General features: G+C 22.4%; 46 protein-coding genes and 2 tRNA genes (2 of these 48 running past the window's edge). 38 read left to right on the top strand and 10 right to left on the bottom strand.

From position 1 onward, the window contains the following. The 16 genes from ftsH to ACJA27_RS03570 form a co-directional block, all read left to right on the top strand. A protein-coding gene (gene ftsH / locus ACJA27_RS03645; protein WP_406617948.1) for an ATP-dependent zinc metalloprotease FtsH crosses the window boundary here: on the top strand, positions 1-2,044 show its 3' portion. It extends 113 nt beyond the left edge of the window; only the last 2,044 of its 2,157 coding nucleotides appear in the window; the start codon falls outside the window, past its left edge; its stop codon occupies positions 2,042-2,044. A gap of 99 nt (positions 2,045-2,143) precedes the next feature. Further along, entirely contained in the window at positions 2,144-10,651 is an 8,508-nt protein-coding gene (locus tag ACJA27_RS03640; protein WP_406617947.1) for an FtsX-like permease family protein, read from the top strand. Further along, positions 10,651-11,592: an ABC transporter ATP-binding protein gene (locus ACJA27_RS03635; protein ID WP_406617946.1), complete on the top strand. Its 942-nt coding sequence runs from the start codon at positions 10,651-10,653 to the stop codon at positions 11,590-11,592. Before ACJA27_RS03640 ends, ACJA27_RS03635 begins: the two co-directional genes overlap by 1 nt. Positions 11,593-11,604: 12 nt before the next feature. Next, complete coding sequence (locus tag ACJA27_RS03630; protein ID WP_406617945.1) at positions 11,605-11,793, top strand: hypothetical protein; 189 nt, start codon at positions 11,605-11,607, stop codon at positions 11,791-11,793. Between the two features lie 731 nt (positions 11,794-12,524). Further along, complete coding sequence (locus tag ACJA27_RS03625; RefSeq protein ID WP_406617944.1) at positions 12,525-13,403, top strand: DNA-methyltransferase; 879 nt, start codon at positions 12,525-12,527, stop codon at positions 13,401-13,403. Further along, positions 13,396-14,592, top strand: a complete 1,197-nt coding sequence (locus ACJA27_RS03620) for a hypothetical protein (RefSeq protein ID WP_406617943.1) — start codon at positions 13,396-13,398, stop codon at positions 14,590-14,592. Before ACJA27_RS03625 ends, ACJA27_RS03620 begins: the two co-directional genes overlap by 8 nt. A gap of 406 nt (positions 14,593-14,998) precedes the next feature. After that, positions 14,999-15,271 carry a hypothetical protein gene (locus tag ACJA27_RS03615; RefSeq protein ID WP_406617942.1) on the top strand — a complete coding sequence of 91 codons (273 nt, stop codon included), beginning with the start codon at positions 14,999-15,001 and terminating at the stop codon, positions 15,269-15,271. A gap of 154 nt (positions 15,272-15,425) precedes the next feature. Further along, complete coding sequence (locus tag ACJA27_RS03610; protein ID WP_406617940.1) at positions 15,426-16,739, top strand: hypothetical protein; 1,314 nt, start codon at positions 15,426-15,428, stop codon at positions 16,737-16,739. Between the two features lie 376 nt (positions 16,740-17,115). After that, complete coding sequence (locus ACJA27_RS03605; protein ID WP_406617939.1) at positions 17,116-17,454, top strand: MAG0920 family protein; 339 nt, start codon at positions 17,116-17,118, stop codon at positions 17,452-17,454. A 144-nt stretch (positions 17,455-17,598) separates the two neighbouring features. Then, positions 17,599-18,183 carry an MAG0920 family protein gene (locus tag ACJA27_RS03600; protein WP_406617938.1) on the top strand — a complete coding sequence of 195 codons (585 nt, stop codon included), beginning with the start codon at positions 17,599-17,601 and terminating at the stop codon, positions 18,181-18,183. An 11-nt stretch (positions 18,184-18,194) separates the two neighbouring features. Continuing rightward, on the top strand, positions 18,195-18,893 hold the full coding sequence (locus tag ACJA27_RS03595; protein WP_406617936.1) for an MAG0920 family protein: 699 nt from the start codon (positions 18,195-18,197) through the stop codon (positions 18,891-18,893). Position 18,894: 1 nt separating this feature from the next. After that, positions 18,895-19,566: an MAG0920 family protein gene (locus ACJA27_RS03590; RefSeq protein ID WP_406617935.1), complete on the top strand. Its 672-nt coding sequence runs from the start codon at positions 18,895-18,897 to the stop codon at positions 19,564-19,566. Between the two features lie 90 nt (positions 19,567-19,656). Further along, on the top strand, positions 19,657-21,006 hold the full coding sequence (locus ACJA27_RS03585) for a hypothetical protein (RefSeq protein ID WP_406617934.1): 1,350 nt from the start codon (positions 19,657-19,659) through the stop codon (positions 21,004-21,006). Positions 21,007-21,015: 9 nt separating this feature from the next. Continuing rightward, positions 21,016-21,774 carry an MAG0920 family protein gene (locus ACJA27_RS03580; RefSeq protein WP_406617933.1) on the top strand — a complete coding sequence of 253 codons (759 nt, stop codon included), beginning with the start codon at positions 21,016-21,018 and terminating at the stop codon, positions 21,772-21,774. Positions 21,775-21,978: 204 nt separating this feature from the next. Beyond that, a tRNA-Arg gene (locus ACJA27_RS03575) sits at positions 21,979-22,055 on the top strand. Positions 22,056-22,098: 43 nt separating this feature from the next. Then, on the top strand, positions 22,099-23,295 hold the full coding sequence (locus ACJA27_RS03570; protein ID WP_406617932.1) for an acetate/propionate family kinase: 1,197 nt from the start codon (positions 22,099-22,101) through the stop codon (positions 23,293-23,295). Between the two features lie 27 nt (positions 23,296-23,322). Here ACJA27_RS03570 and recO read toward each other — a convergent pair whose 3' ends face one another. Beyond that, positions 23,323-24,027 carry a DNA repair protein RecO gene (gene recO, locus ACJA27_RS03565; protein WP_406617931.1) on the bottom strand — a complete coding sequence of 235 codons (705 nt, stop codon included), beginning with the start codon at positions 24,025-24,027 and terminating at the stop codon, positions 23,323-23,325. A 98-nt stretch (positions 24,028-24,125) separates the two neighbouring features. On the opposite strand from recO, the gene ACJA27_RS03560 reads away from it, so the two are divergent. The 6 genes from ACJA27_RS03560 to ACJA27_RS03535 all read left to right on the top strand — a co-directional run bounded on the left by ACJA27_RS03560 (position 24,126) and on the right by ACJA27_RS03535 (position 31,445). Then, complete coding sequence (locus tag ACJA27_RS03560) at positions 24,126-24,419, top strand: hypothetical protein (RefSeq protein ID WP_406617930.1); 294 nt, start codon at positions 24,126-24,128, stop codon at positions 24,417-24,419. After that, entirely contained in the window at positions 24,412-26,082 is a 1,671-nt protein-coding gene (locus tag ACJA27_RS03555; protein ID WP_406617929.1) for a DAK2 domain-containing protein, read from the top strand. The genes ACJA27_RS03560 and ACJA27_RS03555 overlap by 8 nt, the downstream gene beginning before the upstream one ends. Before the next feature lie 14 nt (positions 26,083-26,096). After that, positions 26,097-27,122, top strand: a complete 1,026-nt coding sequence (gene plsX / locus ACJA27_RS03550) for a phosphate acyltransferase PlsX (RefSeq protein ID WP_406617928.1) — start codon at positions 26,097-26,099, stop codon at positions 27,120-27,122. Further along, positions 27,109-27,801: a ribonuclease III gene (gene rnc, locus ACJA27_RS03545; protein ID WP_406617927.1), complete on the top strand. Its 693-nt coding sequence runs from the start codon at positions 27,109-27,111 to the stop codon at positions 27,799-27,801. The genes plsX and rnc overlap by 14 nt, the downstream gene beginning before the upstream one ends. 1 nt (position 27,802) lies before the next feature. After that, positions 27,803-28,123 carry a hypothetical protein gene (locus ACJA27_RS03540; protein WP_406617926.1) on the top strand — a complete coding sequence of 107 codons (321 nt, stop codon included), beginning with the start codon at positions 27,803-27,805 and terminating at the stop codon, positions 28,121-28,123. Positions 28,124-28,475: 352 nt separating this feature from the next. Next, positions 28,476-31,445 (top strand): AAA family ATPase, encoded by a 2,970-nt coding sequence (locus tag ACJA27_RS03535; RefSeq protein ID WP_406617925.1) that lies wholly within the window; start codon positions 28,476-28,478, stop codon positions 31,443-31,445. Between the two features lie 226 nt (positions 31,446-31,671). Here the strand turns inward: ACJA27_RS03535 and ACJA27_RS03530 are convergent, their stop codons facing one another. Together ACJA27_RS03530 and ACJA27_RS03525 are read right to left on the bottom strand one after the other, a co-directional pair. Beyond that, positions 31,672-32,058: an MAG1140 family protein gene (locus ACJA27_RS03530; protein ID WP_406617924.1), complete on the bottom strand. Its 387-nt coding sequence runs from the start codon at positions 32,056-32,058 to the stop codon at positions 31,672-31,674. After that, the gene (locus ACJA27_RS03525; RefSeq protein ID WP_406617923.1) at positions 32,033-34,096 is read right to left on the bottom strand and encodes an Mbov_0121 family peptidase domain-containing ABC transporter; all 2,064 of its coding nucleotides are present in this window, start codon (positions 34,094-34,096) and stop codon (positions 32,033-32,035) included. Before ACJA27_RS03525 ends, ACJA27_RS03530 begins: the two co-directional genes overlap by 26 nt. 221 nt (positions 34,097-34,317) lie before the next feature. Here ACJA27_RS03525 and ACJA27_RS03520 point away from each other — a divergent pair, with 221 nt between their 5' ends. Genes ACJA27_RS03520 through ACJA27_RS03510 form a run of 3 tightly spaced genes read left to right on the top strand, consistent with a single transcriptional unit; the run spans position 34,318 to position 36,654 of the window. After that, positions 34,318-35,226, top strand: coding sequence for a Cof-type HAD-IIB family hydrolase (locus ACJA27_RS03520; protein ID WP_406617922.1), 909 nt, complete (start codon positions 34,318-34,320; stop codon positions 35,224-35,226). 2 nt (positions 35,227-35,228) lie between these two features. Then, a complete protein-coding gene (locus tag ACJA27_RS03515) occupies positions 35,229-35,930 on the top strand; it encodes a ribonuclease HIII (RefSeq protein WP_406617921.1) in 702 nt (233 codons plus the stop codon). Positions 35,931-35,964: 34 nt separating this feature from the next. Continuing rightward, entirely contained in the window at positions 35,965-36,654 is a 690-nt protein-coding gene (locus tag ACJA27_RS03510; protein WP_406617920.1) for a DNA alkylation repair protein, read from the top strand. 3 nt (positions 36,655-36,657) lie between these two features. Here ACJA27_RS03510 and ACJA27_RS03505 read toward each other — a convergent pair whose 3' ends face one another. The 3 genes from ACJA27_RS03505 to cypl are packed head-to-tail and all read right to left on the bottom strand — an operon-like array spanning position 36,658 to position 40,326. Then, positions 36,658-38,406 carry an ABC transporter permease subunit gene (locus ACJA27_RS03505; RefSeq protein WP_406617919.1) on the bottom strand — a complete coding sequence of 583 codons (1,749 nt, stop codon included), beginning with the start codon at positions 38,404-38,406 and terminating at the stop codon, positions 36,658-36,660. Then, positions 38,379-39,116, bottom strand: a complete 738-nt coding sequence (locus ACJA27_RS03500) for an ATP-binding cassette domain-containing protein (protein ID WP_406617918.1) — start codon at positions 39,114-39,116, stop codon at positions 38,379-38,381. The genes ACJA27_RS03505 and ACJA27_RS03500 overlap by 28 nt, the downstream gene beginning before the upstream one ends. A gap of 13 nt (positions 39,117-39,129) precedes the next feature. Then, positions 39,130-40,326 (bottom strand): ABC transporter thiamine pyrophosphate-binding lipoprotein p37/Cypl, encoded by a 1,197-nt coding sequence (gene cypl, locus ACJA27_RS03495; protein ID WP_406617917.1) that lies wholly within the window; start codon positions 40,324-40,326, stop codon positions 39,130-39,132. A gap of 165 nt (positions 40,327-40,491) precedes the next feature. Between cypl and tapR the strand changes: the two genes are divergently transcribed. Genes tapR through ACJA27_RS03475 form a run of 4 tightly spaced genes read left to right on the top strand, consistent with a single transcriptional unit; the run spans position 40,492 to position 44,556 of the window. Further along, the gene (tapR, locus tag ACJA27_RS03490) at positions 40,492-41,106 is read left to right on the top strand and encodes a TyrS-associated PheT N-terminal domain-related protein TapR (protein ID WP_406617916.1); all 615 of its coding nucleotides are present in this window, start codon (positions 40,492-40,494) and stop codon (positions 41,104-41,106) included. 8 nt (positions 41,107-41,114) lie between these two features. Further along, positions 41,115-42,350, top strand: coding sequence for a tyrosine--tRNA ligase (gene tyrS, locus ACJA27_RS03485; protein ID WP_406617915.1), 1,236 nt, complete (start codon positions 41,115-41,117; stop codon positions 42,348-42,350). Positions 42,351-42,360: 10 nt separating this feature from the next. Next, positions 42,361-42,840, top strand: coding sequence for a hypothetical protein (locus tag ACJA27_RS03480; protein ID WP_406617914.1), 480 nt, complete (start codon positions 42,361-42,363; stop codon positions 42,838-42,840). Between the two features lie 42 nt (positions 42,841-42,882). Beyond that, the gene (locus tag ACJA27_RS03475) at positions 42,883-44,556 is read left to right on the top strand and encodes a S41 family peptidase (RefSeq protein WP_406617913.1); all 1,674 of its coding nucleotides are present in this window, start codon (positions 42,883-42,885) and stop codon (positions 44,554-44,556) included. Between the two features lie 70 nt (positions 44,557-44,626). Here the strand turns inward: ACJA27_RS03475 and ACJA27_RS03470 are convergent, their stop codons facing one another. Further along, positions 44,627-45,118: a deoxycytidylate deaminase gene (locus ACJA27_RS03470; protein WP_406617912.1), complete on the bottom strand. Its 492-nt coding sequence runs from the start codon at positions 45,116-45,118 to the stop codon at positions 44,627-44,629. A 77-nt stretch (positions 45,119-45,195) separates the two neighbouring features. Next, positions 45,196-45,269, bottom strand: a tRNA-Gly gene (locus ACJA27_RS03465). Between the two features lie 134 nt (positions 45,270-45,403). On the opposite strand from ACJA27_RS03465, the gene ACJA27_RS03460 reads away from it, so the two are divergent. Then, a complete protein-coding gene (locus ACJA27_RS03460; RefSeq protein WP_406617911.1) occupies positions 45,404-46,255 on the top strand; it encodes an MAGa7180 family putative nuclease in 852 nt (283 codons plus the stop codon). Then, positions 46,245-48,551, top strand: a complete 2,307-nt coding sequence (locus tag ACJA27_RS03455) for a UU173 family protein (protein ID WP_406617910.1) — start codon at positions 46,245-46,247, stop codon at positions 48,549-48,551. The genes ACJA27_RS03460 and ACJA27_RS03455 overlap by 11 nt, the downstream gene beginning before the upstream one ends. A gap of 45 nt (positions 48,552-48,596) precedes the next feature. Here the strand turns inward: ACJA27_RS03455 and ACJA27_RS03450 are convergent, their stop codons facing one another. Next, the gene (locus tag ACJA27_RS03450) at positions 48,597-49,376 is read right to left on the bottom strand and encodes a YgjP-like metallopeptidase domain-containing protein (protein ID WP_406617908.1); all 780 of its coding nucleotides are present in this window, start codon (positions 49,374-49,376) and stop codon (positions 48,597-48,599) included. 9 nt (positions 49,377-49,385) lie between these two features. Then, on the bottom strand, positions 49,386-50,138 hold the full coding sequence (locus ACJA27_RS03445; RefSeq protein ID WP_406617907.1) for a nuclease-related domain-containing protein: 753 nt from the start codon (positions 50,136-50,138) through the stop codon (positions 49,386-49,388). A gap of 133 nt (positions 50,139-50,271) precedes the next feature. On the opposite strand from ACJA27_RS03445, the gene asnA reads away from it, so the two are divergent. From asnA to dnaX, 7 genes are all read left to right on the top strand, one after another. Beyond that, on the top strand, positions 50,272-51,258 hold the full coding sequence (asnA, locus tag ACJA27_RS03440; RefSeq protein ID WP_406617906.1) for an aspartate--ammonia ligase: 987 nt from the start codon (positions 50,272-50,274) through the stop codon (positions 51,256-51,258). A gap of 40 nt (positions 51,259-51,298) precedes the next feature. Further along, on the top strand, positions 51,299-51,904 hold the full coding sequence (locus tag ACJA27_RS03435; RefSeq protein WP_406617905.1) for a ribonuclease HII: 606 nt from the start codon (positions 51,299-51,301) through the stop codon (positions 51,902-51,904). Positions 51,905-51,937: 33 nt separating this feature from the next. Next, positions 51,938-53,167 carry a trigger factor-related chaperone gene (locus tag ACJA27_RS03430; protein ID WP_406617904.1) on the top strand — a complete coding sequence of 410 codons (1,230 nt, stop codon included), beginning with the start codon at positions 51,938-51,940 and terminating at the stop codon, positions 53,165-53,167. Beyond that, positions 53,160-53,954 (top strand): NAD(+) synthase, encoded by a 795-nt coding sequence (gene nadE, locus ACJA27_RS03425; RefSeq protein ID WP_406617903.1) that lies wholly within the window; start codon positions 53,160-53,162, stop codon positions 53,952-53,954. The genes ACJA27_RS03430 and nadE overlap by 8 nt, the downstream gene beginning before the upstream one ends. 20 nt (positions 53,955-53,974) lie before the next feature. Then, the gene (locus tag ACJA27_RS03420) at positions 53,975-54,709 is read left to right on the top strand and encodes a YebC/PmpR family DNA-binding transcriptional regulator (RefSeq protein WP_406617902.1); all 735 of its coding nucleotides are present in this window, start codon (positions 53,975-53,977) and stop codon (positions 54,707-54,709) included. A gap of 25 nt (positions 54,710-54,734) precedes the next feature. Beyond that, a complete protein-coding gene (locus tag ACJA27_RS03415) occupies positions 54,735-55,745 on the top strand; it encodes a ZIP family metal transporter (RefSeq protein WP_406617901.1) in 1,011 nt (336 codons plus the stop codon). Positions 55,746-56,389: 644 nt separating this feature from the next. Next, positions 56,390-57,671: the 5' portion of a DNA polymerase III subunit gamma/tau gene (gene dnaX / locus ACJA27_RS03410; protein WP_406617900.1), read on the top strand. It continues 518 nt past the right edge of the window; 1,282 of the gene's 1,800 nt are visible here — the first part of the coding sequence; it begins with the start codon at positions 56,390-56,392; the stop codon falls past the right edge of the window.

Here is a 57,671-nt window from a genome sequence, read left to right as displayed (position 1 = left end):
AACACAAATTAGTTTTTCTGATTTTGAAAATATTGTTTCTGCAGCAAGTAATGATGCTACTGATAAAATTTATATTGAAAAATTAGAATTTGACCCTAATTCTGGAGTGGCTACAATGAATTATTTTAATGGTAGAACTTTAGAATATTACAAATTTGGTATTCCATATTCAACTATTTCAAAATATTTTGAAGCTGGAACTAATCAAAACCAATCTTTAAAAGAAGCATTAAAGTATTTAAATAATAAAGGAGCAGAAGCATCTGGGACTTATAGTTCAGTTATTCCTAAAGAACAATCTGCTTTTATGAAATGATTTACTTTATTATTACCTACTTTAATTTTTGGAGTAATTATTTATTTGGTTTATAGAGCTCAAATGAATATGTACAGTGGTACAGGAGCTATTGGTGAAAAATCTAATCCTGCTATTAAAATTAAAAGCGATAAAACTTTTAAAAATGTTGCTGGAAATTCAGAGGCTATTGAAGAAATTAAAGAAATTGTTGATTATTTAAAAAATCCTAAGAAATACCAACTTGCTGGTGCAAGAATGCCTAAAGGTATTCTTTTGGGAGGCCCTCCAGGCACAGGTAAAACTTTATTAGCAAAAGCAACTGCTGGTGAAGCTAATGTTCCTTTCTACTTTATTTCAGCTTCTAACTTTGTAGAAATGTATGTGGGATTAGGTGCTAAACGTGTTCGTTCTGTAGTAAATGAAGCTAGAAAAAATGCCCCCGCAATTATTTTCATTGATGAATTAGATGCCATTGGACGTACAAGAGGTTCAGGTATTGGTGGTGGGAATGATGAAAGAGAACAAACTCTTAACCAATTGCTTGTAGAAATGGATGGTATGACAGAAAATAATGGTTTATTATTTTTTGCCGCAACCAATAGAACTGATATTTTAGATCCTGCTTTAACTCGTCCTGGTCGTTTTGATAGAACTATAACAGTTGCTTTACCTGATGTAAAAGAAAGAGAAGAAATCTTAAAATTACATGCTACTGGTAAAAGAATTTCTAAAGATGTTGATTTAGCACAATTAGCTAAAAGAACTCCTGGATATTCAGGTTCTCAATTAGAAAATGTTATTAATGAAGCTAGTTTATTAGCAGTTAGAGAAAATAGTGATCTCATTTTAAGAAGTCATATTGATGAAGCAGTTGATAGAGTTGTTTCAGGTCCTGCCAAGAAAAATAGAGTTATTACAAAAGCTGAACTTACAATGGTTGCCTATCATGAAGCAGGTCATGCTGTTGTAGGTCTTAAATTAAAAGGTGCCAATAAAGTTCAAAAAATTACTATTATTCCTAGAGGTAACGCTGGTGGATATAATTTAATGACTCCAGAAGAAGAAAAATATAATGCTTCTAAATCAGAACTTATTGCTGTTATTACTTCATTTTTAGGTGGTAGAGCAAGTGAACAAATTATTTATGGAAAAGGTGAAGTTTCAACAGGCGCTGCTGATGATATAGCAAAAGCAACTAAAATTGCAAGAAGAATGGTAGCTGAATGAGGTATGTCTGATTTAGGTCCTATTCAATATGAAGAAGACACATCAAATCCATTTTTAGGAAGAGATTATGCAAAATCTTCACATTCAAATCAAATTGGTCATGAAATTGATTTAGAAGTTCGTAAAATAATGTTGGAAGCTGAAAAGAAAGCTACTGAAATTATTTTAGCTAATAGAGAGTTATTAGAACTTATTAAAACTGCCTTATTAAATAAAGAAACTATTGTTGCTGAAGAAATTGAATATATTGAAAAAAATATGAAATTGCCTCCAGAAGAAAAAGTTGAACAAAAGAAGGAAGATAAAGAAGAAATTGATTTAGATAAAATGCTTGATGAAATCAGTGATGAATCTAAGCAACCAACAACTAAAAATGTTTCTGAAGTAGAAAAAGAATTTGAAGAATCTATTACTAAACCTTTAGATAAACAAGTTAAATCAGAATCAACCACTCCAAATCAAGAAGAAACAAAACTTAAAAAATCTACTAAAACTTCTAAAAAAACAAAAACTGAATAATTACAAAATCTGCTATAAACAATAGCGGATTTTTGATTATGTATTAAATTTGGTAAAATCTACTTTTTATATAATATATAAAAACAAATAAGGAGAGCTATGTGGAATTTATTTAAAGAAGCATTTAGATCGCTTAGAAAAAATAAAGTTGTTATTGTAGGGCTAAGTATTTTAGTATTTTTAGTTTCTACTATTTTTACCTTACTTTATGATTTGAAAACAACTATGACTAATCAATATAATAGTTATAAACAAATTTCTAAACTTCATGATGCAACTGTAGATTTAAATTTAGCCAATCAAGGAGCTCCTTACAAAAATGGATATACAAATAATGGTAAATTTAATGATGATTTAAAATATAATGATCCACATAAATATGAATTTGATTTAACTAAATGAACCGATCAATATATTGAAGATAATTTTAAAGATTCAAGTTATCTTGATGATAAAGGAAATAAAATTTCAGGGAACCTTTATAGAGATAATTTAAAAAAATTTATTAAAGAATTAAAAAATGAAGAAGATTCAAAAATTATTCAAATAAAAAATGATAATCAATATATAGCATTAAGAGAATTAGATCAAGATTCTTCACATCCAATTCCTAATGAATATAAAGATTTATATATTAAAAAAGAAGAAATATTAAATCTTTTTAATTTATATAAATTGCATCAACAATTTAGTGAAAACAATAATTTTGTTAAATTTAATTTTGATGATGTGAAAAATAGTTTTTTCGAATTTATAAATAACCCTTTAATTCAAAACCAATATTCAAAATCATATTTTTTATATAAAAAAGAAAATGGTAAATATATTAGATATACAAAAGATACTATTATTGATCAAACCAAAAAATTAAAATTAGATAAAGAATATAAATTAGAAGATATATTAACTTTATCTAAACAAGAAATTGAAGAAGTACAACCAGATAATTCAATTATTAAAAAAACAATTTATTATGCTTCTCAAGTAGCTTCTTTATTTGTAAATTATCAAACAAATGAAGCAACTTTTGACTTTGCCAAAGGAAAAAGTTGAGTTGATAACAAACAAGGAAAATTAGTTGATACAAATAAATTAATGGAAATTTTAGGTTTTAGAATTTTTAAAAATAAACAAAATCAGCAAATTGAATATATATATGAAAACAATAATTTTCATTTAAATCAAGCCCAAACTTTATTAAATTTAAAAAATAATTCTTCTTATTCAAAAGAAGATATTTTGAAATCAGAATTTGATTTTAATTTGTTGAATTTAGAAGAAAAAATTATAGGTGTAGAGCAAAATATTACCTTAGAAGAAAATAAAAAATATTCAATTCCTTTAGAATGAATTTATAATCAAAAAACCAAAGTTGAACTTGGTAGATGATTTTATGAGACAACATATAAAGATCAAGATAAAAATAAATGAACTGATGAATATGAATCTTTTATGAAAGATATAGAAGAAAGTATTAAATCTAATCCAAATGATGAAGACAAAAAAAGATTAAAAAGATATTTTTGAAGTTTTTCTTATTGAAAAAAAATTAAAACCTCTTTAATTACCCCATATGATTCAGTGGGTAATTTAGATTACTCTAAAACAGATAGCAAAGAGTTAATTACTAATATTACAAATGATTTTAATTATTTTTTACTAAAAGAAAAAATAATTAAAGGTAATTTATCTATTAAAGATATTGAATATCCACAAGGTATTGATAATCAAACTTTATTTGAAAATATCTCTAATGACAAAAATTTAATAGAACATCAAAGTAAAATGAAAGAATTAGTTTCTACTAGAACTAGAAATAAAGTTATTAAAGAAGTACTAAAAGTTCTATCAAAATATACTGATAAACCAGAAGAATATATTGGTTTAAGACAAACTAGTACAGTTGATGGAATAGATGAAAATAACAAGAAACAAATTTATCATTTTATTAATATTGGAGATAAAAATAAAAAAGTTTTAGGTATTCCTTTGAACATTGGAAAACTATATGATGAACAAAATAACCCAACTAAAATTTATGGTTGAGATACAGCACAATTTTATAAATCTCCACAAGTCAATCCTATTATTGCTTCTCAATTGATTAAAGCCTTTGGAGAAAATCTTTTTACAGATGAAAAATATATTAAACCTTCATATTCATATGGAAAAATGATAGATTATAACTATCGTGAAAATGTTTATGTTGAAAGACCAAATACAAAGATAGTGAAGTTAGCAACTTGATTAGAAAATCAAAAAGATGCAAATGGAAATTACTTAAAGCAAAAACTTGAAAAAGATGATGTTAATATGGGTATCGCTTTATTAGGAAAACAATATAAATTAGTTTATTCAACTAAAAAAGATGGTAAATTAACTTGAATTAATTATCCTGATTCAAAGAATTTTAAAAATAATTTTGATTATGAGGGGTTAAAAAAATGATTAATTAGTTCAAAAAAAACAATAAGAACTGAATTTATCAATACAGAAACAGGTTGGATTAAAGTTGATTCTAATTTTAATAGTATTTGATATATTCCTATTTATTTCCAAAGTCCAAAATCAGAAATTATTCAAAACATTGTTAATACCAATTCTATAGAATTGTTTATGTCTAATTTAGAAAAATATTTAATGACTTCTGAATTAGTTAAAAATGATTTTTTAACTACACAACAAGTTTATGATTTGGTAAAAAGTACCACTAAAATTTTAAATAAACATAAATTTTATAATGTTCTTTTAAATTCTCAAATTGATAAAAATGTAATAGAAAAAATTGTTATAGATTTAATGTATGAATTAACAAACAATAAAAATGGAAATATTGTTGAATCTATAATTAAGAAAATTTTTAATCGCTCAGCAGAATTAATAAGATTAAATTCTGGTGTTGAAAATCAGCAAAAATATTTAATAGATGAATTGAATAAAATTTATAAAATGTTAAAAAATATTTTTAACTTTGATTTAAAAGAATTTTTATCTGTAGAAGAACTGGTTAAAATTTCCAAAGACCCAGTTAAAGTTATTGATTTTATTAACAAATTTTTTGATGCTATTGATTTGAAAAAAATCTTTGATCAAGCTAAAACTTGATTAGATACTTACCAAGATCAAAATGTAGAATCTGAAGAAATTAATCCACACACAAATCAAAAAATTAAAGCTAAATTTCAAACTAAATTAACAAAAGATAATTGAATATGATGAACCTTAAATTCTATTAATCAAAAGGAAATTAAGGAAGCGTTTTCAATTTTAATAAATAATATTGATTTTAAAAATTTATTTGATTTAGATAATAAATCAAGCATTATAACTAGATTATTATCTTTAAATATCCCTAATTCTAACACAGCTTTTAAATCTCTTTTAACTAAAATAGATAAAAATAAAGATGGTAATTTTACTAATGTAAAAGAGGGATTAATAAACATCCTTAATAATTTTGATTTAAATGCATTTTTAAATGAAATTAAAAAATCAATTGTTAATGATAATAACAAATATATTTTCCACAATATTTTTCAAGAAATTAAATATGTTTCACAAAAATATAATGATTTATCAACAACATATAAAACTTTAAGAGTTAGCTATATAAAAGATGAAGATTATATTTATGCCTTTTTTAAAGCAATGTTTAGTGTTCCTGGTTCTAATAGAGAGTTTAAAAAGAATTTAATTAATATGTTAAATTTATCTTCTGCTGGAAGAGAATTTAACATTGGTAATGGTAAAAAATTATATATTCCTAATACTGATCCAGATAAGTTAAGTTTGTTAGATTTAACTCAACTTATGAATTTATCTTTTGGTTCTAAAACACAAAAAACAATTTTTAATGATTTAGAATCTTTAAATCAATTAATGGACAAAATAATTAATGTTATTGATGATAAAAATAATAAAAATGAAAAGATAACTTTTGATGATTTTAAATTGAATACTACACAATTAGTTTTATTAAAGAAAATTTTTAAAACTAATTCTAATACCCAATTACAAAATAATATAAATGCTATTTACAAAATAGCAAAAGATTTTCAAAATTTTGCTAAACAGCTAAATATAAGAAATGACTACAATACAAGTGATCAAAATTCTTGAACTTTAGGTGAATGAATTAAATATTTAAATGATTGAAAAGGTGAAGTAAATAGTGAATTATGACACACTATTAGAGAATTATTAAATTTATTTGTACCTTCTAATTTATCTAAAGATTTTGCAATTAAAAATATTTCATTATTAAGTTTTTGAATAGATATGATTGCCAATTCTCCATTTAATGATAAAGATAAAACAAATGCTTTTGTAAATGATTTATTAAATTTAGCAATTCAAAATGATGTAAAAGAAATATTAAATAGCAAAGATTTAAATGATTTTTCTAATGAAAATATAACTTTACACAAAGATACGAAATTAGGAATTACTTTAGGATTGGCTAAAGTTCAAGATGCTACTAGAAAATTATTTGAATTAACTAGTGATGGAAAGTATAAAGTAAATTCTATTCAACAATTTATAGAAAAATATCCAGAATTAAAAAACAATAATTGACTTTATTTAAATAAAGTAGAAATAACTAGAAATTTAGCTTTTGTTGCAGCAAGCTATGAATTAACAGAAGGAAAAAATAATCCCGGAATTACTAATGGACTATATTATGAAGTTATAAATAAAGTAATTAATAATTATTTATCTACTTCTGATTTTTGGAATATTAGAAAAATTGCTTCAGAGTATGTATACAATAATTTAGGAGCGAGAGTTTCAGATTATTTAGGCATTAACTCAGCAGTTTTAAATGATGTATATAGAAAAATGTTTCCTCATTTTCTTTTGTATTATTTTGGAAATTTAAGACAAGATCCAAATGATCAATTAGCCAATTTACAATATTTATTAGAAAGAAGAATACTTAATTTTGAAGAATTAGCAAATGATAAAAATGCTTATAAAAATTCTTTAATTTATGATACTTTAATAACTTCTATTAAGAAAAAATATTCTTTAAATAATCAACAAGAAAATATTTATCAAGATGAAGAAGTTCTCAAAAATAAAAAAACCTTAGGTTTTGATAAACCGTTTTTTGATAAGTTTAATACTTCAGAAGATTATTCATTTTTTGGAATTGACTTTCTAAAATTAGTTAGAGAAGCATTAGATAGTATTTTAGATTCTGCCGCACATAATGAAGTGGTTTATACCTCTCCTTCTTCTTATGTAGCAAAAGTAAATTATGCTTATTTGGAAAGAAATAATAAAGCTATTTATAGTGGCCCAATTGATAAAATAACCAATCCAATTGCAATGGAAGAATTTTTGAATAAAATTGATCAAAAATATATTTTAAATGTTAATGGTGTTAAGTTTTTAATTATAGGTGCCGACACTACTGCTGATTATTTATATCCGGTAGTTGATGAAAATAATATTCAAACTAACGTTAAAAATCAAGCCTTAGCATATGTCAATAATGAAGGTTTTGCAAGAATTCGTTTAGCATATGCTGCTAATGCAATTAAAAATTATCTTTTAGTTAAAAATCCTAATTTAAAAGATAAAAATAATGAACAATTAAAAAAAGAATTGCAACAAATTATTAAAGAAAACATTCCTAATAACAAATTGGAAAGAGTGTTTAAAAACAATGAAGTTGATCCTATTAATCCTGAAAGATCATTAAGAGTTTCTACAATTAATTCTATTATTAATGCTATTAATGTGGTTACAGTTTTAAGTATTTCATTTTTAGTAGTTTTAATTGGTATTTCAACTATTTTTGTTATTAGACGTTATACGAATTCTAAATATAAAGTTTTAGGAATATTAGTTGCTCAAGGATATTCACCTTTTAAAATTGTTCTTTCCTTTACAGTTTTTGCAATGGTCACTTCTATTATTGGTGGAGTTTTAGGTTATGTTGTAGGTCATAGGTTACAAATTGCCTTTTTAAATCTTTTTAGTTCATATTGAACCTTACCTCAAGAAGTAGTGAACTTTAATATTTTCTCAATGTTATTCACTGTTATAGTTCCATTTATAGGAATTAGTTCACTTATTATTATTGCTTCTTTAGCTTCTATGCATCATAAACCAATTGATTTAATTTCTGGTAATGCAGATTTATTGCAAAGTAACACTTATAATAAAGTTAAAAAATCAATTAAAAAATGAAATATTAAAAGAAGATTTTCTATTTCTTTAATTTTTAATGGAATAGGTAAACTTTTATCTTTTGGTTTAAGCATTGTTTTAGTTGCTATTACTTCAATGTTTGCTTTAGCAAGTGCTTCAGTTTTTAAAACCACCTTGAAAGACACTTATGAAAACCGCAATTATACTTTTAGAGCAGATTTAGAAACTCCTACAGTTGAAGGAGGACAATATAAAACTTTTTATAATTCAGAAAATACTGGATTAGAAAATAATTTATATGTTCCTATTGGTCAATCAAATGAAGCTTTAAGACATAAGGCAGATTATTTTGCTCCTGGCCATTCTTCAATTATTAATAGCGATAATAAAAATGGAAATCCAAAATTTGGAGATTCACATATTCTTACCCAATTTTCAGTAAACATTAATGTAAGTTCAGGAGTAGCAATAGACCCTTGACAAACAGCTTATAATTCAATGCCTGATACTCAAAAAGCAAGAGTTGATCAATTGCGTCATAAAGTTGCGGCGGAACTTATGGCTACACAAGATGGTGAAGAAGAAAATGGTTATGTTAAAAAATTGATTTCATATTTCTATCATAATTTAGTTTATGACCAAGAATATGAAATCAAATATGATGAAAACCGTAGATTTTTAACTTATGTATGAGTTAAAAAAGAAGATTGAATAAATCAATTAAAGAAAAATGAATCTGAATATAAAAATCAAGAATGATTAATAGAACAATACGAAAATAATAAAGTTAAAAAAGCTGATTATTTTAAATATGTATTAGGCAATACTTTAAAAGAATCAAAATTTGTTTATGTAAAACAAAATTATTTAGATAATAGTGAAGAAATTCAAGAAATCAAAACAGGTGATCAAACACGTGAACTATATAGAAAATTTTTAATTAATGGTTATAAAAAAATTGGTGAAGAAATTCAAAAACAAAATACCAATTCAAAAATTAAAGGTATTGAAGAAAGATTACAAAATGTAACTCTTTCACCAATAAGAAAGGATTTACAAAAATCTTTATCAGAACAATATTCAGAATTAGCAAAACTTTCTACAACTATTTTAAACGCTATTTTATATCCTAAACAACAAAATAAACTTACTCAAAAAATTGATAATGATTATTTTATTAGTTTTGGCGGTGTTTATTTAGATAAAACTGTTGATCAAAAGTATTCATATGCAAAAACTTATAATCAAATTTTGGGTGCTAATAATTTATATGGTTTTGATGAAAATAATAGTCAATTAAAGGTATTAAATTACAAAAAAGAAGATTTAATGAAAAAATTATTAGCAACCAAAGTTAATAAAGATGATGAATATTATCCAATTTTAATCAATAATGTTGTAGCTAATAAATATAAATTAAATGTAAATGATGTAATTGATTTAGATATCTTAAATCATATTGAAAGATATAAAGATAAGATTTTAAATCAAATAGGAACAAAAACTAATTTAAGAAAACATAAATTCAAAATTATTGGAATAAGTAACACCCATATAGGAACTGAATTAATTACAACTAGAAAAATAGTAAATTGAATTACAGGATTAGATGAAGTAAATGGATTTAATGGTGTTATGACTAATGGAAAAGCACCACAACAATTAGTGGGTTCAACTTCTATTTATTCTAATTCAGGTTATTGATCAGGAAATGATTTATTCAATTTTGATAAGATGACCAATAGTGAAGCTAAAGAAGTTTTTGATAGTATTTTTAAATATAATGAAACTCCTAATGCTCCTTTAAAAGAACAAGGATTATTACAAAGGATTGGTTTTTCAAAAGATCAAATAATGAAATTTATTTCAAATGATAAAAACGCTACTTATTCAAAAGATAAATATGAAATAGTTAAATCAACACCTAAAGAAGCTTTACAAAGATATGCGGAAATTTATAACAAAACAATGTATACTGCTTTAGGCTCTTCTATTTATGCTAAAACTATTGAAGTAGGATTTACTAATCAAATAGCCAGTTTAGCAGAAAAAATTATTGCTATTATTATTGGTATTAGTTTTGTAATTTCAACAATTGTATTGGTAATTATTTCTAATATTATCATTGCAGAAAATGAAAAAAATATTGCAATATGATCTATTCTTGGATATAACAAAAAAGAAAAAATAGGAATGTTCTTTAGCATTTTTGTTCCATTTATTATTATTACCTTATTAATTTCAATTCCAATAACATATGGATTAATAAATGCTTTTAAATCATTTATTTTAATAAGACAAGGAATTTCATTACCTATATATTTCAATTTATTACATATGGGTGGAGCTGCTTTAATTATTTTTGCTATCTTTACAATTACAGCATTATTAGTATGACTAAGCATTAACAAAATGAAACCAGTAGATTTACTAAAAGGACGTGATTAATGGAAAATGATGAAAAAATTTTGTTAGAAAATAAAAATGAAGAAATTGAATTTTTAAATTCTAAAAAAATTAAACCTAAAATTACAATTAAGAATCTATTTGATGTTATAGAAAAAAACATTAAAAATAAAATTTTTAAAGTAGATAGAAAAATTGAAAAAATGCTTATCAAAGCTGCTAAACATCATAGAAAAGCTGATGAAAATAAGAATTTAAAAAATGAAGAATCAAAAATTATTGAAGTTAAAAATGTTAACAAATATTATTTAGATGGCCAATATGTTTCAAGAATTTTAGAAAATATTTCTTTTTCATTAAACAAAGGTGAAATATCAATGATATTTGGAAAATCTGGTTCAGGTAAATCAACATTATTAAATTTAATTTCTGGTTTAGATCGTCCATCAAAAGGTCAAGTAATTGTATGTGATCAAAATCTTCCTTATTTAAGTGATGTGCAATTAACTAGTTTTAGAAGAAAAAATGTAAGTTTTATTTTTCAAAATTACAATCTTTTAACTAATTTAAATGGTTATGACAATGTAGAAACCGGTGCTTATTTACAAAAAGATAAATCTAAAAAGGTTAATATTGAACAACTTTTTGAAAGATTTGAAATGAAAGAAGTTATTGATAAATATCCTTCACAAATGTCAGGAGGGCAACAACAACGTATTTCCATTTTACGTGCTTTAGCTAAAAACGCTGATATTATTTTTGCTGATGAACCTACAGGTGCTTTAGATGAAAATACTACAAGAATAGTTTTAAAATATTTATATGAAGCCAATAAAGAACAAGGAGTAACTATTGTTATGGTTACACATAATCCTTTATTAGCGCCAATTGCTGACAAAGTTATTCATATTGAAAATGGTGTTATTTCAAAAATTATTAATAATGAAAAAACAATACATCCTGATAATTTGCAATTGGATTAATAAGAAAATATTATGAATGAATTAGTTATTTCTGCTTTTAATTTTGATGCTTTAGCTCTTTTATTATTTGTTATAACAATGATTATTGGTTTTTCTTATAAATTAGAATGATTTTTAAATGCTTTAACTACCGCTGGTAAATATTGCATAAAACAAAATTATAAAGTTTGACCTAAATTGATAAGTTTTTATAAAAAATAGCTTTATTAATATTGCTTTATAGCTTTTTAATGATATTTTTTTCTACATTAGGTGTTGTTTTTTAACTTATTGTATATTTTTTAGATAATAAGAATAAATTTATTTATAAATTATTTGGATTAGATTTAACATTTCTTTTATTGTTTCCGGCATTTATAAGTAAGACTTTTATTTGATATATTAATCAAATTAAATGAGAAAAAATAAATAATAAAATGGATGATCAATATTTAATAGAAAAAACATTGATGCTAACACAAATGAAAAATAATTGAATATATCTTCTGCAAAATACAAATATAAAATTTTAGGTAAATTTCGCTTTATAAATTTTTTACCTAGAAAATTTGATGTTTTTTCTTTTGAAAAGAAAAAATTTATAGTTTATATGAATTTAGTTTTGGATTATGATAAAACTTTTTTGCTGAATCTAGTTTAAATTATTCTGGTGATTTTACATTATTAAACATTAATATGTTTAAAGATGAGACAATAAAATATGAAATAATATAAAAAACTTAATTTATTCAATAACAAAAAATAATCATAGGTAAATTTGCTTATGATTATTTTTAAATGTTATTATTTTAAAAATAATGGAGGTAAAATGGAACAAACAATAAATAATAACCGGGGGGGGGTATAGCAATAAAAATAAGTCTATAAACCTTACTAAAATTGATAAAAATCAATTATTGAAAAATGAATTGATATTAAAAGTAAATAAAAATTTGAATATTTTAAGTAGACAAAATATTGAGAACAAAATAATTTTTGGCGATACTTTTAAAACAATAGAAAAATTACCAAATAATTTTATAGATTTATTAATAGTTGATCCACCTTATAACTTATTAAAAACTTATGGTTCATCAAAATTCAAAGAAATGAAAAATGATGAATATTATAAATTTACTTATGAATGATTATCTAAAATTAAAAATAAATTAACAAAAAATGCTTCAATATATGTTTGTTGTGATTGAAAATCTTCAAATATTATTTTTAATGTTTTAAATGAATTATTTTTTATACAAAATAGAATTACTTGGCAAAGAGAAAAAGGTAGAGGCTCTTTAAAAAATTGAAAAAATTCTATTGAGGATATTTGATATGCTACTTGTTCAAAAACTAACTATGTATTTAATGTAGAAAAAATAAAACAAAGAAAAGTAGTGGTTGCTCCATATAAAGAAAATAATGTGGCTAAAGATTGATTCACGATAAATGGAATTAATTATAGAGATACATATCCTTCTAATTTTTGAAATGATATTACCATTCCTTATTGAAGTATGGAAGAAAATACTAGTCATCCTACTCAAAAACCAGAAAAATTAATTGCTAAGTTAATTTTAGCCTCATCAAATGTTGGGGATTTTGTCTTTGATTGTTTTTTAGGGAGTGGAACTACCTGTGTTGTTGCTAAAAAATTAAATAGAAGATTTTCGGGTATAGAAAAAGAAGAAGAATATATTGCATATTCAATAGAACGATTGAATAAAGCTGAAAACAATAAAAATATACAAGGCTATGTAGATAATGTGTTTTGGGATAGAAATACACTAAAAGAACAAAGTCATTTTTTGAAAAGAGAAAAAAATGATTAATGTATTTCATACCATTACAGAAATAGTATCTAGATTAAAAGATATACATTCAAAACCAGAGTGTGTAAACATTTTAATGAATGAATACAAAATGATTAAAGATCATTCTATTCTTTTTAAAGAAAATGAATTTGCAATAAGGGTTTCATATACAAAAAATAAGAATGAAAATTTTTCTAATACCATAATATCTTTATCTAAAATTTTTGACAAAGACAAAATACCTTTTATATGTGCTAGAATAACACCTGATGAAAATTTTTATTATTTAATAAATTCTTCTTTTATAAAAAAAGTCTCACATTCTAGTAAAAATCTAGATTTTAACAACATAAAAGGTTCAATTTTAGGGCACGATATTCTAAAAACAATACTGATAGATAAATGTTCATCATGTAGTGAATTTTTATCTAATGAACCTAAAAATTTTGAAGAAATTTATTTTACATTTCATTGTAATAATTCATTTGAAGAAAATTTAAAAAATATTGTTGAAAAAACAAAGAATATAAAACCTATTTTGAAAAAAGTAGAAATTAATGATTTAATGAAATTAAATATTTTAAATTCTCCTAATTTACATCAAGAATTTTGTAATTCACAATATTTTAATGAAATTGAAGAATTGCTTAATGAAAGAGTCGAAAAAACGAGGTCAAATATTTTAGATTCAATAGTAAGTACTGGTAATAATCCAAAACAATATGGCGAATACATACAAAATTTAATAGTAAAAGGCGAAGAAAAAACTTTTGAAGAATCAATGAATAATTTTTTAACAAACAAAAAAAATATTAATGATCATAGATTAGATGATTTTTTAATAGTAAAAAATAATAAAAATTGCTCCATTGACATAAAAATAAAAGTGATTAATTTAAATTCTGCTCCTAAAGGAGTCAATCTAGATAAATTATTGGAATTTTTAGGAAAAGAAAATTCTATTTTTTTGTTTTATTTTGTTGGTATAGATGAAAATAAAAAAACATTATCCACTAAATTAGCCCCTTTATTTGATAAAAGTTTACTATATACTTCATATATAACAAATCATTGATCTGGAATAAATAGAAGAGGAACTATTCAATTGCAAGGCAAAGCAATTAATGATATTTTGTTGGGTTTTAAAGCAATAGATATAGATATAGATTTTGCTAAAGAAAAATTAAAAGAATATATTGAAAAGTAAGACCATTAAGCTCCTATATTAAAATTATTTAATATAGGAGATATATGCAAGTATTAATAGTTTTTCTTATTTAATCAATATATTATTTTATTTAATGTTTATGACAGACAATTTTTGTAGTTGCTTGCATTTATAAATTGCAATGATTTTCATATGCATTAACTTTTATAAATAAATATTGTAGAAAACATGTTAATAAAGTTTCTCCCAAGTTAATAAAATATTATAAAAATGACACTTAGAATATTTCTTTATATATTAAGTATGTTATTCTTATCTTTATTAGGATTTATTTTTGTGTTTCTAATTTATTTTTAGATAGAAAAAACAAACTAATTATTCCGTTATTTTCTCTAAATGCTGCGGCAATTTTTGTTGTTTTACCAATGTTTTTTTTATTGTATCTTTGATTTGATATATAAAACAAATCAAATGAGAAAAGATAAATAACAAAATTGACAATAAATATTTAATAGAAAAAAACATTGATGTTAATATACATGAAAAACAATTAAATATCTCTGCCACAAAATATAAATACAAAGTTATTGGTGTTTTTCATTTTATAAATTTTTTACCTAAAAAATTTAATGTTTTTTCTTTTGAAAAGAAAAAATTTATAGTTTATATGAATTTAGTTTTGGATTATGATAAAACTTTTTTGCTGAATCTAGTTTAAATTATTCTGGTGATTTTACATTATTAAAGATTAATATGTTTAAAGATGAAGCAATTAAATATAAAATAATACAAAAAACTTAATTTATTTTTCTATTGGATTATTTCTACTTAATTAAGCAATATAATAAATTTATTTATTATAAGGAGACAATGTGAAAATTTTAAATTTAATAAATGTTTTAAGCATAGGTAATGCAATAACAAATTCTACAATTCCAACACAAATAAATACAAATATAACAAATAATGAAGAAGTTAAAGAATTTTTAAATATTTTTTCTAATTTTTCAGAAGATGATTTTTTAAATAATCTTTCGAAAGATATTCTTTCTACTACAAAATCAACAAAAAATGTTTTGAATTCACTAAATGATGAAATAATAGACAAAATTTTTAAATTAATGAATGAAAAAATTAAACAATCAAATTTTAAACAAAAAGAAATATTTTTAAAAAAATTTAGGGAAAATAAACAAATTTTTAAAGAAGAATTTATTAAAAGAATAAAACAAACTTCTTTTAATATAAAAAAAGAAGAAAAAGAAACAAAAAAACAAGTTAATAATATTTTAAAAAGAATATCTTCTTCTAGTAAATATCCAGATTGAAAGATAAATGATGATGGAAAAATATCTTCTAAATTTTTATTGAAAAAATATGAAGAATTAAATAAACAAATTTATTTTTGAAATGAGATTATTAAAAAAACCAATGAACATATATTGTTTTTGCAAAAATGAAAAATTGCTTGCACAACTATATCAGCTGCAACAGCAGCAGGATCAGCAGCATGTTGAATAGGAGCGTTTTTTAGTCCTCCAGCTGCAACAGCAGCAATGGTTTTGTCTGCTACTACATATGGTTTGTCCATTGCTATTAGTACAATATCTGATAAAATTTGAACTTTACAAAAAATGATTAAATATTCAAATGATTTGGTAAAAAGTATATATTCAAAAGATTATTCATTACCACTATGAAATATGTTTTTTGATACACCCATTTTATTAAGCAAAATAGATAAATTATATGGATTAATTAAACATGTTAAAAGTTTTTCTGCTTTATCTCTTGTAAGTGGTGCAGCATTAGCTGCAAGACAAACTGTTTCAAAAACATATGATTTATATAAAGCAGTTACGGAACTAAATTATTTTAATGAAACTACAAATTTAATTAATCAACAAATTGCAAATTTTTTAGTTCAAGCAAAAGATATAGAAAAAATTGGATGAGTAGTTGTTCATGAAACGGAACAAGAAGGTCATTATGAGGAAGGCGGGCAAGGTGGTAAAAATTTAATTTTTAAAAATTTAAAAACAGGAGAAATTAAAACACTTGAACAAATGTTAAAATATACTGATTTTGAATTAAGTTTATGAAATTTACAAAGAGTTAGAGATCATAAAAAAGGGACATACATTAGAACTATTAAAAATGGTATATTAGAAGATAATTTAGGTTAATATGAATAAAACTATTTTTATTTTATCTATTCTTAATGTCATAATAATAGTTTTATTGTGATTTTTTGTGTGAATATTAATTTTTTTTCCAACAATTAGATGATATATGTATGGAATAAAATTTGTAAATAAATATTGTAGAAAATTTGTTTATAAAGTCCAACCTAAATTAATTTATCATTATAAAAAAATATCGACTTTTTCTTTTTTGTATTCTTTTCTTTTTTTAATATTTTCAATCACATTATTAGCTTTGTGCATAATAGAATTTTCTATTAATAATTGGAGTATTTTATTATTGATAATCGGTCCAATAGATTTATTCTTTTTTGTTGTTTTTATTTGATTTTTTATAATTGTATTGTATTGATATATTATGCAAATCAAATGAGAAAAGATAAATAACAAAATTGATGATAAACATTTAATAGAAAAATCTATTGATATAAACGCAAATGATAAACAGTTATATATTAGTTATAAACAATATAAATTTCAAGTATTATTAAAGATATTTTTTAAAAATTATTTACCTAAAAATTTTCATAAATTACCATTTGAAAAACAACAATTCATAATTTATATGAACATAGTTTTAAATTATGAGAGAACAGAATTGCTTATAGGTAAATCTTATTGATCGGCGGTGGGAATACCAATAAACATTAATATGTTTAAAGATGAAGCAATCAAATATAAAATAATTAATGGTTAAATTTAGATAGGATTTTATGAAAGTTTTAATATTTTGTATTATAGATATTTCAATATTGTTATTATTATTCTTTTCTTTTATAGGTTTGCATTTTTTTATTAAATTTAGATGATATTGGCAAGGATTGAGTTATGTAAATCAATATTGCAGAAAATATATATATATATATATAAAGTTAGATCCGAATTGATTATCCACTATAAAAAAGTAGCTAAAATATTTCTCATTGTTTCTTCAATCTGTTTTGCTTATTTTGTAAAAAATATAATTCATAATGCAATAACTTTTTTTCAAGATAAAGAAAAGTTTATATTTTGATTTTGAACATTAAATAATGTTTTAATTTTTGTTCCATTTTATTGTTGAATTTGAATATTTTCTATTGTTTTACTAAAAAGACAAATCAAATGAGAAAAGATAAATAATAAAATTGATGATAAACATTTAATAGAAAAATCTATTGATATCAATTTAAGTCAAAGACAATTGCATATAAGTTGTCGTAAATATAATTTTCAAATTGTAAGAAATATATTTTTTAAAAATTATTTACCTAAAAATTTTCATAAATTACCATTTGAAAAACAACAATTCATAATTTATATGAACATAGTTTTAAATTATGAAAAAACACAGCAAATTTTTGGTAATAATTTTTGAATAGATTCTTATTCTCCTATAAACATTAATATGTTTAAAGATGAAATGATTCAATATAAAATAATATAAAAGGGAGAAAAATGATTTATTTTTTAACATGAATATCAATATCTGCTACTATATTACCTTATATTTTTTGTTTAATAATTTTTATATTTGCAAATTTTTATATTAAAATGCACTACATAAATAAATATGTAGTGAAATATTATGTAGAAAAACAAATTAAAGTTAGATATTTTGTAATTAACAAACATATTAAAAATAATATTATTGATTTATGTATTTGAGTAATATTTTTACCATCAGAATTATTGGGCTCAATATTATTTTTTCACTCTTTATTTGTTAAACAAAATACAAAAGTTATGTATTTAGCATTAAATGTTATAACTTTTGTATTTTTTACTTATTTAACAATTAAATCTTCATTCTCTATTCATAAACTTAGAAAATGGAAGAAATTAAATGAAAGTTTACCAGATGAAAGATATTTAGAAAATCAAATTGATTTGAATAATACAGAAAAACAAATAGAATTAAATTCTTTTGATAATAAGATTTGATATTCATTTATTGACAAATCAACAAATACCAAGTTTTATAATAAATACCCTTCAAATTTAAATAAATTATCTTTTTCAAAACAACAAGAAATTATTTATCAAAATGCAATTTTAGATTTTGATAATACACTTAATTATGTGGGAGAAAAAGTTTCAATTAATATGTTTAGAGATATTTTTATAGAATATAAAATAATAAATAAGGAAAATTAAGATGTATATTTTTGTGTTGGTAATTTTTATTTTTTCATTAAATATAGATTTATTAGGGTTACTTTTCTTATTTTTAAATATATATTGAAAACATTATTATATACATAAATATGTAGTGAAATATTATGTAGAAAAACAAATTAAAGTTAGAGATTCTTATATAAAAAAATATATTAAATTTTATTTAATATGCATTTTATTATATTCGCTTGCCTTACCTATTGTATTAGTAGGAAATACATTAGGTATCATTATTAAAATATCTACAGAAAATGAATGACTTATGTTTGCTCCTTTTACTCCTATTTTTTTGTTTTATCTTATCTTTAAATCTTCATTCTCTATTCATAAACTTAGAAAATGGAAGAAATTAAATGAAAGTTTACCAGATGAAAGATATTTAGAAAATCAAATTGATTTGAATAATACAGAAAAACAAATAGAATTAAATTCTTTTGATAATAAAATTTGATATTGATTCGTAGATAAATGAACAAATACCAAGTTTTATAATAAATACCCTTCAAATTTAAATAAATTATCTTTTTCAAAACAACAAGAAATTATTTATCAAAATGCAATTTTAGATTTTGATAATACACTTAATTATGTGGGAGAAAAAGTTTCAATTAATATGTTTAGAGATATTTTTATAAAATATAAAATAATATAAAAATCATCTTTTTAAATTTATACTAAATTTTAATTGGTGGTTTTTTGTATACACTTTTTATTTTTAAAAATGTATTAAAAAGGAAGAAATATGAAAAATTTATTTAATTTATTAAATAATATGACAGAAATTACAAAAATTATTAATTTATCGGTTCCATATGAAATTAAAGAAAATAATAATGAAATTTATAATGAACAAACTCTAAAAAAGTTTTCATCTATAATTAATCAATTTTTAGATGAAAATAAAGATTTATTTAAATCTATAACTTCTAAAATAAATTCTAATAAATCGTCAAAAAAAATATTAGAAAGCATAAGTGAAGATGAAAAAGAAAAAATATGCGATATTTTAATTGAAAAATACAAAAAAGAAGAATTAGTAAATCAAGAAACTATAGAAAAAATTAAAAATCAAAAAAAAGAATTTAAAAAGCAAATATTTTTGAAACTTCGAGAAACATTATTATCTTCTAACAGATTATTGAAAGAAGAAAAAAGACAAATAAATATTGAAACTAAAAGTTACTATAAAAGAATAGTAACTGATTATAAAAATAAATTTGCTATTAATGATGACGGAACAGAAAATAGCAAAAATATTTTTGAAAAAATAGAAAATTTTAAATCTCTTTTGTCAGTTATAGAAAACGATATTAAACCTATTTTGAATAAAATTAAAAATTTAAAAATAGCTTCAATGATATTTAAGGGAGGGGCAGCAGCGGCTGGAATTCTTTCTGCTGGTTTTTATGTAGCAATTCCATTTTCAGGAGGTGCAACTACCGCTCCTGCATTAGCTACTTCATTTGCTGCTTCTCTTTTCGGGTCTACTTCTACATTATTAGATTTAATAATTAATAGTATTCAAGAAAAACATCAACATATATTGAAATTAATAGATGAATGAAAAAATATAGAAGACAAGTCAACCATATGATTAGCTTATAAATCTTCTATATTTGGTATTAAATCATCATTAAATATTTTTAAATTTTCAAAACTTATAAGTAATTCATTAGACAAAATATCTAAGAATCTTTCTAAAGCATTAGGTTTTTTAGCAATATTGGGAGCTGGTTTTAATATTTATGATTTGATAAATGAAATTTCAAATTATAAAAAATTCGAAGAAAAAATGCAGAATTTTACAAATTTTACTGAAGAATTAGTAGATACTATAACTAAATTAAAGAAAGTAAAATGAAAGGTAATAAATGAATCTCCATTGGACAAACCATATTGAAAAGGAGGAAAAGGAGGTACTAATTTACATTTTTTAAATATTGAAACAAATGAAGTTAAAACGTTAATGGAAATGTTAAATTATACAAATTTAGAATTAAGTACATGAGGATTAACTAAAATTTTTAGTAAAAGAGACGGATGATATATAAGAACATTACCAAATAAATATAAATTTGATAATTTAGGCTAAATTTTTTGTATGCAAAATGAAGAATTGAAAAAAATGACTTATTTTTTTATATTGATGTTAATTTTAATTATATTTTCCGATTTACATTTTTGAATAATTCATTCCAATCCTAAATATAATATTTTTTCATATAAAAAAATATTATTAAAACAAATAAATACAATTAGTTTTGATAATAGAAAAAATATTAAATTTCATAAGGATTATTTAACTTTTTTTAAAAGTAAGCAATCAATGGTAATGAAATATATTATTAGTTCTTTTGTTATTTTATTTATTTCATTATTTATAAATCTCCTATTTTATTTAATCATCTTTTTGAAACATTATTTTGATATTAAACAATATTGAAAATATTTTTTATTTATATTTATTTTGTGATTAATTCATATTTTTAATTCTTTTTATAGATTTAAAGTTTTTATTGATGTAAAAAAAATAATTTTAAAAATTAATAACTGGAACGATAATAAAGAAGATAAATTTTTATTTGAAAATAATAAAGAAGAAATAGAAGAAAAAATGTTTCAATTATTTGAAAAGAAAAAAAATATTAATATTAATTATTTTGAAAATTTTGATTTTAATTTTGTTATTAAGATATTAAAATTAACTAAATCCTTTGAAGAATTTTCAAATGAATTTTATTTTTTAATAATTTGTAATTATGATCAAATTATTTATAATAATCAAAAATTTAAATTATCAAATTATGTTTGATTATGAACTAATAGAAAATTAGTTTATGATAAATATTTTCAAAAGTAAAAAATTGGTCTAGATAAACTTGTATTATTTACAAGTTTTTTTAACTTATTTTTTTATCTTAAAATTAAGAAAAATTAAAATTATTTTTTATTTATTTACCTTATATATAGTAATATAAGAAAAATTAAATTTTAATTAAATGTAAAAATTTAATATAAAAAAAATAATAAAAATAAAGCAAAATGTATTAAAATATATATGTGTGGTCGCGTAGCTCAGTAGGATAGAGCACAAGCCTTCTAAGCTTGTTGTCAGAGGTTCGAATCCTCTCGTGATCGCCATTTTTTTATACTCTTTTATTTATTTTGTAAGGAAAATATTGTTATGGAAAAATCAAAAATTTTAGTTGTTAATGCTGGTAGTAGTTCAATAAAAATTTCTTTATTTGATAAAAATACATATGAATTAATAGCAAAAGGAACTGCTGAAAAAATTACCATTCAAGGTGGATTTATAAATTTAAAATATAATGGTAAAAATTATGAAAAAATAGTTGAAATGGAAAATCATGCTATTGCTGTAGAAGAATTATTACAACTTATTGAAGAAATTAAATTAATTAAAAATCCTAAAGAGATCGAATATATAGGTTTTAGAATCGTTAATGGAGGTCCTCTATTTACAAAAACTACAAAATTAAATGAAAAAGTAATTGAACAAATTGAAGATTTATCAATTTATGCTCCCTTACATAATCCAGGTGCAGTTAAAGGTATTAAAGGTTTTATGAAAGTAATGCCTTTTGCTAAAATGGCTTTAGAATTTGATACTTCATTTCATACCACTATTCCAGAAATAAATTCTTTATATCCGATCCCTTATGAATTAAGTAAAAAATATCATATAAAAAAATATGGAGCTCATGGAATTAGTCATGAATATATAACTTTAAAATTAAAAGAATTGTTAAAAAAAGAAGATTTAAATTATATAAATATGCATATAGGTAATGGGGCTTCTATTTGCGCTATTAAAGATTCAAAATCATTTGATACTTCAATGGGGTTAACTCCATTAGCAGGAATAATGATGGGAACAAGATCCGGTGATGTTGATCCTTCAATTCATCAATTTTTAGTAAAACAATTGAATATTGATATTGATGAAGTAACAAATATATTAAATAAAAAATCCGGACTCTTAGGTGTTTCTGAAATTTCTTCAGATATGAGGGAAATTTTATTTGCTTATGCAAAAAATAATCAAAAAGCAACATTAGCATTAAATATATATATACAAAAAATTGCTGATTATGTTTCTTCATATGCTAATAAATTAGATAATAAACTTGATGCTATTGTTTTTACTGCTGGAGTAGGAGAAAATCAACCCACTATTTGAAAACTCTTAATAGAAAAATTAAAATTCAATTATTTTGAATTAGATGATTCAAAAATTTCTTTACCTTATGATGATTATAAAATAATTAGTTCTAAAAAATCTAAGGTTAAGGTTTTTGTAATACGAACTAATGAAGAATTATTGATAGCTAAAAAGACCAAAGAATTGTATGAAAAATAATTTAAAAAATCTTAAGCAAAATAATGTTTAAGATTTTTTAAATTCTTCTCAATCGACAAAAATACCATTATTCATTAATAATTTTAAAAGTTCTAAATATATTTGCTTATTCTCTTCTGGAGTCGTATTTTCAATATAGTTTGCTAAATTAGTAAATAAATAAAAATGAGATTTTAATAATCCAATTTTTTTATCATTTATTTTATGTATATCACATAAAAATCCGCCTTCTTTAAAACTAAAATCACAAATATTATTTATACTTTTGCATTCAACGCAACCTTTTATTGAAATTTGCAGCCCAAAAGAAATTAAGGTATTAGCAACAAAGAATGTCATTAAATAACTATTTTTATTTAATGAAATAAAATCAAATAGCTCATTATAGAATCTATAAGCATTATAAAATTTTTCTTCAATATGATGTAAATATAAAATGATTTTTTTAACAAATAAAGCATTGTTATAGTCTAATATGTCAATTTGCTTTTGTAGATTTGCTTTTTTTAATTTACTCATTTTACCATTTAAACGAGCTTTAAAATAAGTAAATTGAATAACTCCTCCAACTTGTAAATTACTTTTATTTTTAGAATTTGGTTTATTAACTCCTTGTGCTATCATAGATATTTTTCCATTGCTAGTAAAGACTTGTAAAATACTATGATTTGGTTCTTCTTGATATGGGGCTAGGGACAATAAAATAACGTTGGTAATGCTTTCAAAACTCATATATTTATATTATATTAATAATAAAAATGTATTAATATATAATATTGTTATTTATTTAACCAATTTTTGATTAAAACAATACAAGGGGTATAAATAATATGCATATTGAAGAAGCAAAAAAGATCTTTCTTGATGTTCTTGAATCTATGCCGGGAATTAGAAAAATTATCTTGTCATCAGAGGAAATACTTGAACAAAAGAATTTACCAGTGTTAAAAGTGGAAGAAAATATCAATGGTTTTGTTTTTATAGCTACTCTAGTAGTTATTTTGGGAACCAATGTTAAAGAGTTAATTTCTCAAATTGGAGAAGCTTTAAGATACAGAATGAAAATGCAAAATGCTAAAGTTAATAAGTTAAATATATTTATTGAAGGAATTGAAAATGACTAAAACAATGGAATTGAACACATATTTTTTAAGTGCTAAACAGTTTAAAAAAATCTTCATCTCTGGTGCTAATAATTTATTTAATAATAAAAATGCGATTGATGCCTTAAATGTTTTTCCTGTTCCTGATGGTGATACTGGTGGTAATATGTCTTCTACTGCTGAATCAGCTTCTTCAGTTGTTAAAAGTGATCCTAATAATGAAAATAACATTGGATTATTAACTAGTCAGATTTCTAAAAATATGCTTTTAGGAGCTCGTGGTAATTCGGGTGTTATTTTAAGTCAAATTTTTAAAGGTTTTGCTCTTGCTTGTGAAAATAAAGAAGGTTTATCTTGGGAAGAATTTAAGTTAGCAATCAAATCAGCATATGAACGTGCTTATAAATCGGTTTTAAAACCAGTTGAAGGAACCATTTTAACAGTTATTAGAGAAGTGTATGAAATGGTTGAAAAACTTGAAGAAAAAACTTTATTAGATACTTTTGAAGAAATAACAAAACAAGCAAGAATTTCTTGTGATAATACTCCTACAAAATTAAAAATTTTAAGAGAAGTTGGAGTTACTGACTCTGGTGCTGAGGGATTGTATTCAATTTTTGAAGGAATGCTTTCTTCATTAAAAGGAGAAGATATTCAAATTTCAAATACTTCTAATGAAATTTCGACATGAATTAATGATAGTGAAGTTTATGATGGCGAATTTGGTTATTGTACAGAATTTATTGTTGATTTAACAAAACCAAAGAAATTTAATAAAGATAGTTTTGTTAATGAAGTAAGTAAATATGCTAACAGTTTAGTTGTAGTTAATGATGATAATTTATTAAAAGTCCATGGACATACAATTAAACCTGGTAATTTATTAAATTTTGCTCAAAAATATGGTGAGTTTGTAAAAATTAAATCAGAAAATATGGTTTTACAGGCCAATGAATCTAGAAATAAAAACAACCTTTTAAATGAAAATGATAATTCTAAAAAATCTCCAGAAATTGAAAAAACTAAAAAGAATTGTGGCATTGTATCATGTAATTTAGGCTCAGGTTTTATTAGTAGAATGAAGGAATATGGTTGTGATGAAATTATTGAAAGTGGTCAAACACAAAACCCTTCTGCCAAAGATATTATTACTGCTATTGAAAGCGTAAATGCTAAAAATGTTTTTGTTTTGTCAAATAATTCTAATATTTTTTTAGCTGCTCAACAAGCGGCTCAAGTTATTAAAGAAAAGAAAGTTCATATTATTAATACTAGAAGTCAAATTCAAGGTATTACTGCTATGATGAATTTTTCTGAAGATAATACTGTTAAAGAAAATAAGGAAATGATAGAAGAAGCCATTCAAATGACTAAAACATTAGAAATTACAAAAGCAATTCGTTCAACTAAAATTGATGGAGTAAAAATTAAAGAAGGACAATATATTGCTATTTTAGATGGAAAAATTATTTTTTCTAATGATGATTGTATTGTTACTACAAAAAATGCTATCAAAGAAATTGTTAATGACGATATTCAATTAATTTCAATTTATTATGGTAATGAATCTTCAAAAGTTGATGCAAATGAATTAGCTAATTTTATTGAATCACAATTTGATATTGAAATTGATATAGTAAATGGTAATCAACCAAATTACAACTTTATTATTGGTTTTGAATAAGAATTGAGGTTTTTATGTACAAAATAGGTTTTGATGTAAATGGTAATGATAATGGAGTTAAAGCAGCTGTTAAGGCTACTTTAACTTTTTTAAGAAATAATCAAAATTACAAAATTTTTCTTATAGGAAATAAAAAAGAAATTGATTGTTTTATAACTGAAAAAGATAAAAATTTAAATTTTCAAATTATAGACAATTCCAATAGTGTTTTAGATACTACCAATTTAAGAAATAGCTTAAAAGAAAATAGTTCAATGAATCAAATGCTAGATATGTTGGCAAATAATGAAATTGACGCTTGCTTATCATCAGGGGATAGTGGAACATATTTAGCTTCTTCTTCTTTTAGAGTTAAACGTTTAGAAGGAGTTTCAAGAGCTGCTTTTATGCCTTTAATGCCCACAATATTAGGTAGAAAATTCTTACTTTTAGATGTTGGTGCTAATTTAGAAACTAAAAGTAACTATTTATATGAATGAGCAAAAATAGCAAATGTATATGCCAAAGTTCTACTAAATAATGATTATCCCAGAATTTCTTTGGTTAATATAGGAACTGAAGATTATAAAGGACCAGTAGTAACTAGAGAAGCAGCAGAGCTTATTAAAGCAGATCAAAGTTTAAATTATCAAGGTTTTATAGAACCAAGAGCATTAATGAATGGTTTGTGTGATGTTGCTGTTATAGATGGATATGGTGGTAATTTAGTTTTAAAAAGTTTAGAAGGAGCGATGCTTAGCTTTAAAAATCTTTTAAAATCTAAAATTATGCTTAAAAGCATAAGAAAATTAGGATATTTACTAGCTAAAGGTGCTTTTGTCGATGTTGCTGAAACTTTGGATTATAGAAATGTTGGTGCTGCTTGAGTAGCAGGAGTTAATGGAATTGTTATTAAAAGTCATGGTGGAAGCGATGATAAAGCATATTTAGGTGCTTTAGGTCAAATTAAATTAGCTCTTGAAAATAAAATTTTAGATAAAGTTAAAGAAGAATTATTGAATAAAAATAAAATAGAAGAAGAAAATAATGAATCAAATTAATCAAGAAAACTCCATTTCTGAATTATTAGAAAAATATGATATAAAAATTAACAATTTTTCTTTATATAGACAAGCTTTTACTCATGGTTCATTTGATAAAAAGAATCAAAAAAATAATTATCAAACTTTAGAATTTTTAGGTGATTCTATTATTGAATTTGTAGTTTCGGAATATTTGTTTAAAAAAATAACTGATTTAGATCAAGGACAATTAACCATTTTAAGATCCCAAATAGTTAAAACAAAAACATTAGAAAAAATCACTAAAGAATTAGGATTATTAAAATATCTTTTAACAGGATATGGATTAATGCATCAAGACGTATTAAAATCGTCTAAAGTGGCAGCAGATATTTATGAATCCTTTGTAGCAGCTATTTTTTTAGATTCTGGAATAGAAAAAGCAAAAAGTTTTATTATTAAAACTTTAGAACCAACTATTTTAGTTTTAAAAGATCAAGATGGAAAAGATCCTAAAAGTAAATTTCAAGAATATATTCAAGGCAATGGAATGACCAAAAACCCTATTCGTTATGAAAATTTAAATTTAAAAGATGGTTATTTTGAATCCAAAGTCATTCATGATAATAATGTTTTTGGGATAGGAAAAGGTAAATCAAAAATAGAAGCAGAAGAAAATGCTGCATTAGATGCATTAAAGAAATTGGCAGGTAAATAATATGTATGAATATAAAATAGTTTTAAGTTTTAATGATGAGGACACTGAAGAAAAGTTAAATAGAATGGCTAAAAAAGGTTGAATATTAGTTTTAACAAATATGAAGAAAAATATTTCTTATAGTTATGTTGAACAATATAACAACCCTGATGAATTTGAAGAATTATGATTTAAACATAATCAAGAAAAAAATAAACCAAATTGATATGGTCAAAAATTTGTAAATAAACCAGATTATGAAATGATTTTAACTTTCAAAAGAAGATTAATTAATAAAAGATTTACGAAGAAAATTATTAATAATTCAACAGATAATAACTAAAAAAAATAACATATTTACCTATAAAACAGTTAAATATGTTATTTTTAATTATATTAAATTAATTATTCTAAAAAGAATTAAAGAAAAAATTTAAAAAATAATAATTTAAATTAAGTCCTATATAAAACATATTTAAAAATATTTAATAATCATTAAAAGAACAATTTTAGTGAAAATAATTTTGTTAGATATTAATGTTAATGAAAATATTTTGGTAATGATATAGATATTTAATAAGTATGTTCAATTAATTTTAGATAAAAAATATAATGGAAACTATGCATAGTTTTTATTTAATATATTTTATTAATTTAATAAAATATAAATATTAATATTTATATAAGGAGGAGAGATGAAATTAATTAAAATCGAAGCCCACGGTTTTAAATCATTTGCTGATCCTATTACATTAAATTTAGATGGTGGAGTTGCTGGTATAGTAGGACCAAACGGTTCGGGTAAAAGTAACATTAATGATGCTATTAAATGAGTTTTAGGTGAAAGAAGTGCAAAAGAATTACGTGGAGATAACATGGATGATGTTATTTTTGCTGGCTCAAAAACTGCAAAACAAATGAATAAAGCAACTGTTACTTTAACTTTTGATAACAAAAATGGTAATAACAATATTCCACACGAAACTGTAACAATTTCTAGAGTTTTGGAAAGAGGAAATGGTAACAACCAATATTTTTTGAATGGACAGCTTTGTCGTCAAAAAGATATTAGAGATATTGCGATGGAAACAGGTATCGGAAAATCTTCTTTGGCAATTATTTCTCAAGGTACAGTTAGTGATATTGCAGAAGCAACACCTGAAGATCGTAAAGGAATTTTTGAAGAAGCTGCTGGAGTTTCTAAGTATAAGTTTAGAAAAAAAGAAGCTCTTTCAAAATTAGCACGTACTGAAGAAGGTTTAGAACAAGTTAGATTGGTTATTTCTGAAATTGAGAGAAAATTAACACCTTTAAGAAAACAAGCAGAAAAAGCAAAAATTTATATTGAAAAGAATAACGAACTTAAATCTGTTGAATTAGGTTTATTAGTTGATAATATTGAATATTTTGGAGATATTGAAAGAAAATTAATTGAAGAACTTGATGGAGTTAATGAAACTAGAAAAGATTTAGAAAATAGAATTCATGAATCTGAAATTAAAATTTCTCAAAATTCAACTTATAGAGTTGACCTTGAAAAAGAAGTTAGAGTTTTATCTGATCAATTAGAATTTTTAAAAGGGAAAATCACTAATTTAGATATTTTAATTGCTAAGAACTCTGAACGTCAAAGATTGATAGCTTCTGGCCAACTTCAAGCAACTAATGCTGAAAAACTTTCTACTTTAAAAGAGTTATTGAATTCAACTGGTGCTAAATTAAGTTTTTATGAACAAGAAATTAAAAATACAAATGTAAGAATTGAAGAAAATAATAAAGTTATTGAAAAATATACAAGTGAAATTAATTTATTGAACATTAGTTTAAATAAAAACAAAGGTGATTTGTTTAAATTAGAAACCCGTTATTCAATAATGAAAGAACAAAAAGAAAATAATACTTTAGTATTTAAGGGTACAAAAACCATTTTAGAAAATAAATCTTTCTTTAAAGGTTTAAAAGGCACTGTTGCTGATGTTATTAAAGTTAATCCAGAATATATCCCTGCTATTGATGCAGTTTTAACAAACGCTACTCAACACCTTGTTGTAGATAACGCTGAAACAGCAGTTAAAGCAGTTAATTTCTTAAAAGATAATAATGGTGGTAGAGCAACTTTTATTCCATTAACATCTATTCAACCAAAACTTATTAGAGATGATTATGTTTTAGCTATTCAAAGTCATCCTGGTTTTGTTGCTATTGCTCATGAAGTAGTTTCTGTTAAACCAGAATATGAAATTTTAAATAAATTCTTGTTAGGTAATGTAGTTATTGCTTCTGATATTTCGGCAGCAAATAAAATTTCAGCTGTACTTGAAAGAAAATATATGGTTGTAACCACTGATGGTGATATTGTTAGAGCCGGTGGGGTTATGGTCGGTGGAGCAAAAAGTACTAACCAATCATTATTAGGATTTGAAGAAACAATGAATAAAATTCAAGAACTTATTCCAGGTATTGAAGCTAAAATTAGTACCACTCAAACTAAATTAAATGAAATTTCTAATTACCGTCGTGAATGTTATGAATTGGATTCACAATTAAAAAATGAAATTGTAAATATTAATTCTAATAGAATTACCGCCCAAAGGGAATTTGATGATTATACTTTACAAATCAAACAAGTTTCAAACTCTACAGAAGATTTAAAACTTTCTATAGAAAATGCTCCTCAAACAGAACTTGATCGTCAAGTTTTAGAAAGCAAAATGAATGCTATTTTAGCTTCTTTAAGAGCAAAATCTGAAAGACTAGCAGCAGTTAATAGTGAAGTTAATTCAACCACTACTTTAAAAAGTGACTATGAAAAGACATTAAGAAATTTAATTAATGCTTATGCTACAAAAATTGGAGAAAAAGAGAAAGCATCAATTTTACTTGCTCAATCAAGAGAACGTTTAGCAAAACATTACAAAATGACTTATGAAATAGCAGCTCAACAAGCTAAATTAGAAATGAATCGTGAACAAGCACAAGAAATTGTTGATCAATTACGTTCAGAAATTGAAGCATTAGGAAATGTTAACTTAGAATCATTAGAAATGTTAGAAGAAGAAGAAAAACGTTTCAAAGAATATTCAGATAGTGAAGCTGAATTATCAGCGGCAAAAGCAACTTTAGAAAGCGCTATTGCTGATATGGATAAGATTATTATTACCAGATTAACAAACATTGTTCATGATGTTGATGAAGAATTTAATAATGTATTTAAAACAATGTTTGGTGGTGGGCAAGCTAAATTATTGTTTACAAATCCTAAAGATATTTTAGAATCAGGAATTGATATTGAAGCACAACCTCCAGGCAAAAATATTAAAAATCTTAAATTATTCTCTGGTGGTGAAAAATCACTTATTGCCATTTCTTTATTATTTGGTATTTTAAAAGCAAGACCTTTACCACTTTGTATTTTAGATGAAGTAGAAGCAGCACTTGATGAATCTAATGTTGTTAGATATGCAGAATATTTACAAGCATTAAAAAATAAAACTCAATTTTTAGTTATTACTCATAGACATGGAACTATGAGTAGAATGGACAATCTATTTGGTGCTACTATGCAAAATAGAGGGGTAACTTCATTCTTTAGTGTTAAGCTTTCAGAAGCTAAAAAAATGGTTGATGAATTCGAAGAACAACAAAAAGCAACTCAAACAAATTAATTAATTTTTATTATCTATTAACTTAGATAGATATGGAAAGGTAATTTAACAGTAGATAGCTTTTACAGAATTGTATCTTACCTTTAGTTGGGTTATCTTTAAAAGAGGTGTGAACCTCTTTTTTTATTTATTTATCTATAAAATAGGAGAAAAATAAAAACAGCCTTTTAAGACTGTAGTTTGACATTAGATAAAATCTCGATGTCGGCTCATTTGTTATTATAAATTAAAAATTAATTAATTGTTTAAATATTGTTGTTTTATCATATGAGAAAACCCCATTTAAAATGGTGTTAGGAATTAATTTCATTTCTTTTGGTAATTTATAAAAATTTATTTTTAAAATACCATTAGTAACATTAAAATCTTTAATTTTTAATTCATAAAATTTTTCATTAAATCTAACATTAATTGTTTGATTTTTCTTAATGTAATAACTTATTTCTTGATTTGAATAGACATTGAATTCTCCGTTTTTTAAAACTTCTAATCTTACATTAGCATTTTTATTAATTTTATGTGTTAAGATAAAATAAAGTAAAACAATTGAAAAAAGAATAAGAATTAAAATATAAAATCAAATCATTTTATTTAATTTGGTTAATTTGTTCAAGTTCTACCTCCTTGTTTTTAAAGATGAATTTTTTGCTATGACTAATTTCTATAAATAAGCTTTCATTTTGATATTCTTTAATAGCTTTAAATATTTTTTCAGTAATATTGGTATCCAAATTTTCAAATGCTTCATCTAACAATATTAATGAATATTGTTTAGTAAACAATCTTAATAAAATGATCATTTGTTTTTGGCCACTAGAAAAATTATTTCCGTTATTACTCATTTGAGTTTTTAAATCTAATTTGATATCGTTTAATATTTTATAAATACCATATTTTTCTAAATTATTATTAAATGTATTGATGTATTCATCATTATTTAAAGTTATATATTCGAAAATTGTGGTTTCGGGTAAATAAATACCAGGATTAGAATAAAAAGTATTATTTCTTAAATAAGGTATATGAAGATTTTTCTTTTCTATGTTGTTAAATTTTATTTGCCCTGTATTTGGTTCATAATTATTAGCTAGAATATTCAAAAAAGTACTTTTACCTATTCCATTTTTTCCAATAATTTGAATGTTTTGATCAATATTTAAATTGCTTATTTCAAGTACATTTTTGTACTTTTCATAACCGAAAGTGACATCTTGCAAATTAATTTTATTAATTTTATCTATTAAAATTCCATTTTCAAAATATTCTTCTTCTTTAAAATTAAAAACAAAATTAATTAATTTAATTTGTTCTTGAATAATGCTATATCTTAATAATAAATCTATAGAATTATGAAACGGTGATAAAAAGAAAGCAGTCCCTGACATAAACATCATTAATGTTCCTGGTGTCATTTTGTTTTTAAAAATAAATAAAGATGAAATAAAAACAATAATTAAATTTAAATTATCTAAAAAGATATTATCAATTAAATTCTTTTTAGTGGTTGAAGTAAATATAGAATATTCTTCTTTTTTATATTCATTTTGATTTATTAATTGTCTTGAAGCTATAAAATTTTTGTAATCTATATTACCCAATTCTTTAATAGATAAAATATGATCTAAATCTGATATACCTTTTTTAAGTCCTTTAGATATAAAACTAGTAAATTTTTGTTTAATAATGTTTTGATATAAAAAATTAATTAGTAATGAAATTAAAGCTATTCCTAAAACAATTAAAAATAACCAATAATTAATTAATAAAAGCATAATGGTTGAACTAATAAGTGTAAATATTTCGGATAAAATAGCAAAAGTGAAGGTTGCTTGATAATTAGAAATGTTTTCTATATAACTCATTCTTCTAATTAAATCTGCATTGTTTAATTTCATTAAATCTACAATTTTTGAATATCGTAATTTATAAAAGAACTTTTTATTTAGTTCTATTTCAATGGAATTTTGGGATTTTTTAATAATATAACTTTTAATATAGTCATTAATAAACCTGATAATGTTTAATCATAAAAATCCTATAAACATTAGTATTAATAATTTTTTTAAATTATTTGGAAGTATAAAATCAAAAATTATTTTTATAAAAAATGTTGAAACAAAAGATAAAATAGTTGCTAAAAACGAAGAAATAATTAAACCAATTGTATAACTCTTAACATTTAGTATACCCAGCATTTTATTTGTTAATTGTCCATTGTTTTCTAGTGGTTTTCTATCATTCTTGTTCATTTTTGTAATGAAAACCGCTATATCTTTGTATATATTTTTTAAATATTCAATTTTTATTATTCTTTCTCCTTTTGCTGGATCCAGAAGTAAAGCTTCTTTTTTATTTATTTTTTTTAAAATTACATAATGATAAATGCCTTCTTCTAAAATAAGAATCATTATAGGTAATTCTTTATTTCTGAGAGAAGTTAATGCTTCCATATCTCCTTCACAAGACTCAAAATTTAAATTGTTTTTATTAGCTATATCTTCTAAATTTTTTAAACTAATTCCATTAGAACCATATGAGGCTTGCATTTTTAGATAATCTATATCTATTCATTTATCATAGTAATAATCTATAAAAGATTGCAAGACAATTAGTCCACAATCTCTAACATCTTGTTGTTTTCCTATTCTCATACACTTATATATGTCTATTTTTTAAATTTTTATTAAAAAATAAAAAAATAAGGGGTATTTTCTACTTTTTTAAGTTTTTAACTATAAAAAGGTAATATAGGTCATAGACATTTTTTATATATTTTTATAAAAATGATAAAATTAAGTCATATTTTATATGTATTAATTTATTTTTTTAATTAATTATTACTTTCTATATTGAAATAAGAAAGCGAGAATATATGGAAAACAAAAAAGAAAAATTTTTATTTGCTATTGATTTAGATGGTACTTTATTAGCTTCTAGCGCAACTGGAGTTATACATGATAAAACTTTTGAAGCTATTAAAAGAGCACAAAAAGAAGGACATATTGTTTGTGCAGTTACTGGACGTCCATGAAGAAGTACAAAACCTATTTATGAAGAATTAGGATTAGATACAGTTGTATGTAATTACAATGGAGCACAAATTCATCATCCAAAGGATGAAAATTTTATTCCTTATATACATTATTTAAATTTAAATGAAATGTTATACGTTTTAGGTGATCCTGTTGTTGCTAAAGAAGTTTCAAATATTGCTATTGAAGGACCTGGATGAGTTCAATTGCAACACCGTGATGAAGACTTAGAAAGAGTTTTTGGATTTGCTACTAGTGCAAAATTTATTGTAGGAATCGATATTAATAGAATTCCTTTAAGACCAACTGGTATTATTTTTGATGTTAAAAAGACAACCAATGTTGAAGAATTAAGAAGATATTTAAGAGCAAAATATGGAGATTTAGGTGAATTTTCTTATTGATCAAAAGGTGAAGGTTTAACCCCTGTTTTTGATATTACCAATGTAGCAGTTAATAAAGGTAGAGCTTTATCATTGCTTTCAAGATATTATAAAGTCGATTTAGATCATACAGTAGCTATTGGGGATGGATTTAATGATGTTCCTATGTTTAAAGTTGCTACTATTTCAGCAGCTGTTGGTAATCCTTCTAAAGAAGTTAAGAAAAATGCAGTATTTAAATTAACTAAAACTAACCGTGAAGGTGGAGTTGGTGAATTTATAAATAAATTGTTAGATCATCCAGAAGAAATGATTGCTAAAGCAAGAGAAATTGTTAAAAGTAATTTAGATAAAGAAGAACAATAATAATGAAGTTTATTGATGCAAATCAAAATTTTGATTTAGATTTAAACAATAAATTAATTATTGGGGTAGATGAATCAGGGGTTGGGGATTATTTTGGCCCTTTATGTGCAGCAGCAGTTTTAATACCATTAAATAATTATCAAAAAGTTTTAAATTTGGGAGTAACAGATTCAAAAAAAATTTCTAATAATAAAATATTAGAAATTGCTCCTAAATTAAAAAAATTGGTTATTTATGGTTTAGCACATTTAAACCCTAGTGGTTATAATAAACTTATTAAAACTGCTTATAATGCTAATGAATTAAAAATGTTTATTCATTTGAAAGCAATTAATCAAGTTCAAGTAAAAACAAATAATTTATATGATTATGTTTTTATTGACCAATATTCAACTACTAATAGTATCAATGGTTATTATAAAAAAATAATTATTAACAATAATTGAGCAAATTTACAAGAAATAAAGAAAGATATAATTTTAGCTCAACATGCTGAAGAAAAAAATTTAGCAGTTGCTGCTGCTTCTATTTTAGCTAGAGAATTATATTTAGTTAAAATGCAAGAGATGAATAATCTATATAATCTTGAATTTCCATTCGGTTCTTCTAATAAAGTTAAAGATTTTGCTAAAAATTTGTTTACCAAAATTCCTAATGAAAAACAAAAAGAAATATGTAAACTTTCTTTTGATATGACTAAATAAAACCTAAATATAGGTTTTTTTTTATAATTTTTATATGACAGAGCAAGAGGTTTTCTTATTTTTACAAGAACACATAGATGAAAAATATAAAGATTTTACTTCGAAATTAATACCTACTATTGATAAAAATAAAATTTTAGGAGTCAGAATTCCAATTCTTAGAAAAATATCCTTAGAATTATGGAAGCAAGATAAAGAATTTTGTTTGAATTATATTGATAATAAGCATTTTTATTTTGAAGAAAAGAATTTGTGCACATATTTTATTGAACAGATCACTAATTATGAAACATTAATCACAACTATAAATAAATTTTTACCTGAAATAGATAATTGAGCAACTTGCGATTCTTTTAATCCTAAAATTTTTAAAAATCATTTAGATACATTGATTTTTCAAATCAATGTATGGATTGATAATGAACATTTATATATAAAAAGATTTGCTATTAATTTACTTATGAGATATTTTTTAGATAAAAAATTTAAAAAAGAATTTCTTAATAAAGTTTCCAATATAAAAACTAATGAATATTATTTACAAATGTCAATCGCTTGATATTTTTCAATTGCTTTAATAAAGCAATATAACATAGCTATTGAATATTTTGTAAATAGAAATTTAGATAAATGAATACATAATAAATCTTTACAAAAGGCTATTGAAAGTAATAGAATTTCTAAAGAAGTGAAAGAATATTTTAAGACATTGAAAATAAAGTAACATTTAATTGCTTAGTTTTTTATTCTTTATAATTATTTTTAATAAATTTCAATATTTTTGCTTTATTAAAATTTCATTTATAAAATAAAAAATTAAATTTGATAAAAATATAAAAATAAAAATAATTCAAATATATCCAAATGCTTCATCTATTTTTAAATTTTTTTCATTTAAAGAATCATTTAATAAATTTCCTAAAGTGAGTTCTTTAGTTAAAAAAGAATACGTGATTAAATTTCTAGTATTTAATTCGAAATTAAATAAAAATATTGATATTAAATCTTTTTTAATGTACGGCATTATAAATTTAGTATATATTCAAAATTTATTTCATCCTTGCTTTCTAAAATTATTGATTATATTCAAATCAACATTATCTATTAATTCATTTATTTGTTTAATATTTTTGAAAATCGAATGAAAAATTAAACAAATTATTAATAAAAATAAAGAGGAATTAAAAATTGGATAAAACAAATAGAAAATAAAAATTACAGGCAGAATTCTAAAAAATGTATTTATTATTTTAAAAATTATTGATGTTTTATTATTAAACAATTTTCTAGAAGTTAAAGGTAAAAGTAATAAGGTGACAAAAAAACTTAAAAAAGATATTAATGTAGAGTATGGAATAAGTTCTATAAATATAGAGGATATAGCATAGTTAACATTGATAAAACTTGGATTAAAAAAATATTTAAAAATTTCTTTAATTTCTCCATATTTTCCTATTTTATAGTCTAATTTGGACAAAATAATTATTGAATATATAACGATTGAAAAAAACAATATTGATTTTATTATTGATCTAAAAGGAATGTCTTTTTTTAACAAATATTTATATTCCTTTGAATTTAATATTTTTGTATTTGCTTGTAATAAATATTTATTAATAAAATAAAAAATGATTTCTAAGAAAATTAAAAAAGAAAAAAGTATTGCAATAGGTATTCCCATTTCTGTAAAATTTTGAGAATAATTGGCATAATCAATCAAGGAACCTATACCAAAAACTCCAAGAGAAGAAATTATGGTGCCTCATTTTATGTTGCTTTCAAATGAAAAGAAAAATAATGAAATAAATCTATTAGAAACTCTACTAAAAATTTCTTTTAAAAAGGCTCTTATTCTATTATTTCCTTGTTTAATAGAAATAAAATAAAAAGAATAATCAATATTTTCATATATTTCTAAAAAATATTTATGAAGTCATAATCAAGTAAACCAAGCATAAATAAATAATAATGATAGATAATTTGAAAATATTTTTGAACCTGAAAACAAATAAATATATAAAAGTTCAGGGAAACTTCTTAATAAAAGAATTAATAATTTTATTGGGAGAGAATACCATTTATAAGTATTTTTATTAGCAAAATAGCTAGTTAATAATGCTAATACAAATCCTAAAAAAGTACCTACTAATGTTAAGGAAAATGTTTTATAAAAAAAAATTAAACTTAAAATAAAAAGATTTCTTTTTATACCAAATTGAAAATAAGTACTATTTGTTGAAAATTTAAAAAAATCTTTTATATTTTGTCAAAATAATTTAAAACCTTCATAATTAAATGAAAAATTTAATGTAGATAATGAAAAAATTATTATTGATATTAATAAAATGGAGAATAGATGTTTTCAAAATGGTCTAATTGTTTTTTTAGTTATTAAGTCATTACTTTTTATTTGATAAAAAAACATTTTTTTGACATAAGAAAATTTTTTTAATTCATCATTTCTTTTATTTTTCATATATCTATTTCCTCAATTGGTTTAATTCATGTATTTTTTTTATCAACAAATATTATGTAGTCAAAATATTTTTTTAAAAAATCTAAGTTATGAGTTATTACTAAAACAGAAGTTTTATATTTTAAATTAATATTTTTCAAAGTTTCAAAAATTATTTTTGAACTTTGATAATCCAAATTTGAAGTTGGTTCATCAGCTAAAATTATTTCAACTTTTTTGCAAAGCAATTTGGCTATTTCAACTTTTTTTTGTTGTCCTCCACTTAATTGATCTATTCTTGTAAATAATTTATCTAATATATTTAATTCATTTAATTTTTCAAAAATATCTTCTTTTTGTTTTTTAGTTAATATTTCAAATAATCTATAAAATCAGTTTTTATAATTTGAAAATGTTTTTTTTATGTTGCTAAAAACATTTTCAAATTCTATTAAATTATTTTTTTGAGACAAAAAACCAATATTATTTATTATATTTTTTCATTCTTTTTTTGTTAATGATTTTATATTTTTACCAAAAATTTTTATTTCTCCATTTTGTATTTTTAAATCGTTTAATAGAGAATTAAATAATGTGGTTTTTCCAACGCCACTTTTTCCAATAATGGCTACCATACTATTTTTAGGAATTTTTAAATTTAAATTTTCTAGGATATTTATATTTTTTTCATATGATAAATTTACATTGTTTATTTCTATAATATTTTCCATATTTGCCTATAAATTAGTTGTTTTCAATTTTATTTTGCATATTAATATATTTTCAAAACAATTCATTGTCACCAGATAAAAATTGATTATATCCTGTATATATCCCAAAATCATTTTCTTTTGTTTCTATAGAATTAAATAATTTTTTTAAAGATGATATTAATTCTTTTGACATTTTAGATCTTGCTAAAAGAGCATCATAAGGTGCATTTTCAGTGGTTGTTAGTACTCTAATTTTATGTTGTTGATTATTAGGATTAAAATCATTACTATCTTTTTTAGATTTGGTTCAATTAAAAATTCCTTCTTCTGAAAAAGCAATATAATAATTTTCTTTACCCAATATTTTTTTTGCTTTTCCAAGTATATGTTGTTTATTATCTTGACTATTAAAAAAATCTATAAGTTTTTGATATGAAATATTAAAATGTTTTGAAAGTAAATTTAATTGAAATTTAAACTTACTGCCACTAGTATTTTTATCATGTATGATTCCAAATGATTTAAATTTTTCTCAATCTCTCTGTTCTCAAGCTTTTGTAATTTGATTTATAATCGCTTCATTTCCAGAAATTAAAATATTACCTCTATAAAATTCTGTTGTTTCGTTTTCATTATAGAAATTTTTATATTTTGATCCATCTCAATTTAAATTAATATTAGAATATCAATTTTTAAATTCACCATATTTATCAAAATATTCATTATTTTGTAACTCGGCTAATTTTCTTAATTTATCATTTTTTAAACCATTAGAATAATGCGGATTATTAATAGTATCTCAAATAAATTTATAAGTTTTAGTTTGAGCTATAAATTGTGGTTCAAATTTTTCCAAATCTTTTTTTTCTTTTATTTTATTTGCAAAAAGCCCATAAGATAAAATACCTAAATCCAAATTATTTTGTTTATTTGTTATTAAATCAGTAAGAATTTGATTTTTATCATTTATTTTTTTAAATTTAAAAATAACATTTGAATTTAAATTTTTAAATTGTGAATCATTTTTAATTATTTGTTTATATTTTTTAGCTAATAAATTAGAAAATGCATTTTTTGATTCTTCTGTTCAACCATTATCATAGTTATATCCAATGGTTATAGTGTTTCTTTCTTTATTGTTACATTTAGAAGATAAATTAAAAAAAGATATTCCAACTATGAGAGAAGAAAAAAATAATTTCTTTTTTGTATTTTTGTGAAAAAGCATAAAAAAATCTCCTTTTATATAATAAAAGAGATTAAACCTATGTTTAATTAAAATAAATAAACTTGCTACGCATAAATTACTATGATCAGCTCAAAAGGTATAATCTCAGCCATAAGGCACCCTTGTTTATATATTTATTATATATTAATGTAAAATAATATTATTATGGCTTTACTTTTTAATATTAATAATAATTTTAAAAATCAATCAATTGTATTAGTTAATTCAAATGTTGAAATTACTAAAAAAATAATAAGAGAAAATTTTATTTTTTTAGTTGATAATCAAAATAATGTTCATTCTATTAATTTATTGAATAGTGAATATTTTAATGCAACTCTTAATAAAACAGGTTTTTATTCAATGACACATTTAACTAATCGAGATGAGGAAAAACTAAATCAATTAATTCAAAAAAATAATTTTATTTATAAAAAAGAAGCAAAAACTTATTTTACAATTGGAAAAATTATTAAAAGATATCAACATCCTAAATCAGATAAATTATTTTTATTAGATATAGATGTAAAAGAAGAAAAATATATCCCTATAGTAACCAATACTTTAAATTCATTAGAAAATGAATTAGTAGTTATAGCAAGACTAGGTGCTATGATGCCAAATGGATTAGAAATTAAACCAAATAAAATAATGGATTTTAAAAGTAAAGCAATGTTATGCTCTTATAAATCTTTAAATATAATTCAAGAAAAAGAAGGAATTATTCTTTTGGATAAAAATGAATATAAAAATAAAATAGGACAAGAGTTTGAATTTTAAGGAACATTATGCAAGTATTAGAAGAATTAAAACAAAGAGGAATTTTTAAACAAATTAGTAACTTAGAAAAATTTCAAAAGTTAGATCCTAAAACAACAGGTGTTTACATTGGATTTGATCCTACTGCTAAAAGTTTACATTTAGGTAATTATGTTCAAATATCAATTTTAAAAAGATTTAAAAATGCTGGATTTAAAGCTTATGCTATTTTAGGTGGGGCAACAGGAATGATAGGAGATCCATCATTTAAAGATGCTGAAAGATCTTTGCTAGATAAAAAAACATTAGAAATGAATAAAAATGCTATTAAAAAACAATTGGAACATTTTGGTTTAGAAGTTATTGATAATTATGAGTTTTACAAAAATATGAATATTTTAGAATTTTTAAGAGATGTAGGTAAACTTGTAAATATTTCTTATATGCTATCTAAAGATTCTGTAGCTAATAGAATAGATAATGGTTTATCATTTACAGAATTTTCTTATCAATTATTACAAGGTTGGGATTTTTATAACTTATATAAAAAACATAATATTTTTGTGCAATTAGGCGGTTCTGATCAATGGGGGAATATAACCACTGGATTAGAAGTCATTTCAAAATTAGAAGGTGATAATCATAAAGCTGTAGTTATAACTTCTAATTTATTAGTTGATGAAAATGGTAAAAAATATGGTAAATCTACAGGTGGTGGTTCATTGTGATTAGATAAAAATATGAATTCTCCATATAATTTATATCAATTTTTATTTAATCAACCCGATTCAAAAATTGAAGAATTATTGTTTTGATTAACTTTTTTACCTATAAATAAGATAAAAACAATAATTTCTAAACACAATGAAAATCCTTCATTACATTATGCACAAGAAATTTTAGCTTCTGAAGTAGTTAAAGATATTCATAATAAAGAAGAACTGGAAATTGCTAAAAAAGTTACAAACATTTTATTTGATAAAAAATATGATTTAAGTTCATTAGATTTAAAAACTTTAGAAAAAATGGAAATTTATTTGCCTTTATTAGAAGTTTCATTAAATGTTAATTTAATAGATAAATTAATTGAAGAAAAAGTTTTACTTTCAAAAAGAGAAGCCAGAGAATTTATAAATAACAATGCCTTAAAAATTGATGGAAAAGAAATAGATGAAAATTATTTATTTAGTCCTCAATTTTATTCTAAAAAATATGCTTTTTTGCATAAGGGAAAGAAACAAGTTTTTCTTTTAAAAACGAAGTAGGAGAAATTTTATGAATAAGCAAAAGAAAATACATTTATTTATATTATTAGCATCAATATTTAGTTTAATTAATTCTATTCTTGGGGTAGTAGGGTTTTTTCTTTGGGGATTGCTTTTTAAAGTTGCTGCTTTAAAATATACATTATATTTAGCATTTTTTGTTACAGAAACAACTTTAGGAATAATTACTTTTATATGAACGAAAGAATTTAAAACTAATAAGTTTTGAAAAAGTACAGTTATTACATTTTCAATTCTTAATACATTTATATTGATTTTTATACTGATGCTAATTGGAAATTATATTGATGCTATTTTTATAGCTAAAAATTTGGATTCAATTAGTCACTTAATAATAGTCTTATATACAGGGTATATTGGAATTTTTCTTTTTAATATTACACTATCAATAATTTTGTTTATTTTTGATAAAAAAACAAAAAAAGTTTTTAATGATTTAAATACAAAAGAAGAAAATCAAATACTTTAAATACCATTTGTATGGTATTTTTTTTAATCATATAATTAAATTATGAAAAAAATTAAACCATTATTATTATCAAGTCTTTTAATAGTTCCAATATTTTCAACTTCTTGTTTTAATTTGTATAAAGAGGATAAAGAAGCTGATTTTTCTAAAAAAAATTATAGTTTTTATAATGTATCCAATGAATATGATATTCCTACTCAAAGATTTAGTTTTTATTACTATAAAAATAGTAATGTACCATATGTAGATATAAATGAAACTATTAGAAAATTGGAAGGGTTATTTGATTTAAAAAATTATTATAAAAAAGAATCTTGAATTTCTCCAAAAGTTTCCTATTATACAGGGAATGGCTCTTTAGATGTTAATTGGAAACAAAATAAACTTTCATTTTATAGTAGTTATTTTTCCAATTTTACTAAAGATACACAACAAACTGATTATTCAAGAAATATAAAATACTCAACAACATTTTATAAAGATTTTTCACCTGAAAAAATAGTAATGGATTTAAATAAATATAATTTTGATGTTTATAGATTTAATAAAAAAACTTTAATTCCTTTTGCTTTATTTAATACTTTATTTTGTAGCCCTAATTATTACAATCTTTATTTTAATAGTGAAAAAATTATAGGAGCAGATTTTGGTTTAAATGACAGAATGAAATATATAGAAAATGTTAGAAAAAGCAAAATTGCTAATACAGAAGCACCCAAAGATGTTAGAGAGGCCACTTTTAATCATTTATCATTAGTAATGAATTATTTTTATGGGTTAAAAGAATATAAAAATGTTGATGATTTTAAAGATGTTCTTTCTTTAAAAAAATATAAAGAAAAAATTCTTTCAAGAAAATCAAGTGTTTATAATGAAGCCTATGCTGATTTTTTCTATGGTTATTTAAATGAATTACATACCAGTATGTCAATGTTATCTTTTTATGATAAACCGGAAGCAAAAATAAAAGATTTGGGTGAAAAAATTCAAAGTGCTTATAAAAAAGCTTATAATGAAAAACATAATTTATTGTCTAAAAAACGAGAAAAATTATGAGGTAATAGATATTTAAGATATATTGGTAATAATACTGCTGTAATTTCTTTTGATGAATTTTTAACTGGAACAAAAGAAGAAATTTCTAGTTCAGAAGCATATAAATATGATACATATGAATTATTTAAATATTTAATGAATGAAATTAAAAATAATAAGAATATTAAAAAAATTATTATTGATTTATCTTTAAATGGTGGTGGCAATACTGCTGCTATGTGAAAAGCATTGGGATTCTTAACTAATAAAAAATTATTGCATCATAGTTACAATAATTTAAACGATACTATTCATACTACTGGAGTTGATGTGGATGCAAATGGTGATGGTGATTATGAAGATGATGATGCATATACAGAATATGATTGATATGTGCTAGCAGGAATAAATACCTTTAGTGCTGCTAATCAATTTGTAAATATAGTTAAAGAGATGAAAATAGCAAAGGTTATTGGACAAAAAACTGGTGGTGGAATGTGTTCTATAGTACCTATGGTTTTAGTTGATGGAACTTCAATTATTATTAGTTCTAATAGCGCTTTAAAGCATAAAAAAAATAATACCTTTATGTCTACTGAAGGAGGTTTATATCCTGATATAAATTTAGATTATAATGATTTCTATAATGATGACAAACTTTCACAATTAGTTAATGAATAAGTCTATAAAATAGATAAAAAAGTAAAAAATAAAAATGTGTTATTTTTGAAACACATTTTTATTTTAATAATTAAATGTTAAATTTTTGATTTCCAACTTCAATAGAAACTTTTGTATCAATATCAATTTTTCTAGTTTTAATTCCACTAGTTTCTAATATAGTTCTTGCTATTTGAGCGTCTTCAGTATTATGATATTTATCGTCTTCATAAACCACTTCTGTAATACCAGATTGCGCTATGGTTTTAGCACAATTTGAACAAGGATATAAAGAGGTATAAATAGTACAATTTTCAAAATTTACTTGACTATTAAGAATTGCGTTCATTTCTGCGTGAATTACATAAGCATATTTAGTTTCTGTTTGTGAACCCTCTCTAGCTCATGGGAATTCATCATCATTACCTTTTGGCATTCCATTATAACCCAAGGAAATAATTCTTTTTTTTGAATTAATAATACAAGCACCAACTTTTGTAGATGGATCTTTTGATCTTAAAGCAGATATTTTTGCTAAACCCATAAAATAACCATCTCAATATAAAGAGTTTTGTTTTTTCATAAATATTATTTTATTACTATTGAACAAAAAAATTGCTATTTTTGGAATAGCAATTTAGATTGGAGTATTTAAACAAATGGAGCGAGTAAAGGGAATCGAACCCTCATGGTCAGCTTGGAAGGCTGAAGTTCTGCCATTAAACTATACTCGCATAAAATCTATATAAAATAATAAATTAATTTTTAAATTTTTTATAAAAATAATAAAAATTTTTACATTTTTAATTTTTGCTATATTTTATGCTTTTTTACTATTTATATTTTTATATTTTTATATGATTAAAATATGGCTGCAAAAAGAAAATATTATAATGGCGTTCACTATTTTTTAGATGAAAAATCTCAAGTGTTGAAATTAACTTCAGAATTTCATAATAAATTATTAAACAAAAAATTAGAATATGGGAAAGGTTTTAAAAAATTTGGGGGTTCATCAATTGCTGATGTGTTAGAAACAGACTCTTTTAAATCTAATTTTGGAGCATTTTGTCATATGTGCAACTTAAAGATGCCTGTTTTGGTTGCAAAATATGTAAAAGCGGGAATAGCAATTGAACCAAAAATTTTTGATTTAATGAAAAAGAATTTTCCTAATAAAGTTATTGAACACTTAGAGGCAAAAGATTATAACTATGATTATTTTAGAGGAAAATATGAATTTATACAAGGGGTTCCTGATGGAATTATGCCCAATGATAAAGTTGTTTTAGAAATGAAGACAGTTAATGAAAAAAAAGCAGAAATATGAGGGAAACCCGGAAAAGATGTTTTATCAGTCCCTCTTGATTATAGAAAACAAGCTCAATTATATGCATATTTATTGGGATATGATAGATATTCAATTGTTGCTGCTTTTATAAAAGAAGAAGATTATACAAAACCTGATGAGTGTAATTTAGAAAATAGAATTATTAGACAATATGTGTATAAAGTTGATAAAAATATTGTAGAAGATGACATAAAAAGAACAATTGATTTTTATAAAAAATATTCTGTTCTAGGCATTAGTCCACAATATGATCCAATTAGAGATAGAGATCAAGTTGAATTTTTAAAGTGCCATAATGAACAAGAATGAAAAGAATTAATCGCTAAATGAAAAACATTAGGAAAAGTAGATTTAGATTATGAAGAATAAAGAAAAAATTATTAAATATCAACAATATTTAAATTTATTTACTGAACAAAAATTTTATATTTGAAATGAATTTGAAGAATCTCAATTATTACCTTCCAAAAATCAAGAGTTTTTAAATTTAGATGAAGAAGATGATGATGAAGAAAAATTAATTCATTTATGATGAGATGAAAATCAAAAAAAATATTTAAAAACTTTAAATGATAATGATAAGTCAACAAAAATGTGAGTTAATATTAATAAACAACTATTAGAGTATTTAAAATCTATTACTAAATATGATAATAAAGATATTTTTATTAATAAAAATATTGATTCTTTAGAAACGAAAATAATAACTACCAAAGATGCTATGAACAATAAAAATGTTTCTTTAATAATAAATCCTTGTTTTGCTTATAAAACAAAAAATGATTTTTTAGTTATGACAACATTTTTTGCTTATGATAAAAAAAGAAACATTGCATATTTCAATGGTTTTACATCTAAAACTAAAGTTTTAGATTATATAAATACTGACTATATTTTTAATGTTTTTAAAAGATCACAAAATATTAATTTAACTTCAATTAAAAAAATAATTTTTGATAATAATGTCGATACAAAAGCCAACATTGCTTCGTTTTGTTTAACTGAAGCTTCTTTAACTAAAAAAAGTCCTAGTGCTTCTAAGAATCAAATATTAGATATAAATAACAATTTTTGACCATATAAAGATATTGAAAATAAAGGATGAAATTTTTGCAGCCCCCTTTTTAAAAAAAACTTAAATGATAAATCAATAGATAAATTAACTTATTTAGATGTGATTCAAGAAAGAGAAATTTTTAAAGGTACTTCTATAAAAAAAGATTCAAATGACACAATATTTATTATGAATAAAGACAATTCTATATTTAATAAAGAATTGTCTTTAAATGATTATGATGAAAATATAGAATATATTGAAAAATTATTTGATGAAAAGATTCTTTTAGATTTTGAAAATACTTATGTTGATCAGTTATCTAATGTTTCAACTAAAAAGAAAAATTACAATTCAGAATTATATAGAAATCCTATTGATACTTTTGTGAATAAAGATAAAATTAAACAATATTTTTTAAATAAATTAGGTGAAGATTATTATTTTTCTAGTAAATATCTTAATATAGTAAAATCTTTTTCAAAAGAAGATTTTGATAATTGAAAATCACTTGTTGATAACGAAAGAACTATTCCAGATTTTTTTACAATAGATGTTTTATATTTTTTATCTCTTTTACATATAAAAGATAAAAGGATTATTTGATATGACTATGAAGGAATAGCTACACCTACGCCTATTTTAGATGGGGCAAAACATTATCAACAAGTAACTCCACAAGTTTCTATTATAGAAACAGTAAATGGGAAAGAAATTTATTCAAAAGATATTGTTAAAGATCCTGCAAAATTAGAATTATTTGATTTGGTAGACAATGTTGTAAATGTTTATGCAAATGCAGCAGATTACTATGTTGTTTATAATCAAGGATATGAAAATAGTAAAAATAAACAACTTTTAGAATTGGTAGAAAAATCTTATGGGAAGGATTTAAATTTTACAAAAAAATTTGATAATGCAAATTTAACAATTTTAAAATTTAGAGAAATAGTTAATCATATAAAAAATAAGACTATTGATTTAAATATTTTATTCAAGCCTTTTACTAAATCAGATTCTTCTTCAACTAATGAAATTTTAAAAAAATGAAAATTAAATTTTGATATTAATTATTTAAATAATAATGTTTTAATAGAATTTAATCCAATTAGTATTGGAGATAAAAGAAGTCAAATTAAATATCATTTTTATAATAAAAATAATTTAAGTTTAGATTTGCCTAAGACAATAATAAAAGATAATTTTAAATCTTTGGACAAAGGAATTTTTTTAAATATTTTTGAATTAAGAGGTTTTTCTTCTATTAAAAAAATAGAAAAGTTAATTACAAAATATCACATAAAATTAAAACATGAAATCAAATCATATGCTAGCTTAGAAGTTAAAAATGGATTATTTGCTTTAGAAAAAGCTATTAATAGACATCAAGGTTTAATAGGCGATAAAGAATGAGAAGAAACATCAAATAATTTAAAAATTTATTGTCATAATGATGTAATGATGATGATAGAAGCATATGATTTAGTGCAAAAAATCGTTGCTGATGTATTTCCTGAAATAGAAAAATATGAATGAAATTTAGAACAAAATCAAACATATGGGATAGACTTTAAAAATCACAAATTAATTATTTTAAACAAAATTAAATAACACAAAATGCTATTTGATTTTTTATTTATTTTTCTATTTTATAGGCTAATCTTTAAAATTTAGTACATATATTTTATTATTTATATTGGCATCAATTTTTATAAAATTTTCCATTAATGATTCGCCATATAATTTAAATGCCTTAAAATGATTTCTGTGTTCAAGATGAGCCAATTCATGTACAATAACCGCTTCTATAGATTTAGGTTCTAATAAAATTAATGAAACATTATATTTAATTAAATATTTTAAACCTCTTTTCATATTTATTCCTCAATATGTTTTTGCAAAAACAATTTGATAAGGGATTTCTTCTAATTTATATTTATTCATTGATAATAAATATTTATTAAAAACAGGTTTAATAAAATTGTCTAATTCTTTAATTAAATATTCTTTTAAAACTTGCATTTGGTTTTTATTTTTTTTGTAAAAAACTTTAATACTATCATCTCCTAAAACACATCCATTAAATACTGATTCTTTAAATTTTAAATTTAGTAATTTTCCAAAAAACAATATTTGATTTGAGTTTTTGTTTAAAAAAATAAATTCTTTTATTTTATGAAACGGTTTTATTTCTTCATTGCTAGAAAGCTTATTTATAAATTTTCTAGCATCAAATTCATATCCTCGTATTAAATTTTCACTTAATTTATTTTCTATATTTTGTGGAACAAAAATAAAAATATGTTCAGGTTTATTTACATAATTTTTAATTTTTACTTCTTCATTTTCAAAAATACTTTTTCTGAATTCTAAAATTCATTTTTTATTATTAACAAAAATTTCTTTTATTAAAGGTAAGATAATTTTGTCATTCATAAGTACTTCCTATATTTGATTATTTTTATTTCCACCATTAATAATTTTTCCAAATTTTTTAATATCTTTCAATGATGCTGTTCTTGATGATTCAATTATTTCTGATAATGCCGCTAATGTTCTTCCATTGATAATATCTTCAGTTTCATTTACTATTTCAACTACTTTATTAGAAAAATTATTTTCATTAACAATTACTGATCAACTTTCTTCATTTTCAATATTTGCATTAGTGTTTTCCGGCAAGACCAATAGAGAAAAAACAGGAAAACTAAAACCACACATTTTGTAAATATGGTTAATATGTTTTAAATTTTGTTGAAAAGGATTTTTCATTTTAATTTCTTTTTTGTTGATTTTTAATTTTAGTTCAGGACTATTAAAATCACCAATTAAATTACCATAATAATTTTTAGCTTCTATAACAAAAATTGCTTTGTTAGTTGCTAAAAGTCCATCTATTTCAAAATATTGGTTTTCCCCATACTTAAATAGTCCACCATTAAAGTATTTATATCCATTTTCTTTGGCAAAATTTAACATTTTTCCATTTATTTTTTTTTCAAAAATGAAACCAGCGGTATTTTTGCTTTTATTTTTAAGTATTTTTTGAATAATAATAAAAAGTGTTAAAGCTATAACAAGGCCCATAATTAAAGTTCCAATAGCAATACCAATAGTGGTGTTTTTTTCTAATTTAGGATAACTAATATTTTTATCTATTTTTTTTAAATTTAAGAAATTATCAATTAAATATTCCATAATTAATAATGATAATATACAAATATATAAAAAACTAAAAACAATTTTTAAAAGTAAAATTTAAGTCTTTAATAATTATTTTTATTTTAATATTTTTTATTTTCTATAATAATAAATATTAAATGGAGGGGATATGTATAAATCTAAATTAAATATTAAAGAAACACAATTAGCAATACAGGATTTAAAATTTGCTTTTACTAAACAATTAAATAAAAATTTGAATTTAGTTAGAGTTTCAGCACCCTTATTTGTTGATTCAGAATCAAAAATAAATGATGGACTTTCTGGTGAAAAACCAGTTTCATTTAATCCTAAAAATGAACCTAATATTTCTTTTGAAATTGTTCATTCATTAGCAAAATGAAAAAGAATAGCTTTAAAAAAATATATGTTTGATATTTATGAAGGTATTTATACAGATATGAATGCTATAAGAAGAGAAGAAGATTTAGATTCTATACATTCATATTATGTAGATCAATGAGATTGGGAATTAGTAATTAGAGAAGAGGATAGAAATACAGATTTTTTAAAAGCGATAGTTACCAAAATATATAACTCAATTAGATATGTAGAAAATAAGTTAAATTTTAATTTTCCAGTATTAAGCAAAAAACTTCCAGATAAAATATTCTTTATAACAGCACAAGATTTAGAAAATATGTATCCTAATTTATCAATTGATGAAAGAGAATTAGAAATTACTAAAAAACATAAAGCAGTTTTTATTATAGGTATTGGTAATAAATTAAATAAATCTAATGTTCCACATTCAAAAAGATCTTTTGATTATGATGATTGAGATTTAAATGGCGATATGATTTTTTATCATCCTATATTGAATAAAGCATTAGAAATTTCATCAATGGGAATAAGAGTTAATGCAAAATCTTTATCAAAACAAAAAGAATTAATGAATATAAAAAATGAAGATTTAAGACAATATCATAAAGATATATTAGATAATAAATTACCTCTTACTATAGGTGGTGGAATAGGTCAAAGCAGATTATCAATGTTTCTTTTAGAAAAAAAACATATAGGTGAAGTACAAGTTGGATTTTGACCAAACAATATTATTGAAGACTTAAAAAAAGAAGGTGTCAAATTATTATAATTTGACTTATTCTTTTGTTTTATAGTTAAATTGGAGAAAAATGTTAGATTTTGAACAAGATTATTGAATAAATAATTATAATAAAATTTTAGGATGTGATGAGGTAGGAAGAGGTTGTTGTGCTGGACCTTTAGTAGTAGCTGCTGTAATTTTTCCTCCTTTTTATCAGAATCAATTAATTAATGATTCTAAAAAAATGTCAGATTTAAAAAGAAGAGAATTAGTAAATATAATAAAAAAAGATGCTTTAGAATTTAAATATTTTGTTGTAGATTCAAAACTAGTTGATAATTTAAACCCTAAAAAAGCTTCTATTTATGCAATGCAAGAAGTGATTAAAAAATTTAATAATTTACCTGATTTAGTTTTAACTGATTTTGAAAAAATTGATTCAAATATTAAACAAATTAATTTAGTTAAGGGAGATCAAAAAAGTATTTCTATTGCAGCAGCTTCTATATTAGCGAAAGTTTTTAGAGATGACTATATGATAGATATTGCTAAAAAATTTCCTGATTATGGTTTTGAAAAGCATAAAGGTTATTGTACAAAAGAACATCAAAATGCTATGGAAAAATATGGGGTCATTGAAGAACATAGAATTAGTTATAAAAATGTAAAACACATTTGAGAAAACAAAAATTAAAAAATATAATTTATTTAAATTAAGGAGAAAATTATGAATTACAAACTTTATAAAAAAACTAAAGAAATACATTGTTCTAAAGAAAATTGATTAAAATATCAAAATCACATTGTTATGAATGCAATTAAGGAGAAAACAAAAATTAATCAAAATGAAATTTTAGATTATGCTTATGAATTAATTAATAGAGAAGAAATTCAAAAATTTGTTGATGAAGAAAATTTAAATGATGATAAAAAATATTATTTATTTTCTCCTGTTGTAAAAGACATTAAAATGACTATTGAGGAATGTGAATTTGAAATTAATTTAGAATATTTTTTATTAGATGATTTAAAAATTGAAAATTTATATAATTTTAAAAAAATTGATTTTAAGCCTTTAATTTTGACTGATGAAAAATTAGAAAAAAGTTTTGAAAAATTTAGTAAACAGTTTGAAGTTTTACAAGATGCAGATATAGTAAGTGAATCTAATATAGTTAGATGTGAAATTTTACCTTTTTTAGATGATAAACCATTAGATCAATATAAAGATATTATTACCATAAAAGCTTCATCTCAAAAAGATGGATTAATAAATAAAGATGTTATGAATCATAAATTAAATGATGTTTTTTATCATATAGAAGATGTACATCAAAAAGTTCAAATTAAAATAGTTTCTATTCAAGAAATAATTTATAAAGAATTAACAAATGATAATTTAAAAGAATGCGGTTTAAGTTCATTTAAAAATTTAGATGAAGTAAAGACAAGTTTTATAAATGATAATTTAATGATAAATAATCATATGGAAACTTCAAAATATTTTAATAAATATATTGAAATATTTAATCAAGAAAATAAGATTGAATTTTCGGAAAAACTTTTTGAAAATTTAAAATCAAGAAATTTTGATAAATATATCAATTCTTTATCTGAAAAAGAAAAAGCTGATTTTAGAAAAGAAACTTATGAAGATAAAGATAAATTGTATAGTTGAATGAAAAAATTAGAAAATGATTTAAGAGCTTCAATATGAAGAGATATTATTATTTGAGTTATTAAAACTACAAAAAATATTACTGAACCTTCAAATGAAGATAAAGAAGAAGAATGAAAATTCGTTCATTTAATGTATGACAAATATGATATTGAAAATAGAAACATTAATGAAGAAAGAATGAATAAAGGTATTTTGGATAGAAAAGTTTCGTTACTATTAATGAAATCAAACAATGAAATTGAATACAATGAATTAATGGAAAATAAAAATGTTTAGTAAAAATAAAAGAATAGGTATACTCAATGATTTTTCAAGTAAGGAACATATTGAAAAATACATTAATTATTTAGTTAATTGAATTAAAGAAAAAGTATCATTAGCACATGCAAAAGGGACAATATTTGGCTTATCTGGTGGTATAGATTCAGCATTAATTTCAGTTTTATGTAAGAAAGCTTTTCCTGATAATAGTTTAGGTTTAATTATGCCTATTGACAGTATGAAACATGAAGATAGTGATATTAGTTCATTAATTAAAGCATTTAATTTAACAACCAAAACTATTGATTTAAAATTAACTTTTAATACTATAAATAAGGCAATTAAGGTAAAAAATAATTTAGCATTATCAAATATAAAACCTCGTTTAAGAATGACAACTTTATATGCTTATGCAAAAGAATTAAATTATTTAGTTGTAGGAACCGATAATGAAGATGAATATTTTATAGGTTATTTTACAAAATATGGAGATGGCGGTGTAGATCTTTTGCCAATAGTACATTTACTTAAATCAGAAGTTAGAATACTTGCCAAATATTTAGAAATACCACAATCTATTATTGATAAAAAACCTTCTGCTGGTCTTTGAGAAGGTCAAAATGATGAAGATGAATTAGGTTTTTCATACCAGGATTTAGATAATTTCATTGCTATGGACTATGATAAAATTAATAAAAATACAAAAGAAAAAATTGAAAGAATGCATATCAATTCTGAACATAAACGTAATGTTCCTATAAAACCATTAACTATTGAAGAGTTTTTTCAAGAAAATAAATAATTTAATTCCAAAGGAGATTTATGTCAGGACATTCACATTGAGCTGGTATTAAACATAAAAAAGGTGCTAATGATGCGGCTAGAGGAAAAGTTTTTCAAAAACTTTTTAAAGAAATTTATGTAGCTGCTACTGCTAATGGAGGTCCCGATCCTGAATCTAATCCATCTTTAAAATTAGCAATTGCAAAAGCAAAATCTAAAAATATGCCTAAAGCAAATATTGAAAAAGCTTTAGCAAAAGCTAGAGGAGATGGAAAAAATGGAGCAACTTTTGTTGAAACTATTTTTAATGCTACATTAAGCGGTGGAGCAACCTTTATGGTGATTACTTTATCTGATAATATCAATCGTACGACAAGTAATTTAAAAGCGTATTTTAATAAACAAAACGCAACCCTAGGTAAAACAAATCAAATTCCATACCAATTTGATCACCGTGGAATTATTGAAGTATCTAAAAATTTAATTGGGGAAGATGAAATTACAATGGTTGCTATTGATAATGGTGCTATGGATTTAGAAAATACAGATGAATCATATTTAATTACTACTGAACCTGAAAATTTTGCTAAATGTAAAACTGCCCTTGAAAAAGAATTAAATATTAGCGATTTTTTACAATGTGAAGTTTCTTATATTCCAAATTCTTATGTATCTTTTAGTGGTGAAAAATATCAAAAATTAATGGATTTTGTTGAAAAATTAGAAGATGATGATGACGTTCAAGAAGTTATTCATAATATAGAAGAAGAATAAAAATTCTAGCTTCGTAGAAAGACAAATGGAATCTTTTATATCCTTTATAAAATCAATTTCTCCTGAAAATGAACCTTGGAATAAAATAATAGCTAAATTATGATTGGTAATTATAGCTAGTTTTTTATTACTCATTTTACCAGTTTTAATTGCCTTAATTTTTCCTTTATTTAAAGAAAAACTTTCTAAAAAAGCAACTACTTATTTATATGCTTTTATGTCAGGTTTTTTCCTTACTATGGCTTTATTTGGTTTCTTAAGAGAATCTTTAGAAATATCAAGTCTGTCCGCTCAAGGGAAAGGCTATAGTACAAATAAAGTATATTTATGAAATATTTTATTAATAGGGTTAGGAATTATTTCTGGTATAGGTTTGGCTTTAGGAATTAAGTTTTTTATAGAAAAAGTAATAAACAAAAAACTAAAAAATAATTTTTTATTGCACTCTCATAATCATGAACATAGTGAAGATGAAGCACATAGCCATGAAACAATAGAAGAAAAACCTAAAAATTATTCTAAATTAGTTGCTTTAATTTTGTTATTAACTCATAGAATTCCAGAAGGTTTTTTAATAGGTGTTAGTTTAAATGCTATATATAATGGAAGTACAAGTAATATGAATTTAGCTTTTTTAATTTCGTTTATATTACATTTAATTCCAGAAGAATTAGTATTTTATTATCGCCAAAGAGAAATGGGGTTTTCAAAGAAAAAATCAATAGGAATTTCTATCGGATTGTTATTTTTGTTTCTTCCAGCGATTTTTCTTGGAATATATTCAGGAGAAGCAATTAATAATCTTTGACAATTGGCAGCCTTTATAGAAGCTTTTATAGCGGGTATCTTTATTTTTACATCTATATTTGAATTTTTGCCAGAATTTGCTTTTGAAAAATATGAATTAAAAATAAAGTATTCTATTTTAATCTTTGTAGTTTTAGGAATAGCGCTGTCAGCAATTATTCTTTCTATTCATTCTCATGGAAATGGAACATTGTTTGGAAATTTAGGAGTTACTTTCAAATTTAAATAAGACATATTGTTGTCTTATTTTTTTATATTTAAAAAAATTCCTAAAAGTAAAATTAATTAAAATTTTTTTGACTTTTTTGCAAAAAATAGACATATATAGGTAGCTAGTAATTCTATTTATATAACTTTTATAACAAAGGAGAAAAATAGATAAAAGTAAATTAACAAAAACTCCCATCTTTAAAAAAATTTCTAAATATGAAGATATTGAATATTATATGATTAAAATGATAAGCAAATTAGAAGATATCTTATTGATTGTAAATGAAATAAATTAAAGGTAATAGAACTAGGAGCCTAATATGACAGTATGTAATTTAACTATCAAACAATTAGCAAATATTATTTCTGATTTTTTTGATAAAAAGTTTGATGAAAAAATTCAATAAAATATAAAACCCATTTTAGACAATATGGATACAAAGCAAGAATTTAATAATTTTTAAATGATATTAACAATAAATTGGACAAAATTGAAGATGATATTAAAATGCTAAAATCATTTCATATTGAAGATATTAAAATGTATAAAAAATAATTTATCTCTAAAATAGGAATTATTTTTATTGCTTAATATTTAACAATTTACCTAATAATAAAATATAGATATATATAATATAAAGGTATAAAAAATAAGGAGCAATGATGAGTTATAAAGCTTTATATCGAAAATACCGTCCCGCAAGTTTTGATGAAGTTTTAGGTCAAGATCACATTGTAATTACCTTAAAAAACATTATTCTAAATAGAAAAATTTCACATGCTTATCTTTTTAATGGTCCTAGAGGTGTAGGGAAAACATCAGTTGCTAGAATTTTTGCTGGTTTATTAAATTGTTATCATAATAAAGATGTAACAAAAATGTGTGCCAAATGTAATGCATTAATAAATCAAAATGTAGATATTATTGAAACTGATGCTGCTTCTAATAATGGAGTTAATGAAATTAGAGAATTAAAAGAAAAAATTCAACATTCTCCAGTAATGGGAAATTATAAAATTTACATTATTGATGAAGCACATATGCTCTCTAAAGCAGCTTTTAATGCTTTATTAAAAACTTTAGAAGAACCTCCAGAACATGCTATTTTTATTTTGGTTACAACTGATCCACAAAAAATTCCTCTTACAATTTTATCTAGAGTACAAAGATTTAATTTTCGCAGAATACCAATTAAAATTCTTACACAACAAATTACGGATGTTTTAGAAAAAGAAAATATTAAAAGTGATGAAAAAACGATTTCTTATATAGCAAGATTAGCAACAGGGGGGATGAGAGATGCACTTTCTATTGTGGATCAAGCTAGCGCTTATGGAAATGGAAAAATAGAGTTAAAAGAATTGATGTATGCCTTTGGAATAACTAGCAATGATAATTTAATAGAAATTATAAATTTACTTTATAAAAGTGATTTAAAAACTGTTTTAGCAAAATTTGAAGACTTAGAAAATGCTGGGATTGATCCAAATCAATTTGCTAATGGATTATTAACTATAATAAAAGATTTTATAGTTTATCAAAAAACATTAGATGTAAATCTTTTAAATTTAATTGATTTGGAAGAATTAAAAAAATTAGAAATTGATTATGATTTTGCTATTAAAACAAATGAAATTTTATATGAATTAAGCAAACAATTAATGTATACAGATATACCCTTTCAACAAATAGAAATATTTTTAATTAAAATATCAAATTTAAATGCTAAAAATAATATTAAAATTGAAACTAATAAGGAGTTAAATATGAAAAAAAATGACAATAAAGCTAAAGAATTATTAAGCGAAACACAAGAATTAATTTTAGATAACAATGATTTAAGTGGTGATTTTCTAGATTTAGATCAAGAAGTTATTTCAGATTTAAATACAGGGGAAAACAATTTAATTTCTACTGGAGAAATTGATTTATCCGATGAAATGC

This window comes from Mycoplasmopsis lipophila, assembly GCF_045276895.1.
GTDB classification, from domain to species: Bacteria; Bacillota_I; Bacilli_A; order Mycoplasmatales; family Metamycoplasmataceae; genus Mycoplasmopsis; species Mycoplasmopsis lipophila.
The sequence above is the reverse complement of the archived record's forward strand: the minus strand, read 5'-3'. Positions and strand labels throughout refer to the sequence as shown.